This window comes from Xanthomonas sp. CFBP 8445, from assembly GCF_025666235.1.
Lineage (GTDB): Bacteria > Pseudomonadota > Gammaproteobacteria > Xanthomonadales > Xanthomonadaceae > Xanthomonas_A > Xanthomonas_A indica.
In genome coordinates this window covers 4806992-4863250 of record NZ_CP102594.1, presented here as the reverse complement: position 1 = coordinate 4863250, position 56259 = coordinate 4806992, and the positions used below count along the sequence as shown (strand labels likewise).

Genomic DNA, 56259 nt, shown 5'->3' with positions numbered 1-56259 from the left:
GCCGAGGAACTGCGCCTGGCGCATGCCGCGCTCGGCGAGATCGTCGGCACGCTCAGCGCCGACGACCTGCTTGGGCGGATCTTCTCCAGCTTCTGCATCGGCAAGTAGCGCGCACGCGCGCGCCACCGAGCCTGCTTACGGCTTCAACGCCGCCAGCTGCGCGCGCTGGTCCTGCAGCCACTGTTCGAACGGCAGCGGTGCCTGCCCGGTCAGCGCCTGGTAGTCGCCAGTGACCGTGGCGACGCGGCCGGCCGCGGTGTTGGTGTCGAACGAGGCATAGACGCGCGCGACCGGCTCGGGCAGGCCGGCACCGACCATGCCCTGCACCAGGCCCTCGACCGGCACCGGCACCACCTGGATCCGTACGTCCAGGACCTGGGCGACCAGTGCGGCGATCTCGGCGGTGGTGTAGGCGCGGGCGCCGCTGAGGGTGAGCGTGCGCTTGCCGTCGCCGCTGGCCAGGGCGACCGCGGCAGCGCGGGCCAGGTCGTCGCGGGCGATGTGGGCGATGCCGCCATCACCGGCCGCGCTGTACCACTGGCCCGAGGCCAGCACCGACGGCAGGCTCATGAACAGATTCTCGAAGTACCAGTGGTTGCGCAGCACGGTCCAGGCGGGCAGGACGCTGGCGGCAAGGGCGTCTTCGGTACCGGCATGGTCGGTGGCCAACAGCAGCGGCGAGCCGTGCGGTTCCGGGCAGGAGGTGTAGACCAGGTGGCCGACGCCGGCGCGCTCGGCCGCGGCGATCGCCGCCTGGTGCTGCTGCAGGCGGTGGCCGGGGCGGTCCAGTGCGTCGGTGCTGATCAGCAGCACGCGGCCGGCGCCGCGGAACGCTGCGTCGAGCGAGGGGGCGTCGTCGAAATCGCCGTGGCGCACGTCCACGCCGCGCGCCGCCCAGGCGGCCAGGCGTTCGGGCTGGCGGGTCATCGCCACCACGCGCGATGGCGCGATCTGCAGGGTGTCGAGCAGGTGCGCGAGCACGCGCTGGCCGAAGTGGCCGCCGGCGCCGGTGACGAGCAGGGAGTCGGAAGATGCGGACATGACAGGTCTCCTGAGGAAGGGGGCGTCGCTGGACGCCTTGGTCTGGAAAAGGAACCTGGTCTATCCTAGAGACCTCGGCCGACCTGTAAAGACGGCACTTTTTCCGCCCCTGCTTACCTCAAGGTAACCTCCATGGACATCGTCGTACCGCCGGCCGCCACCTGCGACGTGCTGATGAGCCAGCAATTGCAGGACTACCAGCGCGCCGGCATGGCCATCGACCAGTGCCCGGTGCGCGACGTGCTGGCGCAGATCGGCGACAAGTGGAGCACCCTGTTCGTGATGCTGCTGGCCGAACGCCCGCACCGCTTCGGCGAACTGCGCCGCGCGCTGCCGGACATCTCCCAGCGCATGCTGACCCAGACCCTGCGCGACCTGCAGCGCGAAGGGCTGGTCGCACGCGAGGTGCTGCCGACCGTGCCGCCTGGGGTGGAATACCGGCTCACTCCGCTGGGCCAATCGCTGAGCGTGGTGCTGGCGCCGCTGGTGCGCTGGGCTGCCGATCACCACGCGCAGATCCGCAGCGCGCGCGCCGCGTTCGAGAGCGATGCACCGACGCCGAGCGCGCGCGCTGCCGCTGGCTGAGCGCAGTGTGAGCACGAATGGCGGAGCTGCTGATCACCGAGGACGCCCCATACGTAGATACGTAGGAGCGGCTTCAGCCGCGACGGGCTTTACTGGAACGCCCGATCGCGGCTGAAGCCGCTCCTACGGACATTTCCGCATCACCCGCATCACCTGCGGCATCTCGCAACCCCGCAAACCCGACGGCCCCGAACGCCCGACCTCGGCAACCCCGGATCAGCGCTCCGCGATCACCCGCGCGCTGTAGCTGTCGCCGTCGCGCTGCACCCGCACCGGTCCGCCGAATACCGCCGACAACGGCGCATCGGCCAGCAGGTCCTCGCGCGTGCCATCGGCGTACACCTGGCCCTCGCGCAGCAGGATCACCCGCGCGATCTCCGGCACGATCTCTTCGATGTGGTGCGTGACCAACACCAGGGTGATGCCCTGGCGGGCGAGGTCGCGCATCGTCGCCAGCAGGTGCTCGCGTGCGACTAGGTCCAGCCCGGTGCTGGGTTCGTCCAGCAGCAACGCCTGCGGCCGGTTGACCAGGGCGCGCGCGATCAGCACGCGTCGGGTTTCGCCGGCCGACAATTCGGCGTAGGGGCGCCGCAGCAGCGGCAGCGCGTGCGCGGCCTGCAGCGCCTCGCGCGCCCGCGCCCGCATTGCCTCGGTCACCTCGCGGTGCGGCGGCACCACATAGCTGGCGAAGAATCCGGACAGCACCGCACTTTCCACATCCAGCCCGGGCATGTCGGCGAGATTGACGCTGAGATCGCCGGTGACGATGCCCAACTGGCTGCGCAGCCGATCCACCTGCCAGCGGCTCTGGCCGAGCACCCGCACCGCCGGTTCCTCGCCGGCGCGCGCCAGCGGATACAGCTCGCGGGTGATGAGCTTGATGAACGAGGATTTGCCGCAGCCGTTCGGGCCGAGGATGGCGGTGTGCTGGCCGAGTGCGATGCGCAGGCTCAGCGCGTGCAGCACGCGGACCTGGCCGCGCACGACGCTGGCGCGGTCCAGTTCGATCAGCGGCGCAGATGCTGGCACAGGGGTTGCGTGGGGAGAGGCGACTGACATGGAACCGACACCGTTCTGTGATCGGAAGCGCTTGGCGGCTGAATACCATACGCGAGCGCCGGGTGAAGTTTGCAGTCGCAACCCCCATCATGTCCTGACCCTACGCCGTCCTACGCTCTGGAGCTTCTGGCAATGTTCGACGCGATCCTCGACTTCCTCGGCAACGGCCTGCTCGGCGTCGGCTGGTGGGGCATGCTGGCCGTGCTGCTGCTGTTCACCCAGCTCACCATCTTCGCGGTGACCTTGTATCTGCACCGCAGCCAGGCGCACCGCGGCGTGGATTTCCATCCGCTGCTGTCGCACTTCTTCCGTTTCTGGACCTGGTTCACCACCTCGATGATCACCAAGGAGTGGGTGGCGATCCATCGCAAGCACCACGCCAAGGTGGAGACCGAGGAAGATCCGCACAGCCCGCAGACCAAGGGCATTGCCCGCGTGTTCTGGCGTGGCGTGGAGCTGTACCGCGAAGCGCGCACCCAGCGCGGCGACATCGAGCAGTACGGCAAGGGCGCGCCGGACGACTGGATCGAGCGGCACCTGTACACCCCGCACGCGAACCTGGGGCCGCTGGCGCTGTTCGTGGTCAATTTCGCGCTGTTCGGCCTGCCCGGCATCGCCCTGTGGGCGCTGCAGATGGCCTGGATCCCGTTCTGGGCCGCCGGCGTGATCAACGGCTTGGGCCACTGGTGGGGCTACCGCAACTTCGAGTCTGCCGACACCTCGACCAATCTGACGCCGTGGGCGCTGTGGATCGGCGGCGAAGAGCTGCACAACAACCACCATGCCTTCCCGAGCTCGGCGCGCTTCTCGATGCGCCGTTGGGAACTGGACATCGGCTGGATCGCGATCCGTGCGCTGGCCGCCCTGCGCCTGGCCAAGATCCTGCGCGTGGCGCCGACCCTGGACGTGCGCCCGAACATCGCCGTGCCCGACGCCGACACCCTGCGCGCGCTGCTGTCGCATCGCTTCCAGGCGATGACCGATTACCAGCGCAACGTGTTCAAGCCCGCGCTGAAGGAAGAAGCCGCGCAGGCCGGCGCCAAGCTGCGCAAGTTGCTGCCGCGGCGCCTACGCAAGGGCCTGGTCGACGACGGCCGCTGGCTCAAGCCCGATGCGCGCGAACAGTTGCAGCACTGGGTGGCACAGCGCCCGCGCATGCGCACGCTGGTCGAGCACCGCGCGCGCCTGGCGGCTCTGCTGGAAGCGCGCACCCATGACGCGAGCGAACGCCTCAAGCACCTGCAAGCCTGGTGCCACGACGCCGAAGCCAGCGGCATCGCCGCGCTGCAGGCGTACGCGGCGCGATTGAAGGGCTACGCCCTGGCATGAGCCGCGGCGCACCGCGCACCCGGTCGCACGAACGCCGCCTTGCGCGGCGTTCGTCGTTGATGGCCTTGTCGACGCTGAGCCTCGCCGGCGCCCTGTTCGCTGGTGGCATCGCCGACGCCCAGGCGCAGGCGATCGACAGCACCGCCAGCTACCTGCAGCGCATGGACCGCGACGGCGACGGCCGTGTCAGCCTGGACGAATACCTGGCCTGGATGAGCTACGCCTTCGATGCGCGCGACCGCGACCACGACGGCGTGCTCAGCCCTGCCGAACTGCCCGGTGGCCGCGGCCCGCCGATCACCCGCGCGCAACACCTCGCCACCCTGACCGCCCGCTTCCGCAAGCAGGACACCAACGGCGACGGCTACCTCAGCGCGCGGGAGTTGGCGGCGCCGCCGCAGTGAGCGCTGCCTGCGCCCGTCGCGCCCTGCGTGCGGTGTCCATCCGCCGACCCATGCTTCAGCGGAAGGGCACCTCGCGCCCGCTAAGCTTGTCCATCTACCTGCGACACTCAACGAACCCATGCCCGAACTCCCCGAAGTCGAAACCACCCGGCGCGGCCTGGAGCCGCATCTGTCGGGGCGGCGCATCCATGGGGTGATCCTGCGGCGGCCGGATCTGCGCTGGCCGATTCCGCCGGAGGTCGCGGAGCAGTTGCCCAGGCAGCGCATCGACGGGATTCGCCGGCGGGCCAAGTATCTGTTGCTGGACACCGCGGTCGGGAGCGCGCTGTTGCATCTGGGCATGTCCGGCAGTCTGCGCGTGCTGCCGGGCGACACGCCGCCGCGGGCGCACGACCACGTCGACATCAGCCTGGAAGACGGCCGGGTGCTCCGCTTCAATGATCCGCGGCGGTTCGGCTGCCTGCTGTGGCAGGCGCCGGGCGAGACCCATCCGTTGCTTGCCGAACTGGGGCCGGAGCCGCTGTCGGATGCGTTCGACGGCGATCATCTGTTCCGGCTCAGCCGCGGCCGCACCGCGCCGGTGAAGACGTTCCTGATGGATCAGCGCATCGTGGTCGGGGTGGGCAACATCTACGCTGCCGAGAGCCTGTTCCAGGCCGGTATCAGTCCGCTGCGCGAGGCCGGCGAGGTGTCGCGCGCCCGCTACGCGCGCCTGGCCGAGGCAGCCAAGGCGATCCTGGGTTATGCGATCCAGCGCGGCGGCACGACGCTGCGCGATTTCATCAGCCCGGACGGGGCGCCGGGCTACTTCGAGCAGGAACTGTCGGTGTACGGCCGCGAGGGCGAGGCCTGCAAGCGCTGCGGGCGCACCTTGCGCCACGCCAGCATCGGCCAGCGCGCCAGCGTCTGGTGCGGCCACTGCCAGCGCTGAGCGATGGCGGCGCTCGCCGTGGTGTGCAGATGACGCAGTCGGCTCGGCGCGGGTAGAGCTCTTGCCCGGTCCGCATTGCCAAATCCGGGAGGCAGGGGCGGGAAGACGCGTCCCACTCGCCAGGTCTCGGCCGTCCGGCGCGCCCGTGCCCGCGGATTCCACCGCACCGGCGCCATCACCGCCGCCTTCGGCACCGCTTGTCTATGATGAGCGTCCTTTTCCGTTTCGATCCCGGCCATGCAACGACGCGATTTCCTCAAGAACGCCGCCGCCGCCTTCGCCGCCATGGGCTTGCCGGCAATGCCGATGCTCGGCCAGGCCGCCCCCGCGGTGGGCCTGCGCCGCCTGGGCACGCCGCAGCCGTTCGACTACGCGTGGCTCAAGGGCCACGCGCGGGCCATGGCCCAGGCGCCGTACCAGAGCCACAAGCGGGTGCTGCCGGCGCCGGTGGAGGGATTGACCTGGGACCAGTACCAGTCGATCCGCTACCGCCAGGATCACGCGCTGTGGGCGGCCGAGCAGGGGCCGAAGTTCCAGGCCAAGTTCTTCCACCTGGGCCTGTATTTCAAGACGCCGGTGCACATGTTCGACCTGGTGGACGGGCAGGCGCAGGAACTGGCCTACGACAGCGCGGCGTTCGACTACGGCAGCAGCGGGTTGAAGGGCAAGCCGCTGCCGAAGGAGCTGGGCTTCGCCGGCTTCCGTCTCAACACCAAGCAGGACACCGACCGCGACTTCGCCGCCTTCCTCGGCGCCAGCTACTTCCGTGCGGTGGGCAAGGAAGGCCAGTACGGCCAGTCGGCGCGCGGGTTGGCGATCGATACCGGCACCGGCGGGCCGGAGGAATTCCCGGACTTCATCGCCTACTGGCTGGAACAGCCCAAGGCCGGCTCGGACACGGTGGTGGTGTACGCGTTGCTGGATTCGCCCAGCGTGGCCGGCGCCTACCGCTTCGCGATCACCAACGGCGACGTGCTGCTGATGGACATCGACAGCGCGCTGTATCCGCGCAAGACCATCGAGCGCCTGGGCCTGGGTCCGTGCACCAGCATGTACCAGGTCGGCGAGAACGATCGCCGCATGGATTGGGACTGGCGGCCGGAGATCCACGACACCGACGGCCTGGCGATGTGGACCGGCGGCGGCGAGTGGATCTGGCGGCCGCTGTGCAATCCGCCGCACCTGCGCTTCAACATGTTCGTCGACGAGAATCCGCGTGGCTTCGGTCTGCTGCAGCGCGACCGCAATTTCGATCATTACCAGGACGACGGCGTGTTCTACGAGAAGCGCCCGTGCCTGTGGGTGGAGCCGAAGCAGGGCTGGGGCAAGGGCTCGGTGCAACTGGTGGAAATCCCCACCGTCGACGAGACCTTCGACAACATCGTCGCGTTCTGGAATCCGCAGGACAAGCCGCAGCCGGGCCAGGAGCTGCTGTTCGGCTACCGCCTGTACTGGGGCGCGCAGCCGCCGGCGTCCTCGTCGCTGGCGCACTGCGTGGCCACCCGTACCGGCCTGGGCGGCGTGGTCGGGCAGAAGCGCCACTATTTCTCGTGGCGCTTCGCGGTGGATTTCGCCGGCGGCGAGCTGGCCAAGCTCGGCAAGGAGAAGGACGCCAAGGTCGAGGCGGTGCTGCAGCTCAACCGCGGCCGCACCGAAATCGTTTCGGCCCGGCCGCTGCACGAGATTTCCGGCTACCGCGCGATGTTCGACGTGGTGCCGCCGGACGACGGCAGCGAGCAGATCGACATCCGCCTGTACCTGCGCAGCGGCGAGCGCCCGCTGACCGAGACCTGGCTGTACCAGTGGACGCCACCGCCGGCGGCCGAGCGCAAGGTGTATTGAGCAGGCTGGGTATGCAAGACCGAAGTGTGTGCCCGTCGTATCTTCGAAGTGCAGGCGGCCACACCTTTGGCGGATGGGTGAGCGCGGGCCGGGATGCCCTGGATGCATTCTGATGCGTCAGCGCTGGGGTGACCCGTCAGCCGACGTATTGCTTCGTCGCGGCTGAAGCCGCTCCTACAACGTGTACAACGTTGCAGCTGCATTGACGCGCCCCCAACGAAGCACATATCTGTGGCGCCCGCAGGCCGACCGCCCAACCGTAGGAGCGGCTTCAGCCGCGACCGCTCCTAACCGATAAGGCGGGCCCCACCGCCGATCCAGCATACAGACAGGCGTTGCCGCCCTAGCAGTACGCGGTGATACCGGGGCCTTCTCCTGTGGGAGGGACTTCAGTCCCGGCCCTCTTCGCGCCGCGCCACAAGCGCGACGCAAGGGCGGACCCGCGCTCAGTGCTTGGCCGGCTCCTGCGGCGGCGGCGCGGCTTGCGTGCTGATGTCCTCGACATCGCCGATGTCGACCCGGCCCGGGGTGCGGCCGTCCCACACCTGGTCCTGCAGCTTCCAGTACGCGCTCGGTTCCCAGAACTGCTTGGCGTAGAACACTTCCGGATCGATGCTGCCGCCGCGCGGGCCGTTGATCGACAGCGGGCCGGCCGCACCGGAGTGGCCGAGCAGGCCGCCGGTGCTGCGCATCGCTTCGCGCCGCAATACCGCTTCCTGGCGCGGCTTGGCGACCTGGTCGCCGTACTCGGCGAGCATGGACTTGTCGAGCTCGACCGCGCGCTTGCGCTCGTCCGGGGTCAGCTGGTTCCAGTACTCCATCTTGCGCGCGCCGAACTGGTCGTAGCCGCGCTCGGCGGCCAGCGCCATCCACAGGAAGCCCATCGTATGGTCGGCGGCGCCGCCCTGGCCTTCCCAGTACATTTCGCCCAGCCGCGCCTGCGACGGCTTGTCGGCATAGCGGGCGGCCAACTGGTACTGCTTCCTGGCCTCGGCGTACTCGCCCTTCTTGTCGGCGCGGATGCCGGCGCGGCGATAGAACAGGTCCAGGTGCGCGTCGAGGAAGCCGTCGGTCAGGACCTGCGCCGGGATGTCCTGGAAGGTGTGGTCGCCCGGGGCCGCAGTGGCAGGGCCGGGGAGGGCAAGCAGCAGGGCACAGGCCAATGCGGTAGCGCTGCCGGCGAAAAATCCTTTCAACGAAAGCATGTTCCTCATCCCATGAGTGCGATCGGCGCGATTCTAGGCATGCCGCCCGGGGGCGCTCCATAGACTGATGGCATAGGCACCGCCGCGCGTGCGGCACGCGTCAGCCACGGTTCATCGCCTCCAGACCTGACGCACCAGCACGGTGCGTCGGCGGTTGCAGTCGCGTTACAGCGGCAGCGCGATTTGCAGCGGATCGATGCGGCCTTCGCCGCGCATGATCTTCTTGAACTCGGGGCGGCTGACCGACACGTAGCGCTCGTTGCCGCCGATCTCCACCTGCGGGCCGTCCTGCACCGCGTGGCCGTTCTCGTCCACGCGCACGGTCATCGTCGCCTTGCTGCCGGTGTGGCAGATGGTCTTGATCTCCTGCAGTTCGTCGGCCCAGGCCAGCAGGTACTGGCTGCCCTCGAACAGTTCGCCGCGAAAATCGGTGCGCAGGCCGTAACAGAGCACCGGGATGCGCAGCTGGTCGACCACTTCGCTGAGCTGCCAGACCTGCGCACGGCTGAGGAACTGGGCCTCGTCCACCAGCACACAATGCAGTGGCCCGTGGCTGGCGATATCGGCCTCGATGGTGGCCAGCAGATCGGTCTCGGCGACGAACGGCATGCCGTCGGCGCGCAGGCCGATGCGCGAGGCGATCACGCCGCTGCCGGCGCGGTGGTCCAGCCGCGGCGTCAGGATCGCCGTGCGCATGCCGCGCTCGCGGTAGTTGTGCGCCGACTGCAGCAGCGTGGTGGTCTTGCCGGCGTTCATCGCCGAATAGTAGAAATACAGTTTCGCCATGCCGCCGATTCTAGCGCGGCGGCCGCGCGCCCCGGCCTTCGTCGGCCGGATCGCGAACGGGTTCAGCGCCGGCGCGGAGGCGGGGCGTCGCCGCCGGCCGGCGCCCGGTACAATGCGCGGCCAAGGGAAGTCTTCATGCACGGTCTCAATCCTCCCCAACGCGCCGCGGTCCTGCATTGCGAGGGTCCGTTGCTGGTGCTGGCCGGCGCCGGCAGCGGCAAGACCCGCGTGATCGTGGAAAAGATCGCGCACCTGATCGCCAGTGGCCGCTACCCGGCCAAGCGCATCGCCGCGATCACCTTCACCAACAAGTCGGCCAAGGAAATGCGCGAGCGCGTGGCCAAGCGCATCCGCAGCGAGGCCGCCGACGGCCTGACCATCTGCACCTTCCACGCCCTGGGGCTGAAGTTCCTGCAGATCGAACATGCCGCGGTGGGACTGAAGCGCGGCTTCTCGATCTTCGACGCCGACGATGCCGCCGCGCAGATCAAGGACCTGATGCCCGGCGCCAAGCCCGATGCGATCGAGGACGCCAAGAACCTGATCTCGCGCGCCAAGAACGCCGGGCTGTCGCCGGAACAGGCGATGGCGGCGGCGCGCAGCAACCGCGAGCAGGAAGCGGCCAGCCTGTACGAGCGCTACCAGGCGCGGTTGAGCACCTTCAATGCGGTGGACTTCGACGACCTGATCCGCCTGCCGGTGCAGGTGCTGGAGGAGAACGAGGACATCGTGATGGCCTGGCGCGAACGCATCGGCTACCTGCTGGTGGACGAAAGCCAGGACACCAACGACGCGCAGTACCGCCTGCTGAAGATGCTGGCCGGCCCGCGCGGCAACTTCACCTGCGTGGGCGACGACGACCAGAGCATCTACGCCTGGCGCGGCGCCAATCCGGAAAACCTGATGCAGATGGGCCGCGACTACCCGGCCCTGCAGATCATCAAGCTGGAGCAGAACTACCGCTGCTCCAACCGCGTGCTGCGCGCGGCCAATGCCCTGATCGCGCATAACCCGCACGAGCACCTGAAGACGCTGTGGAGCGACCAGGCCGACGGCGAGCGCATCCGCGTGTGGGAGTGCCGCGACAGCGAGCACGAGGCGGAAAAGGTGGCAGCCGAGATCGCCTACCTGGGCACCGCCAAGCAGGTGCCGTGGAGCGACTTCTGCATCCTGTTCCGCGGCAACTTCCAGTCGCGGCCGCTGGAAAAGGCGCTGCAGATGGCCGGCGTGCCGTACCACATCACCGGTGGCACCGCGTTCCTGGAGCGGCAGGAGGTCAAGGACGTGCTGTCCTGGCTGCGCCTGCTGGTCAATCCCGACGACGACGCGGCGTTCCTGCGCGCGGTGCAGGCGCCCAAGCGCGAGGTCGGCGCGACCTCGCTGGCCAAGCTGGCCGAACTGGCCTCGGCCAAGCACCTGCCGATGTCGCGCGCGGCCGAGTCGGTGGGCGCGCTGCAGCAGTTGCCGCCGCGCGCGGCCAACGGCCTGAGCGACTTCGTCGACATCCTGCACGAACTGCGCGCGGCCTCGACCACGCTGTCCTCGGCCGACGTGGTGCGCCAACTGGCCGAGCAGTCGGGGCTGATCCGCGAACTGCGCAGCCAGTGCAAGGACGAAGCGAGTTTCCAGCGCCGCCGCGGCAACCTGGAAGAACTGGCCAAGTGGTTCGAAGGCGGCCCGCGCGGCGCCACCGTCGGCGACCTGGCCGCGCAGCTGGCGCTGCTGTCGCGCAACGACAAGGACGACGGCGGCAACCAGGTGCGGATGATGACCATGCACGCGTCCAAGGGCCTGGAGTTCCGCTACGTGTTCATCGTCGGCTGCGAGGACGGCGTGCTGCCGCACGAGGTCAGCCTGGAAGAGGGCAACCTGCAGGAAGAACGGCGCCTGCTGTACGTGGGCATCACCCGCGCCAAGGAGCAGCTGTGGATGAGCTACAGCAAGCTCACCCGCAAGTTCGGCGAGCACATCCGGCTCAAGCCCAGCCGCTTCTTCGACGAGATCCCGGCCGAGGAAATGCAGCGCGACGGCGCCGACCCGGTGGCCGACGCAGCGCGCAAGAAGGAGCGCGCCAACGCGGGGTTGGCGGCGATCCAGGCGTTGTTCGATTGAGAGCCGGGGTTGGGGAATTGGGATTGGGGATTCGTAACGGCGGGGTGCGTTGCGCTGCGGGTGGTGAGGCTTGGGTTTAGTGCGTGTAGTGCGTGGACTTGGCGCTGTTCCTTCTCCCTGTGGGAGAAGGTGCCCCGAAGGGCGGATGAGGGTACGGGCGAAGCCTCGTGCACCCACACACGGGTCGCTTCGCGCCGTACCCTCACCCCGACCCCTCTCCCGAGGGGAGAGGGGCTAGCCGGCTGTTCCGTCTCCCACCGGGAGAAGGTGCCCCGCAGGGGCGGACGAGGGTCGGGCGCAGCCTCGCGCGCTCACGCTCCGCGAGTCGCTTCGCGCCGTACCCTCACCCCGACCCCTCTCCCGAGGGGAGAGGGGCTAGCCGGCTGTTCCTTCTCTCTGCGGGAGAAGGTGCCCCGCAGGGTCGGATGAGGGTCGGGCGCAGCCTCGTGCACTCACACTGCGCGAGTCGCTTCGCGCCGTACCCTCACCCCAACCCCTCTCGGGGGAGAGGGGCTTGAGCAGGGGGCTGCACACCGTCGGCTGTATGCGCACCGCGGACAGGATCTAGTCGGGCGCTTCCTTGGTTTGCTGTGGAGCTTGCCGGCGTTCGCGCGTCGCGACTGAAGTCTGTGCTTGCGGAGAGCGGGCTGGAGACGGTGTGGGAGGGACTTCAGTCCCGACGCATTGGTGCCTGTCGAAGCCAGTGGCGCCGCGCATCGTGGCGGCAGCCATCGCGATGAAACGAAAACGGGCCGCGCTAGGCGGCCCGTTCCGGATGACGAAGTTGGCGCTTACGCCGACAAGTGCTCGATCGCCGCGACGCTGCCGAGGCGGTCGCCCAGGCGCTTGAGCAGGGCCAGGCGGTTGCGGCGCAGCGCCGGGTCGTCGGCGTTGACCATCACGCCGTCGAAGAACGCGTCCACCTGCGGACGCAGCCGCGCCAGGAAGTTCAACACGGTGACGTAGTCGTGCTGGCGCAGCGCGCCGTCGGTCTCGGCGATGGCCGCTTCCACCGCCTCGGCCAGCGCGCGTTCGGCCGGTTCACGCAGCAGGCCCGCGTCGACCTGCGCCGGAATCTCGCCCTCGGCCTTGCGCAAGATGTTGCGGATGCGCTTGTTGGCCGCCGCCAGTGCCTCGGCCTCCGGCAACGCGGCAAAGGTGCCGATCGCGTCGATGCGACGGTCGAAGTCGTAGAGCGAGCCGAGCGCTGCGGTTGCGGTTGAAACGGCTCCTACGGACGCCGCCGTGTCCTTTGTAGGAGCGGCTTCAGCCGCGACCGAGAACAGCGCGGCCACCGCGTTGAACTGCGTTGCCGGGACACCCTTATCGGTGTAGTAACCGCGCAGGCGGTCGACGATGAAGTCGAAGATCTCTTCGACCTGCTCCAGTGAAACCGCGCCCACTTGATGTTGGCCGGGCGCAGTCTCAGCGCCTTCGCGCTTCGCCTGTGCTGCGGCATCCAGCTTCTTCAGCAACGCAGAGCGTCGAATCGCCTCCATTGCCTGGGTCGCAGCAGTCGATAGGAGCGTCTTCAGTTCGAGATCAAACCCACTCTCAATCACCGTCCGCGCCAACCCCAGCGCATTGCGCCGCAGCGCGAACGGATCCTTGTTGCCGGTCGGCTTCAACCCGGCGGCGAAGCCACCGGCCAGCGTGTCCAGGCGTTCGGCGATCGCCAGTACCTTGCCAAGCGGCGACAGCGCGATGTCGTCGCCGGCGAAGCGCGGTTGGTAGGCCTCGTCGATCGCCAGGGCGATCTCGCTCGGTTCGCCGGCGGCGAGCGCGTAGTGGCGGCCGGCGATGCCCTGCAGTTCCGGGAACTCGTTGACCATGCGCGACTGCAGGTCGTTCTTGCTGAGCTCGGCGGCACGGCGCGCCTGCGCCGGGTCCACGCCGACCTGCGCGGCGATCGCCTCGGCCAGCGCAGCCACGCGCTGCACCTTGTCGGCGATGCTGCCGAGCTTGGCCTGATAGGTGACGCTGGCCAGGCCGGCGCCCATCGCCTCCAGGCCCTGCTTGAGGTCTTCGTCGAAGAAGAACTTGGCGTCGGCGAAGCGCGGGCGGATCACCCGCTCGTAGCCCTTGGCCACTTCGGCGACGTCGCGCGAGACGATGTTGGCGATGCCGATGAAGTGCTCGGTGAGCTTGCCGCCGGCATCCAGCACCGGGAAGAACTTCTGGTTGCTCTCCATGGTCTCGATCAGCGCTTCCTGCGGCACCGCCAGGAACGCCGGCTCGAACTTGCACAGCACCGCCGACGGCCATTCGACCAGGTTCACCACCTGCTCCAGGTTGTCCTCGGCGATGCGCGCGCTGCCACCTGCCTCACGCGCGGCCTGTTCGACCTCGGCGACGATGCGCGCGCGGCGCAGGTCCGGGTCCACCAGCACCTGCGCGGCCTGCAGCGCGGCCACATAGTCGCCGGGCTGCGCCAGCGGCACCGGCGCGTCGTGCAGGAAGCGATGGCCGCGGCTGTCGCGGCCGGCCTCCACGCCGAACAGCGGCATCGGCACCACCTCGCTGCCGAACAGCAGCACCAGCCACTGCACCGGCCGCGCGAAGCCGTAATCGTGATCGCCCCAGCGCATCGGCTTGGGGATCGGCATTGCCGCGATCGCCTCGCGCAGGATCTCCGGCAGCAGCGTGGCGGTGCGCGCGCCCGGGTTCACCGCGCGGTGCACGAAGCGCTCGCCCTTGGCGTCGCTGGTGCGCTCCAGCGCGGTCCAGTCGATCCCGGCCTTGGCGGCGAACCCCTGCAGCGCCTTGGTCGGCTGGCCGTCGGCGTCCAGCGCGATGTTGAGGTAGGGGCCGAGCACTTCCGCGCGCTGCTCCGGTTGCTCGACGGCCACGCCCGGCAGCAGCACCGCCAGCCGGCGCGGCGTGGACAGCGGCTTGGCGTCGCCGCGTTCGACCGCGATGCCGCGCTTCTCCAGCCCGGCGATCACGCCGTCGAACAGCGCCTGGGCCAGGCCCGGCAATGCCTTGACCGGCAGTTCCTCGGTGCCCAGTTCGATCAGCAGGGGGTGCATGCTCATATCACGTCCTTCCGGGTCGCCAGCAGGTCGCCGCGCCCAATCGATTTGTCTTTAGGCTCGCCGCGGCTATCGCGGTCGTCGCCGTTGATCGCCAACAGCCACAATCCGGCCACCGGCAGCAGGAAGAAGCCGAACAGGAACCAGCCGAAGGCGCTGCGCCCGCGCTGCTGCGCCCACCAGGCGCAGAAGTAGCCGAACGCCACCGGCGCCGACCACAGCAGGCCGAGCACCACGAACAGTTCCCGATCAGGCCGCATCGGCCGTGCCTCAGCGCTTCACGCCGGGGAAGCCCAGCTTCTCGCGCTGCGCGTAGTAGGCCTTGGCCACCGCCTGTGCCAGCGCGCGTACGCGCAGGATGTAGCGCTGGCGCTCGGTCACCGAGATCGCGCGGCGTGCGTCGAGCAGGTTGAAGGCGTGGCTGGCCTTGGTCACCTGCTCGTAGGCCGGCAGCGGCAGGCCGACTTCGACCAGCGCCTGCGCTTCCTGCTCGCAGGCGTCGAAGCGGTGGAACAGCTCGGCCACGTTGGCGTGTTCGAAGTTGTACGCGCTCTGCTCCACCTCGTTCTGGTGGTAGACGTCGCCGTAGGTGACCGGCGTGCCGTCGGGGCCGTAGGTCCACACCAGGTCGTAGACGTTGTCGCAGTTCTGCAGGTACATGCACAGGCGCTCGAGCCCGTAGGTGATCTCGCCCAGCACCGGCTTGCACTCCAGGCCGCCGGCCTGCTGGAAGTAGGTGAACTGGGTGACTTCCATGCCGTTGAGCCACACCTCCCAGCCCAGACCCCAGGCACCGAGTGTGGGCGATTCCCAGTTGTCCTCGACGAAGCGCAGGTCGTGGACCAGCGGATCGATGCCCAGCGCCTTGAGCGAATCCAGGTACAGCTGCTGGATGTTGTCCGGGTTCGGCTTCATCGCCACCTGGTACTGGTAGTAGCGCTGCAGGCGGTTCGGGTTCTCGCCGTAGCGGCCGTCGGTGGGGCGGCGGCTGGGCTGCACGTAGGCCGCGTTCCACGGCTCCGGCCCGAGCGCGCGCAGGAACGTGGCCGGATGGAAGGTGCCGGCGCCCACTTCCAGGTCCAGCGGTTGGATCAGCACGCAGCCGTGCTGCGCCCAGAACTGGTTGAGGGTCTGGATCAGACCCTGGAACGTGATCGGTACGGACCGGGTGACGGACATCTCGCAGGGGGCCGGTTGAGGGGTGCGCTAGTATAGCGACCGACTCGCGGGGACTTCCGCGCACCGGACCTGGACCATGGACTCGCGCCCTGCCGCGCCGCCCGCGTCGTTGCCCGCCGAACCCACCGTGGCGTTGCCGCCGGGCCGGCTGAGCTTCGAGCGCGTAGCCGCGGCGCTGCTCGCCGACGGCCTGGTCGCACCGGCCGAACGCGGCCGCGTGCAGTTCTCGGCGCAGACCGCGCGCACCGTCAGCGACGTGCATCCGCTGGTGCTGCTGTCCAACCTGAAACTGGCCGCGACCCGCCCGCCGGGCAGCGAGCTGAGCCTGGAGCGGCTGACCGAATGGCTGGCGCAGCGCTGCGGCCTGCGCTACCTGCGCATCGATCCGACCCGGGTCGACGTGGCCGCGGTCACCGGCGTGGTTTCGCACGCCTACGCGCGCCGCCACCGCATCCTGCCGCTCGCGCTGCAGCCCGAGCGCCTGCTGGTGGCGACCAGCGAACCGCTGGCGCTGGACTGGCTCGGCGACGTGCAGCACCTGGCGCGGCGCCGCATCGAAGTGGTGGTGGTCAACCCGCTGGACCTGCATCGCTACACGATGGAGTTCTTCGGCGTGACCCGCTCGGTGCGCGGCGCCAAGGACGGGCGCACCGAGCAGAGCAGCGGCCTGCCCAGCTTCGAGCAACTGGTGGAACTGGGCCGCGGCGGCGACGTCAACGCCGACGACCACCACATCGTGCACATCGTCGACTGGCTGCTGCAGTACGCCTACGAGCAGCGCGCCAGCGACATCCATCTGGAGCCGCGGCGCGAGGCCGGGCGCATGCGCTTCCGCATCGACGGCGTGCTGCACAAGGTGCTGGAAGTGCCGCCGGCGGTGATGACCGCCATCGTCAGCCGCATCAAGGTGCTCGGGCGCATGGACCTGGCCGAGCGGCGGCGCCCGCAGGACGGGCGCATCAAGACCCGCTCGCCGGGCGGGCGCGAGACCGAGATGCGCCTGTCGACCATGCCCACCGCGTTCGGCGAGAAGTGCGTGATGCGCATCTTCGACCCTGATGCGGCGTTCAAGAGCGTGGACCAGCTCGGCTTCAGCGCGCAGGAAGCGGCGGGCTGGAACGCGCTGGTGGAGCGCCCGCACGGCATCGTGCTGGTCACCGGCCCCACCGGCTCGGGCAAGACCACCACGCTGTATTCCACGCTCAAGCGCCTGGCCACGCCGGACGTGAACGTATGCAGCGTGGAGGATCCGATCGAGATGATCGCCACCGAATTCAACCAGATGCAAGTGCAGCCCAACATCGACCTGGACTTCGCCAGCGGCGTGCGCACCCTGCTGCGGCAGGACCCGGACATCATCATGATCGGCGAAATCCGCGACCTGGAAACCGCGCAGATGGCGGTGCAGGCCTCGCTGACCGGACACCTGGTGCTGTCGACCCTGCACACCAACGACGCGCCCTCGGCGATCACCCGCCTGCTCGACCTGGGCGTGCCGCACTACCTGGTCGCCTCCACCCTCAACGGCGTGCTGGCGCAGCGGCTGGTGCGCACCCTGTGCGGCCACTGCAAGCGGCCGCACACGCTGGAGCCGCACGAGTGGGACGCGTTGCGCGACCCGGGCGAGGCCTTGCCCGAGCCGCTGCAGCCCTACGCCCCGGTCGGCTGCCTGGAATGCCGCCGCACCGGTTACCTGGGCCGCGTGGGCCTGTACGAACTGCTGCCGGTGACTCCGCGCCTGCGCACCCTGATCCGCGCCGACATGGACCTGGCCGGTTTCAGCCGCGCCGCCCAGGACGAGGGCGTGCGCACGCTGCGCCGCGCCGGCCTGGAAAAGGTGGCCGCCGGACTGACCACCATCGAGGAAGTGCTGTCGGTGCTGCCGCCGCGGGAGTGAGTGGGCAGGAGGCGCGGTTGGCGTTGGTCTCTTCGTGCGGCAGCTGCGCGCCCGATGTCGCTTGCGGAGGCGTCTCACTGCGCGCCGGACGCGCTCCCCCATCCCGACGCTCCCACCCCAGTCCCATCATCGCGATGGCTGGCGCACCTGTAGGAGCGGCTTCAGCCGCGACCAAGCGTTCCCGGGAACGCCCGTCGCGGCTGAAGCCGCTCCTACGGGATCACGGTGTGTCGCGCCAAACCGCACAATGGGCAACGATGCGCGCCGCCCACGCGTCGGACGAGGATGCCGGACGCAGCGCCGCGATCCGTCCTGCGGCTATTTCTTCTTCCCGGCGAGCGGCGTCAGCCCGCTATCGGCAATCGCCTGGGCAGCCGCCGGGGACGCCAGGTACTCCAGCAGCGCCTGCGCCGCCTGCGGCTGCGTGCTGGCGGTGGCGACGGCGCCGGAATACAGCGTCATCTGCTGCGCCTGCTTGGGGATCAGGCCGACGATGGTGATGCCGGGGACCGGCTTGAGTTCGCTCAATTGCTGGAAGCCCAGTTGCGCCTCGCCACGCGCGACCACCGAGCCCACCGGCTCGGCGGGAATCATCCGTGCCTTGGCGGCGAAGCCGTCGCCGAGCCGCATCCGCGGGAACAGCGTGCGCGACAGGTAGACGCCGCTGGCGCTGTCGGAATAGGCCACCGAGCGGCTGTCCAGCAGGGTCTTGCGGAAGGCGTCCATGGTGGAGATGTCCGGCTCGGGCGCGCCCCGTTTGACCGCCATGGCGATGTAGGACTCGCCCAGGTCCACGCGGCTGGCGGGGCGAGCCTGGCCGCTGGCAACGAGCTTGTCGAGCGCCGCACCGACCATCAGCAGCACGTCCGCCGGCTCGTGGCGGGCGAGGCGGTTGGGAATCGCCTGTGGGGTGTCGCCCATCGACGGCGCCGCCTCGATCTGCAGCTTTACGCCCGTGGCCCGCTCGTACTCGGGCGCGACGGCGCGGATCGCGCCCATGATGCCGCCGGAACTGAGCACCGTCAGCGTCGTGGGCTGGGCGGGCCTGCCGGCTTCCGGCACCGCTGCCGCCGAGGCGGACGCCAGCAGCAGCGCGGCCAGGGTCAATGGAATCAGGGAACTGCGCATCGCGAACCTGCCAGGGGGAAAGAGCGACAGCCTGCGCGATCCGCGCTGAAGCGGATGGGAAGCCGCTGCTGGTGCATCGGAACCTGGCCGCGTGCCGTGCCAGATCGTCAGAGCGATCCACACACGGCAATGCGCGGCACCGCCTTGGTCGCGCCATTGCCGCCCGTCGTCGTCGGACCAGGAACAGGAACGCGCGCCGCCATTGCACGCAGTGCGGCGGTCGCGGTGTTCGCCGTCATCGGATTGTTCTAGAGTGCATTCGAACCCTCCGTCCTGTGTGCCGTGGCGTGTAGCGCCACGCATGGCGCACCCTGCCGATCGCCTGCATGTCCACCACCACCGCATCTGCCGCCGCCCGCGTCCGCGAGGCCGTCCGTTCCGCCACCGCCGGTCTGATCGAACGCGAGCAACTGGCCGAACTGATGGTGCTGGCGGCGATCGCCCAAGAGCACCTGTTGATCGTCGGCCCGCCCGGCACCGCCAAGAGCGCGGTGGTCCGGCGCGTCGCCACCGCGCTTGGCGGTCGCTACTTCGAGTACTTGCTGGGCCGGTTCACCGAGCCATCCGAACTGTTCGGTCCGGTCGATCTGCGCAAGTTGCGCGAGGGCGTGGTCGAAACCGATGTCGCCGGCATGCTGCCGGAGGCCGACGTCGCGTTTCTCGACGAGGTGTTCCTGGGTTCGACCGCCATCCTCAATACCTTGCTGGGCGTGTTGAACGAACGCCGCTTCCGCCGCGGCCACACCGATCTGGCCTGCCCGCTGCGGATCTGCGTGGGTGCGGCCAATGCACTGCCCGAGGACGAGGCGCTGGCGGCGTTCGCCGACCGCTTCCTGCTGCACGTGTTCGTCGATGCGGTACCCGATCATCAACTGGAGGCCCTGCTGGCCGGCGGCTGGCAGGCCGAGCGCAGCGCGGTGACGCCCGCCGCCGACCTGGCCGACCTGGACCGCCTGGCCGCGCAGGTGCGGCAGGTGCGGATGGACGATGCCCGCCAGCTGCTGGCGCAGGCGATCCGGACATTGCGCGCGGCCGGTCTGGCGCTGTCGGATCGGCGCATCGTCAAGACCCAGCGGCTGGTCGCGGCGGCCGCCGTGCTGGCAGGGCGCAACGTCGCGACCGAGGCCGATCTGTGGCCGCTGTTCTACGTCATGCCCACACGCGAGGCGCAGGCCGCCGCACAGGATGCGCTGCGCGACACCTTGGCGCTGGCCGCCAATCCGACGCTGCGCGCGGCGGCGGAACAGGCGGCACTGCAGCCGCTGTCGCGGGTGGCTCGACTGCTTGAGAGCGCCCAGCAGTGCCTGGCCGGTACCGACGCGGGCGCAGCGCCCAGCGCCGAGGCACTATTGCGCGAGATCGATGCCAATTTCACCCCGGCCTCTCTGCCGGAGACGCTCGCCCTCGTACGGGCGCGCCTGATCGAGCGGATCGGCGCCAGCGCATGACCTGGGCGTGGCAGGACGATCCGGCGCCGCCACCGGCGCAGGGCGTGGTCGGTGCGGGCCGCGAATGCGCACAGCGTCTGCTAGAGCGGATCGCGCGCAGCGCGCAGCCGGATGCGCTGATGGTCGCCGCCAGCAATGACCTGATAGTGCTGACCGGTCCCGAGGCGCGGCTGCCATGGGTGGACGGAGCGCTGTACATCGCGCCGCGCGCGGAGGCGCCGTCGCTCTGGCTGCCGACCAACCAGCGCCCACAGATCGCTCTGGATCTGCTGGCCAGGGCCGTGGCGCGCCCGCATCCCGACTCGCCCTGGCTGTTGTTGCCCACGCCGGCGGTGATGGTGCCGTTACAACGGTTGCTGCCGGCCAGTGCGACGGTGCTGGAGCAGATCCGTCGGCGCTGGGCGGCATGAGTGCGGTGCTGCCCCTGCCACCGGCGTTGCAGCCATGGCATGCATGGCTGGCATGGTTCGATGCGGAGATCGCGACCATGGTTGGCGCCTGGCTGCTGCGGCTGGATCCGCTGCTCGGTCGCGGCAGCGCGCGCCTGCAGCATGGCGCCGCCGTTGCGGACGGGATCGACGATCTGCGCCGCCGCGGTGCCTACGACCGTCTGCTCTTGAGCGAGTGGGCCTTTGCCGAGCTGCTGCCCGACGAATTCCTGCGCCGTGCCGCACACCACGAACACCTGTTCCTCGCGCCGAAGCTCACCCGGCCACGCAGCGACGCACTGGTCCTTGCGCTGTTCGATGCCGGCCCGGCACAGCGTGGCGCCATGCGCCTGCTGCACGTGGCGATGTGGATCCTGCTGGCGCGCCGTGCGCAGGCGGCAGGCGCACGCTTCGCCTGGGGCGTGCTGCAGCGGCCGGGCGAGATGCGCGCCGCGGACACACCGGACGCGTTGCGCGCGTTGTTGCAGGCCCGCACCCACGACCTGACCAGCGAGGCCGACCGCATGGCCTGGCGGGCGTATCTGGCCGGCGCTGGCCACGCCGGCAGCGAATGCTGGTGGATGAGCGCCGATGACGCCGTCGCCGGCCCAGGCGATCGCCAAGTCCAGACCCGTCAGCGCTTCGACGAGTGCTTGTCGGTGTCGATCAGGACGCCACAGGGGCGCCGCGCGCTGGTTCTGGCCCTGCCCAACGCGCGGACCGCGGCGCGGCTGTTGCGCGGCGAGTTCGTCGCCGCGCCGGCACCCATGGATGTGCCGGCCGCGCAGACCCTGAAAGGACGGCTGTCGCTGCGGCAACCGCCGCTGTTCAGCATAGACGGCAAGTATCTGGCGCTGCCGCTGGCCGGCACGCACGAGTCGGTGCTGCTGAAGATCGCCGACGAGGGCGGGCGCAAGACGCTGAAGCCGCGCTACAGCGCATGGCCCGCCGAGGGCGAGCTGCTGTGCGGGACGATCGCCAACAAGGAATTCGTCGGCGTGGTGGCCACCCAGGACGGGCTGTTGTCTTTCTGGAAGATGCCGGATTTCTGGCCGGTTGCGCGGCCGCCGGCCGAGGCATTCGCCGCAGCGCCCGGCACCGCGCGCTGGCTGCAGTGCGCCTGGCTCCGGGACGGCGCCCGCAGGCCACAGACGCAGCGGATGGTGATCCTGGACAGTGCCGGGCGCCTGCTGTCGTGGACCAACGCCAGCACCCGCCCGGGGCGCGACATGCCTGCGCACGTGAAGCTGGACGAGCATGTGCTGGCGATGCAGCCGCTCGACGCGAAGCGGCTGCTGTATGTGCGCCATGAAGCCGGCCAATTGCGCCTGAACTACCTATACCGCGAAGGCAAGATCGGGCTGCTGACCACACTGGCGGTGCCGGCCCGACCGGCCCAGCTGATGCTGCGTGGGCGACTGCACGATGGCGAATGGTGTGGCGGCATTTGCCTGGAATTGCGCGATCAGCGCAACGAGGGCGGGGTCTATCGGTTGTACCAGGGTGGACCCGAGAACGGGTTTGCCGAACTGGAATTGCGGCTTCCCGGCGGCGGCAAAGTGGTGGGATTGGTGGAGGACCCGCACCACCCGGAACGCAGCCTGCTGTTACTGCTGCGACCGAACCGGCGCACCTTGATCGCGCTCGGCGAACATGGTCAGGAGATCGTGCACCAGGCCATCGCCGACATCAGCGCCGTCTCGGTGGCGCCGGATGGCAGCAAGGTCGCCGTGCTCGATCTGACCGGGCAATTGCTGGTGCTGGGCGATGGCGGACGCCGCGTGATGCTGCGTGCGCAGGGACAGCGTGGGGACGACCGCGATGGCTGAACTGACGAGTGCCACGCCCAGCGCAGCTGCGGTACGCGATCCGGTCTGGCGCGGCTGGCAGCCGCTCGACGGCCTGTGGTGGCCGCACCGCCTGCTACCGGCGCCGGTGCGCTGCGCGCGCATGCTGGCCGCATGGCACCCGGGCTGCCGCGCCTATCGGTTCGCCGAAGGCGACGTCCTGTGCTTCGCCCACCCGCAGCCGTTTCAGTGCGATACGCTGGACGCGGTGCCGCTGCGGCGCCTGCTGGGGATCCTGTCCTCGGCGCCATTGACCGAAGCGGAGCGGGTGGCCTTGCCGATCATCGAGATCGGCCTGGTCGCAGGTGGCGCCATGCTGGGGCTGCGCTTCGATCAGGGCACGCTGCTCGATCTGTCCGAAGCGATCGTGCTGGATGCGTACCGGGTGCTGGAACCCTACGATTGCAGTGTGGCGCTGCCGCAGCTGGACGTGGCGCAATTGCAGGGCAAGGACGTGCGCGGCGTACTTGGCCAGGCCATCCAGCCGCGCAGCGCGGAGGGCGAGGCGTTCCTGCAGGCCATGACCCAGGCGCGGTCGGCAGCGGCGAAGCGCGACGGCATTGCAGCGGTGCGCGAACGCATGCTGGGTGGGCTGGCGGCCCTGCTAGCACGCCTGCTGCCGCGATCGGCGACGACGCAGGCCGCACCGTCGGACGCTGGCGGCATCCACGCGCGCGGCCGCGCACCCAGTCGCCCCAGCGCCTGGCGCGACCGCCTCGCGCGGCTGGCGGCGATCAGTCGGCTGGGCAAGCTGATCGGCTATCGGCATGGCGCCTATCTGCGGCGCATGATGGCGATGTTCGAACGCGGCGACCTGGATGAAGCCCTGCGCAACGCGCTGCCGCTGGATGCGGCCGGGCAGTCGCTCGGGCAGGCGTTCGGTACGCCGGGCCGGCGCGCGCACCTGCAGCTGTCCCAGCGCCCGGGGCAGGGCGCCGACCTGCAGTTGGGCGATGACCTGACCGCCTACCTGCGGCGCATGTACCGCCAGGCGTTCGCCGCACTCGACCGCAAGGGCCGCATCGACGAAGCCGTGTTCGTCCTGGCCGAACTGCTCAACGCGCGGCAGGAAGCCCTGGATTACCTCGTCGACCATGGGCGCCACGCACAGGCCGCCGAACTGGCCATGGGCTGGGACATGCCTCCGGGCCTGATCATCCGGCTGCTGATGCTGGCCGGCGACGTGCGCCGTGCGATCCAGGTGGCGCGGCGCGACCATGCCTTCGCCGAGGCGGTGGCGCAGCTGCAGGCCGCCCATCCAGCGTTGGCGGCGCAATTGCGCCTGGAATGGGGGCATGCCCTGGTCGAAGGTGGGCATTGGCTGGAAGCGGTCGACGTGGTTTGGTCGCTGCATGCATCGCGCGATCTCGCGCTGCAGTGGCTGCTTGCCGCCGAACGGGGCGGCGCTGGACTGTCGGCGCGCGCGCTGGTGCAGCGTGCCAACCTGTTGCCGGACACGTTGCAGCAGTACGCGGACCGGATCGCGGCATTGGCCGATCCGGCGGCCGACCCGTTTCCACGGGCGGTGCTGGCGAGCGCCTTGCTCGCCATTGGCGGCGACGGCGCCGCACTGCGGCGGCTGGCGGCCTGCGTGCTGCCCGCGCTTGCCGCCGACTGCAGCGCCGGCCGCAACGGCATGGGACGCAGCGATCTGGACCGGCTGCTGAAAGTGGCGGCCGATCCCTGCCTCAAGAGCGACATGCCGCCCTGGCGCGTCGCGCAGGCCATCCGTCCGACGCCGTTCTGGCGTCGGGACGCAGCCCTGGACCTGCCGTTGCCCGCTGCCGGCCTGCAGACGATCCACGATGCGGCGGTCCTGCCCGACCGGCACTACCTGGTCGCTTTCGGCGAAGCCGGCACAGCCGTGCTGGATGCGCGCGGGCGGGTGGTCCAGCGCAATGCGGTGCCGGCCTACCGCCTGGTGCTGGCGGCAAGCGGGCAGATGGCGCTGGCGGTGGCGCCGCGCGAGCGGGTCGCGCGGATCGCGCGCCTGGACCTGGCGACCCGCAGCAGCGTCGACCTCGGCGTCATGGCCTTGCAGTTCGCTGCTTCCACGCTCAACGGGACCGGTTGGACCGTGGTGGTGGACGATCGCATCCTGGTGCTCGATGTCGGCAAGGGTCTGGGCGAGGTGCTGTGGCATGTCGGCGACCTGCCGGGTCCGATCGTGTCTGCAGGCTTCTTTGCCGACTGCGAAATGTTCCTGGTGCGTACCGGCGCCACGGTGCAGGATTGGACCTATGCCTTGCCGCACCGGCGCCTGCGCGGGCGCGACGATAACGTCCTGCAGGACGGCGTGCCGGTCATGCCGCATCGCTGCGGAGCGATGCAGGTGCCGCAGTTGGAACCGCGTCCGAACGAGGAGGTCGCCCTGGTCTATCACGATGGCAGCGGCGAGCGCGCCTGCGTGCTGCCGCGGGTGCAGGCGCAGTCGATCCTGGGCGAACAGTTCGTCCCGCTCGAGCAGGGCATGCTGGTTGGCGTCCATCAGGCCGATTGCAGCCGCTACTTCGTCGTGCGCCTGGCCGATGCCGCGTGCATCGCCACGCTGGAAGCCCCCGCCGGTCTGACTCTGGGCGTGCGCGAGCAACCGGGGCACCTGCTGCTGCATGGGGCGGACGGCCGCCTGCTGGACGTCGACCTGGCGCTGTCGCTGGCGCATCCGCTGACGCTGCAGTGACAAACCCCGGCTCCCTCGCGAGGCGGCCCGCCAAGCCATGGCACTGCGAGACGACCGCCGCCGACGGCCGGTCGTACTCATGATCGCCAGTTATATGGCTATGCCGCCACCGCCGCTCGGGCTTGAACAATCCACGGGGACGCCGTCTAGAATCCCACCATGCCGTTGGCTTCTTCCGTCCGTCGCCGTGCTGCGCCCTTCCTGATCCTCGAGACCGGTGAACCGGTGGCGACGATGCGGCGCTACGGGCGCTTCCCGCACTGGATCCGGGTCGCCGCCGGCCTGGCCGAGGGCGACACGGTCGTGGCCAATGTCGCCGCCGGCGAGGCCTTGCCGGCGCGGGGCGACTTCGCCGGGGTGATCGTCACCGGCTCGGCGGCGTTCGTCACCGACCGGGCCGACTGGAGCGAGCGCTCGGCGGCCTGGCTGCGCGAGGCCGCCGAGGACGGCACGCCGCTGCTGGGCATCTGCTACGGCCACCAGCTGCTGGCGCACGCGCTGGGCGGGGAGGTGGCCTACAACCCGGCCGGGCGCGAATCGGGCACCGTGCACATCGAACTGCATCCGCCCGCGGCCGAGGATCCGCTGTTCGCCGGCCTGCCGGCGCGCTTCCCCGCGCATGCCACGCATCTGCAGACGGTGCTGCGCGCGCCGGCCGGCGCCACGGTGCTGGCGCGCTCGGCGCAGGACCAGTGCCATGCGTTCCGCTGGGGCGAGGCGACCTGGGGCCTGCAGTTCCATCCGGAGTTCGCCACCCACCACATGCGCGGCTACGTGCAGGCGCGTGCCGACTGTCTACGCAGCGCCGGACGCTGCGCCCGTACCATCGCCCGCGAGGTCAGCGCCGCGCCGCTGGCGCGCAAACTGTTGCGGCGCTTCGTTCAGCACGCACGCGGGCAGCACAGCAGCGGCCAGGCAAAACCGCGATAATCTGTGCAGTCGCCGCGCTGTACGGCGTCCCCCACTTCGGATTGGCAATGATCGAGATTCGCAAGCTGCCGGCCTCGGCCGGCGCGGAATGGCTGTTGGCCGGCATGTCCCTGCTGCGGCGGGCGCCATGGGCACTGGGCCGGCTCGGACTGATCTGGGGGCTGACGGCGCTGATCGCCCTGTTCCTGGGCGTGCTCAACCCGACCCTGGGCATGCTGGCGCAACTGCTGATGGGCCTGGCCGGGCCGCTGCTGTTCGGCGGGCTGGTGTGGGCCGTGCGCGAGGTCGACCAGGGCCGCAGTGCCGAGCCGGCGCACCTGCTGCAGGGCCTGCAGGGCGGCCGCACGCCGAACCTGCTGGTGGCGCTGTTGCCGCAGGTGGTGGTCGGACTGGCGCTGGCCCTGCTGGCGGTGGTGGTGATCGGCCCGGACGGGTGGATGCAGTTGACCACGGTGATGAACAAGCTCAACGAGCTGGGCCAGTCCGGCGCGCAGCCGGATCCGCTGCAGGTGGAGCAACTGGTCGCGACCCTGCCGGCGCTGCGCATCCTGCTGTGGCTGATGCTGGTGGCGGTGGGGTTCGTGGCGGTGGCGCTGACCCTGTTCCTGTTCGCGCCGCAGGTGATGTTCGACGGCCGCAACGGCATCGCCGCCATCGGTCACGGCCTGCGCGCCTGCCTGCACAACCTGCCGGCGATGCTGGTGTTCTTCGTCCTCGCCTTCCTGGCCATGTTCGCGTTCTATTTCGCGCTGACCGTGGTGATGCTGGTGCTGCAGTTCCTCGTCGGCACCGCGGTGGCGGCGCTGGTCGCGCAGTTGCTGCTGATGGCGCTGCTGATGCCGGTGCTGGCCGGGATCGTGTACGCGGCCTGGAAGCAGATGTTCGTGCACGCCGGCGATGCGGCGGCCGTGGCGCCGCCACCGAACGTCATCGAAGCCTGATCGCGGCAGGTTCAGCGACGGCCGCTGCGGTCGCCGGGAGCGCTCTGGGCCGCCCGTGGCATCGCCTCCAGTTCGTCGATCACCCGCCTGGGCGCGCGTAGGCGGATCCGCACCGGGAACGATTCGTACACCACGACGCCCTCCACCACGCCTCGCTCCTTCAGTTCCATGACCCGAGCCAGCACAGGGTCCGGGGATTGCGCGCTGCCGACAATCAGCGTGGACTCCAGCGGCTCGCGATTCGCGGCCGGCCCGCTGCCGAGGCTGCAGCCCGCCACCAGGATCAGCGTCGCGGCAAGCATTCGTCTCATCTGCAACTCCTCTCGCATCGTCGGTTCGGCGTAAGCCGTGGTGCGCAGTCCTCCGCAGCACCACGGCGATGGCACTCAGGATCGGGAGCGGGCGCTCGTCACGGGTTGTCGGCGATCCAGTTCTGCAGCGTGTTGAAGACGGTACTGGTCAGCCGCGTCCCGCAGTTTTGGCTCGACGAGCCGGTCGTGTGGACGCCGCGGACCACGTAGCCGCTGTCGTAGATGCCGCTTCCGCTGTTGCCGCCGCTGGTGTCGATGGTGTAGCAGAGCCTGTACGAGCCGCTGGTCGAGACACCGCCGGACGCACTCCACATCGTTCCGAACGGCTTGTCGCCCGGGTATCCGGTGATGGTATGGGTGCCTCCGGAGTAGGTGCCCCAGCCTGCATTCCCGCCATGGGGAGCAGTGCTCAGGACGATCAGCGCATAGTCGTAGTTGCTGTCGCCGTTGTTGAGCCACGCCGTCGTGGTGATGGCACGCGCCCACGTCGCCGTTCCCCACGGCTGGTAGCTGCCGTTCTGGGCCACGGTGAAGTCGAGGCTGGAATACCAATTGCCAGCGCCGTCGGACACGCAGTGGCCGGCGGTCAGGACGTGTTTGGGTCCGATCAGCGTTCCGGTGCAGCCGATGCCTATGCGCCCGATGTGCCAGTACGGGGCGTTGGTGGTGGTGGTCACCTGGACCCGTTCGTCGGTCCCGATCACCACGTTGGGGACGGCGCGGCCGGCACCATCGCCGGTGGGGCGCGTCGGCGGCGTGCCGGGCACGGAGTGCGGCAGGCGGCCGAGCAGTTCCATCGCCTTGATCGCCTCCTCGAAGAGCGCCACGTCCTCCGCGCTTGCCGACGAGACGTATTGGTCGCCATTGCGGGTGACCATCACCGCGCTCAGGCCGGCGGCCTTCTGTTGCGGGCTCTGCAAGCGCGTGTCCGCCGGGGTGGCCGTCTCCGCGTACACGCCGGTCACCAGATTGTCGCCGTTGATGAACTTCGCTTTCCCGCCCTGTTTCTGGAACGATGGCGTACCTGCGACCGCCGCGGTCGCCGCTGTCGATACCAGCAAGGTAAATCCCAGTGCAGCCAGACGTTTCATGACGTACTCCTTGGTCATTGGGATACTGCTTCATTGCGAGCGATGCCGGTCGTGAGCGACGTCCTGCGCTCTGCCGGCTTGCCTGTCCGTCAGGGACAGGGGGCGGCGGCGCGAGTGCCACCGCCATGAAGACGGTCTTCCATGGCCGTGTCGGCAGGGCCGGGTGCGGCCCGGTGCCGATGCTGCTGTGATCGGATGCGGCTCCGACGCCGTGTGCGCGGATCGCGCGATCCGGCGCCGGCCACGAGCCGACAACACATCTCTCTACTCAGGCGCGGCGTTGGCGAAATGGCGGGGAATGGCGCGCCGCAACGCGGCCCGCGCCGCGCTGTGGAAGCGCATCGCACCGCTGGATTCCTAGATCACGTCGTCGCGCAAGCGACAGCACCCGCGCACGGGCGATCAGCATGCGCTCAAGGGAATGGTCTTGGTCCTGTGCACCGGCAGTCATTCGCACGCGGCACCTTCCTTGGGTTTATTCGCGGCCCTCAGGGGGCATCCGTTGCTGTTTCGCAATGACGGCGCAGTTGCCCGTGGGGACTTTATACGTCACCCACTACGGGTCGTGCCGTAGTTTGCATCCCAGATCACCGCACCGGGTCGGGCGGTCGGACTGCAGCATGCGGTTACTGCGTGCGCGCTTGGCTCGACACCAGCCAGCTTGATGCCACGATGCCCAGTTCGTACAGCAGGCACATCGGGATCGCCAGCATCAGTTGCGAGACCACGTCCGGCGGGGTCAGCACGGCGGCCAGCACAAAAATACCGACCACCGCGTAGCCGCGGCCCTCACGCAGTTGCTGCGGGGTCACCCAGCCGAGCAGGGCGAGGATCACCAGTGCCACCGGCAGCTCGAAGCTGGCGCCGAAGGCGAAGAAGATCGCCAGGACGAAATCCAGGTAGGCACCGGCATCGGGGGTGAGCTGGATCACGTCCGGCTTGAACGTGGTCAGGAAGTGGAACACCGCCGGCAGCACCAGGAAATAGGCGAAGCCGCAGCCGAGGTAGAACAGCAGTACCGCCGAGGCCAGCAGCGGCAGCGCCAGGCGCTTCTCGCGCTGGTACAGGCCGGGGGCGACGAAGGCCCAGGCCTGGTACAGCAGCCACGGCGCGGACACGAACAGGGCCAGGAAGAACGCCAGCTTGAGCGGGGCGATGACCGCGCCGGCCGGGTGCGTGGCGATCACGCTCTGGCCCACCGGCAACTGCGCCAGCATCGGCTCGGCCAGCCAGGAGTACAGGCGCTTGGAGAAGGGCAGCAGCGCCACCACCACCACGCCCAGGCCGATCAGCGCGCGCATCAGCCGCGCGCGCAGTTCGATCAGGTGTTCGATCAGGCTGCTCTCGGCTTCGACGTTCATCGCGGCGCCTCCGGATCAAGGGAGGGCGGCTGGCCGGTGTGCGCGGTCGCGGCGCCGGGTGCCGGATGCGGCGCGGCTGCACCGCGCGCGGCGGCCGGCAGCACGGACGCTGCGGGCGTCGTCGAGGTCGTCGAGGTCGTCGGCGGGGGCGTGGCCGTGTCGGCGACGTACGCAGTAGAGGTGTCGGTCGTGGCTGTGGCCGCTGGCGGCGCGACGGTCGGCGCGTTGTCCGTAGGCGCTACCGGCGGGTTCGGATCGATCTCGCGGCGCAGTGCCTCGGTCTGCCGGTGCAGTTCCTCGCTGCCGTCGCGAAACTGGGTCTCGGCCTGGCGCAGCGAACTCTGCACGTCGTGCAGGCTGCGCTTGAGTTCCTCGGCTTCCAGTTCGCGTTCCAGTTCCTGCTTCACCGAGTCCCACTGCGCGCGGGCGCGACGCACCCACAACCCGGCAAAGCGCGCCGCCTTGGGCAGGCGCTCGGGGCCGAGCACCACCAGGGCCACCACCGCGATCACCAGCAGTTCGCTGAATCCGATATCGAACACGCCGGCGGGGTCCCGTCAGTGCGCGTCGCGGTCGCGCTCGGCCTGGGTCTGGCGGGACGGCTCGCTGCTGCTGCGCGTCTCGTCGCCGAGCTGGCCGGCCGGCTTGTCCTCGTCGCGCATGCCTTTCTTGAATTCCTTGACCGCGTTGCCCAGATCCTTGGCGCCGCTCGTCAGCCGCTTGGTGCCGAACACCAGCAGCACGATCACCAGCACCACCAGCCAGTGCCAGATGCTAAGACTGCCCATGATCCGCTCGCAGAAAAGTCGTAAGGAACCCGCAGGATAACGCACCGCGCCGCGCCGCGTTACCTCTCTCGGCCATGCAGGCGCGCCTGCAGGCCGGGACGGACAGGTGACGTTGGGAACAACGCTCAGCGATCGCCGTCGAGCTTCTCGGTGCGGATCTCGCCGTCGGACACCGGCTGGAAGCCCTGCTGCGCCGGTGGCGTCTGGCCCTGCAGTGGCACGGTGCTGGCGGCGGCGTCGGGCGCGGCGGTCGGTTCGGGCGTGGGCTGCGGCGCCGGCATGCCCGGTGCCGGGGCGGGGCCCGGGCTGCCGTTGCTGTCGGTGCCGCGGCTCTGCCGCGCGGCGTAGGTGGCTTCCTCGAGCTTGTCGCGGAAGGCGACGATGTCGTTGGACGGCCGGTTGGTAGTGCGGCCCTCGAAGATCATCCGCGGCGTGGTGTTGCTGCCGTAGGCATTGAGGTCGGCGGCATCGTCGATCTGCAGCGCCGCGCCGTCCAGGGCGACGCCGGCGAACAGACCGCGGGCGCGCGACCACGACCAGATCTCGGCCTTGAGCTGGCCGTCGGTGGCGGCGGCGGCGTTGCGCCCCACCGGGCCGGCGGCGACGCCGGCATCGGCGCCGAGGGTGAACTTGCCGTTGACGATGTTGTCCAGGCTGCGGTCGTTGCGGAACACCAGCACCACGTCGGAGGACTGCACGCCGACCTGGAAGCCGATGCTGCCGCCGGTGAGCTTGACGAACACCGGGTTGGACCAGGTGCCGTCGGGGCGCTTGACCGACATCAGGCCGTGGCCGCGGCGGCCGCCGATCACCAGGCCGGCCTTGAGCGTATCCGGGATCACCACGATGGCGCGGCCCTCGTCGAGCAGCTTGTCGGGAATGGCCTGCTCGGGAATCTTCTGGATGTCGGTCAGCACGCGCAGCGCGTTGCGGGCGCGCTCGTCCTCTTCCGGGCCGGCCACGGCGTGGCCGACGAACAACAGGGTGCTCAACAACAGGGCGAGGCGCGGCAGGAGGGGCATGGCGGGCTCCGAAGTAGGTCCGCAGCAAGATACTGCAAGCGCTTGAACTTAGTCACAGGGCAATGAATCGGCAATGAGTGGTGCCGGGAGTGGTGCCGGGCTGCGCGCAGGCGCCATCGATCGCCGCGATCGAGCGAATCGACACGCCGTGGCGTGCGCGCTCTGCCACAATGCGCGCATGTCCGACGCACCCGAGACCGCCATCCTGGTGGTGAATCTAGGCACGCCCGAGGCGCCGACCGCGCCTGCGGTCGCCCGTTATCTGGCCGAGTTCCTCGGCGACAAGCGCGTGGTCGCGATCCCGCGGCTGTTCTGGTGGCCGCTGCTGCACTGGGTCATCCTGCCGCGGCGCTCGCCGAAGTCGGCGGAGAAGTATGCGCAGGTGTGGCTGGCGGACGGTTCGCCGCTGGCGGTGTACACCCGGCGCCTGGCCGAGGGCATGCAGCGCGAACTGCCCGGGCACCGCGTGGCCTGGGCGATGCGCTACGGCGCGCCGGCGCTGGCGCCGGCCCTGGATGCGCTGCGCGAGGCGGGCGTGCGCCGGATCGTGGTGCTGCCGCTGTACCCGCAGTATTCGACCACCACCACCGCCTCGATCGAGGACGTGGTGGGCGCCTGGCAGGCGCGCCATCCGCAGCTGCCGGTGCGCCTGATCGAGGACTATCCGACCGATCCGGCCTGGGTCGAGGCGGTGGCGGACAGCGTGCGTGCGCACTGGGCACAGCACGGCCGTGGCGAGCGCCTGTTCTTCTCCTTCCACGGCCTGCCGCAGCGCGTGGCCAACAACGGCGATCCCTACCCGCAGCGCTGCGAAGCCAGCGCGCAGGCGATCGCCACCGCGCTGGGCCTGGAGGCAGGGCAATGGGAGCTCGGCTACCAGTCGCGCTTCGGCGCCGAGCGCTGGCTGCGTCCGTATGCCGAACCGCGGCTGTGGGAGCTGGCCGCGCAGGGGGTCAAGCAGGTGGACGTGATCTGTCCCGGCTTCGCCACCGATTGCCTGGAAACCCTGGAAGAAGTGGCGATGGGCTTCGTCGAGACCTGCGCCGAACGCGGCATGCAGGTGCGCTACATCCCCTGCCTCAACGACGCCCCGGCGCACGCGCGCGCACTGGCGCAACTGGCGGCCCGCGCCGCATGAGCGTGCGTCCCTTCGCCTGCCCCTCGCGGGTGGGCGCGCTGGCCGGGTTGCGCAGCGGAGACCCGGCGGGGCCGAAGGCGCTGGCCTTGCACGGCTGGCTCGACAACGCCGCCAGCTTCGTGCCGCTCAGCCGACACCTGCCGCAGCTGGACCTGGTGATGCTGGACCTGCCCGGCCATGGCCACAGCAGCGCCTTGTCCGATGGCGCCGAGTACCTGCTGGCCAGCGCCCTGCATCCGGTGCTGGATGCGGCCGACGCGCTGGGCTGGGAGCGCTTCGTGCTGATCGGCCATTCGATGGGCGCGGCCATCGCCAGCCTGCTGGCTGCCGCGGCGCCGGAGCGTGTCGAGAAGCTGGTGGCGATCGAAATGCTGGGCGGCCTGGCCGAGAGCGAGGCGGGGGCAGTGGCCCGGCTGCGCCATAGCGTGGCCAGCACCCGCCGCGCCACCGCCACGCCGTTGCGCGTGTTCCCCGACCTGGCCGCGCCGGTGCGGGCGCGGATGCTGGCCAACCAGCTCAGCGAACCGGCAGCGCGGCTGCTGGTGGAGCGCGGCGTGCGCGCGGTGGATGGGGGCTACGTGTGGCGCAGCGACCGCCGCCTGACCCTGCCGACGGCGATCCGCGCGACCGAGCCGCAGATGCAGGCGCTGCTGGCCGGCATCGAATGCCCGACCGCGGTGGTGTTCGCCGACCCGGCGCAGGACATGCTGCCCGAGCCGCTGCGCCTGCAGCGCGCCGCGTGCCTGCGCGACGGCCGCGTGCACACCTTGCCCGGCACCCACCACCTGCACATGGAACAACCGGCGGCGGTGGCCGCGGTGCTGCGCGAGTTCCTCTGAGGCGGCCGCGGCCGGCGCGGCGGTCGCCGCACTGCAGTGCGCTCCTGCGGCGCCATCGCTCCGTCGCACACTCCGCACGCGGACTGCGACGCACGCATCATCGGCGCTGTGCAGCCCGCCGCGGTCGTGCGCTTTCCGGCGTCACAGTTCGGCATGTTGTCGCCGAGCCGTCGCGTTTCGGAAAACTTCTGCGCACAGCGTACGCGCACCTTTCGCCCTGCGCCGCGCCTCCGATGATCCGCTTCCTTCGCCGCTACCGGGTCGGCCCACGCCTGACCTTCGCTTTCGCTGCCCTGCTGTTGATCTGCGGCGCCCTGATCGTGGCCAGCCTGGCGTCGATGGCGCTGGCGCGGCATCAGCTCGACGACATCGCCCTGGACAAGATGGAGAAGATCCGCCTGTCCAACGCCATGGTCGCCGCGCAGGCGCGGCTGGAGATCGGCCTGCTCAACGACGTCATCCTGACCAACCCGGACGAGAAGCAGGCGGTGGTGCGTGCCATCGGCGCAGCCCAGCGCGACTACGCGCAGGCACGGCGCACCCTGTTCGCGCTGCGCCTGGACCCGGCCGACCGCACCGGCGCACAGCTGCGCGCGGCGATCGACAAGGCCTACGCGCAGGTGCAGCCGTTCCAGTCGCAGGTGCTGGCCCTGGCTGCCGACAACCAGAACCTGGATGCGCAGACCCTGCACCTGTACACCCTGCAGCCGCTGCTGGCGCAGTGGCAGCAGGCGATCCAGCGCAACGCCGCGCACCTGCGCACGCTCAGCGACGGTTCGTACGCGCAGGCGGTGGCCACCATGACCCGCGCGCGCTGGATGCTGCTGCTCGGCGGCGGCCTGTTGCTGGCGGTCAGCGCCTGGCTGGGCTGGTGCATCACCCAGAGCCTGGTGCGGCCCTTGCGCGACGGCACCCGGGTGGCCGCGGCCATCGCCGCCGGCCAGCTCGATGCGGTGGTGCCGGCGCAGGGCCACGACGAAGCCGCCGATCTGCTGCGCAGCATGCAGACCATGCAGACGCAGCTGCGGGCGGTGCTGGCCGAGCAGCGGCGGATGGCGCAACAGCATGCGGACGGCGCCATCGCCTGGCGCGGCGAGGCAGCGGCGTTCCCCGGCGACTACGGACAATTGCTGCGCGACGCCAATGCGCTGGTCGACCTGCACGTCGGCACCGCGCAGTCGACGGTGGCGCTGATGCGGCGCTACGCCATCGGCGATCTCAGCGAGGACATGCCGCGCCTGCCCGGCGAGCAGGCCGCGATCTCCGAGGCGATGGATGCGATCAAGGCCAACCTGGGGACGCTCAGCCGCGACATCTGGCACCTGGCCGAGGCTGCCGCAGCCGGCGACTTCAGGGCACGCGCCGACCTGGGCGCGCACCAGCACGATTTCCGCATCATGCTCGAGAGCCTCAACCAGTTGATGGCGACGGTGGACGGCAACCTGGGCCAGTTGTCCGGGTTGCTGCGCGCCATCGCCAGCGGCGATCTCGGCGTGCGCATGCACGGCGACTTCCGCGGCGTGTTCGCCGACATGCGCGACGACGCCAATGCCAGCGCCGACCAACTGGCCGCGATCGTGGCCGGCATCCAGCACGCCGCCGCGGCGATCGACGCCGAGGCCGGCGCCATTGCCGGCGGTCACCAGGACCTGTCGCAGCGCAGCGCCGAACAGGCCGGCACGCTGGAGCGCACCGCCCGGGCGGCAGCGCGCCTGACCGCCACCGTCCGCCAGAACGCCACGCACGCGCACCACGCCAACGAACTGGCCGACGCGGCGACGACCGTGGCGGGCCAGGGAGGGGCTTCGATCGACGCGGCGGTCGGTGCGATGCAGGGCGTGGAAGCGGCCTCGCGCAAGATCGGCGAGATCATCGGGGTGATCGACGGCATCGCCTTCCAGACCAACATCCTGGCGCTCAATGCCGCGGTGGAGGCCGCACGCGCCGGCGAACAGGGCCGCGGCTTCGCCGTGGTCGCCAGCGAGGTGCGCGCGCTGGCGCAGCGCTCGGCCGATGCGGCCAAGGAGATCAAGCGCCTGATCGAGGCGTCGGTGGACCAGGTCGCGGTGGCCTCGGCACAGGTGCACGATGCCGGCCGCACCATGGGCCGCGTGCTGGCATCGGTGAGCGAGGTCAATGCGCTCATGACGGGGATCGCGGCCGCGTCGCAGGAGCAGGCCGCCGGCATCGACGAGGTCGGCCAGGCGATGGCGCAGATGGACCACAGCACCCAGCAGAACCTGGCGCTGGTGGAGCAGGCCACTGCGGCCTCGCGCGCATTGGAGCAGCAGGCCGGCAGCCTGAGCGAGGCAGTGGCGGTGTTCCGCCTGGCCGGTGCGGCACCGCCGGTCCTGCCTGCGGAGGACGAATTGCCGGTGCTGGCGATCCAGCCTGCGCCAGCCGGCTTCGACTACGCGCGCAGCGCCTGATGCGCAGGCCTTGGCGGCAGGATCGGGCATCGCGTGCGCAGCGCGCGCGGCGACCAGCGTGTCTTCCCTCGGCACGCCACATCCGCGGCGTCAGGGGCCTGCGGACAGCGTTGTAGGGGTGCGCCCTACACACTCAAAGTGAAGCTTGTGTGTAGAAAAATTTTCGCTTAAGTTGCGCCCACGCCTGCCGTCAACAGGCGTAGACGCGATACGTCCTGAGTTCGCGGCTCGATCCCGGCGTCCTGACATGCCGGCGTAGCGCCGCACGGACCGTACCGCCTCGCTGGCGCCGGAGGACGCGCCTGATTTGCGGTAGGCGGGAGGAGAGGGGGGCCTACCGGGCGCTGCATGGAGTTCTGCTTCCGCAGCGCTGGGCCAACACACCACGATGCGAGCGCATCGGCGCGGCCACCCACCGCCTTTATCCCCCTTGTTCGCACCCCCGCTCGCGCCATCTCGTGCCGCAGCGCAGCATGCTTGCCCGATGCGCTACTCAACCGCACCCTCGCCGCTGACGCCGCGCGCACCGCGATGTTCGGCGTTCAGCCGCGGTCCGGGTGCACCACCGCCGGGACGCTTCGAAGAACGTGCTCGGCCAAGCCTGTCGTGTGCAGCTTGTTTTGTAGGAGCGGCTTCAGCCGCGACAGGCTTCCCCGGTGACGCCCGTCGCGGCTGAAGCCGCTCCTACGGCGCGTTTCCCACCGTTCGCAGATGCGCGCTTCAGTCCCGATCCGGCCGCAGCAGCCAGCGCAGATGCGCCTTGAGCTGGCGGCCGTGCTGGTGGAACCAGGTGCGCTCGGCGCGCCAGTCCGGGAAGCGTGCTTCCACCTCGTGCCAGAACGCCGGCGAGTGATTGGCCTGGATCAGGTGGCAGAGCTCGTGCACCAGCACGTACTCGAACGCCGAGGGCCGCCCCAGTACCAGTGCCAGGTCCAGGGCCATGCTGCCGTCGGGCGCCAGCGAGCCCCACTGCGAGGACATGACCTTGTAGCGCACCGCGCGCGGGGCACGCGGCAGCGACGGCAGATACTGCGGCAGCCAGCGGCCGACGTCGGCGCGGGCCTGGGCCTCGTAGAAATCGCGCAGCGCGCGGCGCAGCGCCGCATCGCCGCCGCGCGGCGGCAGGTGCAGGTGGGCCACGCCGTCGGCGACCTCGATGCGCGCGTAGCGGGCGTCGTGCCAGGCCACCGGCAGCGACTGCCCGCGCAGCGGCAGTTCGCCGGCTTCGCCGGGCCGCAGTGGCGTCAGCGTTTCGGCGGCGACATAGCGCGAGAGCTGCTGCGCCAGCCACTGTCGGTTCTCCAGCAGGAAGCGCTCGCCGGCGATCAGGCTGGCGCGCAGCGGCAGGGTCAGCCGCGCGCCGCGTTCGTCCACGCTGAGCTTGATGCGCCGCGCGCGCGGGTCGCGCACGCGCAGCACCTCGACTTCGCGCTCGTCCAACCGGAAGCGGACGAGGTCGCGTTCGACGGCCGCCGGGGGCGGCGCGATCAGGCGACGGAGCAGATCGGGCATGGGCACAGCATACCGCCGGCGCGGGCGCGCACGGTGACAGCCGCGTGCGGCCGCCTCCGCCGCGGCATCAGTCGGCCTTGCTCAGCTTCAGCGCGTCTTCCAGCAGCAGGAACAGGCGCCGCACCTCGGCGCTCATCAGCGCGAAGCGCGCGTCCAGTTCCGCGCGCACGCCGTCCTGGTCGGCATGCTCGAGCTGGTCCAGCGCGCCGTCGAGGAACTTCAGCTTGCGGATCACCAGGTCGTCGCCGAGCACGAAGGACACGTGGTCGTCGAGCACCAGCGCCAGCTTGGTCACCTGCTTGCCGGCTTCCAGGTGCTTGTCGATCTCGTCGCAGCGCAGTTCCTGGTGCTGGCACTTGACCACCGCGCCGCCTTCGATCGGATCCTTCATCTCGCACTCTTCGCCCAGGCTCAGGCCTTCGGGCAGCGGCTCGCCGGCGATCCAGCCGGTGAGGATCGAGCGCGGCGCCACCTCGGCGTTCAGCGGCAGCGCCGGGAAGCTGCCGAGCAGGCCGCGGATCTCCGACATCACGTTCTCGCCGGTCTTGCGGCTGGAGGTGTCCACGGCGACGTAACCGTGCTGCAGGTCGAGCATGGCATCGGTGCGCGAGGACTTGACGAAGGCGCGCGGCAACAATTCATGGATCAGGTCGTCCTTGAGCCGCTTGCGTGCGCGGCCGCCGGGGCGCCGGCCTTCCTTCTCCTCGATCTCGGCGACCTTGCGCGCGAGCAGGTCGTTGACCACCGAGCCGGGCAGGATCTTGTCCTCGCCGCCGACGGTCAGCCACAGGAAGTCGGCGATGCGGTGCGACAGCGCCTCCTGCTCGTCGCGGCCGAACGGGGAGATGAAGCCGCGCGAGCTCATTTCCAGCGGGCCGACCGACTTGAGCAGGACCTCCGGCAGGAGCTTTTCGACCTCGGAAAAATCGAGCGTGGTGGGGAAGCGGAACAGGGTCAGATTGCGAAAGAACATCGAGCATCCAGCGGAAGGAAACGGAACGGTCCGGCGGCGTGCGCCGGGGAGCGGCGGCCATTGTCGCATCGTGTCCGCCCGGGTACCGCATCGGGCGGTTCAGCGAGCAGGCTCAGCCCGGCGCGTCGTCCGCCCAGGCGCCAGCCGGGGCGATCGCCGCGCCGCCGATCGCGGCGAAGTCGAACAGTGCGCGGTCGGCCAGTTGCGCCGGATGCACGTTGCCCAGCGCGCGGGCGATCTGCTCCACCCGCCCCGGATGCTCGCGGTCCCACTGCTGCAGCAGCTGCCCGACCTGGCGGCGCTGCAGCGTCTCCTGGCTGCCGCACAGCGTGCAGGGGATCAGCGGGAAGGCCTGCGCCTGCGCGTAGGCGGCGATGTCGTCCTCGCGCACATAGGCCAGTGGCCGGATCACCACGTGGCGGCCATCGTCGCTGCGCAGCACCGGCGCCATCGCCGCCAGCTTGGCGTGGAAGAACAGGTTCATGAAGAACGTGGCGACGATGTCGTCGCGGTGGTGGCCCAGCGCGATCTTGGTGAAGCCGTGCTCGGCGGCGTAGCGGTACAGCGCGCCACGGCGCAGCCGCGAGCACAGCGAACACAGGGTCTTGCCCTCGGGCACCACCCGGGTGACCACCGAATAGGTGTCCTGCTCGATCACATGCCAGGGCACGCCGCGCTGGCGCAGGTAGGTCGGCAGCACGTCGGCGGGAAACCCCGGCTGCTTCTGGTCCAGGTTCACCGCCACCAGCTCGAACGGCACCGGCGCCTTGCGCTGCAGCTGCAGCAGGATGTCCAGCAGGGTGTAGCTGTCCTTGCCGCCGGACAGGCACACCATCACCTTGTCGCCGGCGCCGATCATGCCGAAATCGGCGATGGCCTGGCCGACCTGCCGGCACAGGCGCTTGCCCAGCGCCGCGGCGTCGCGGGCGGCAGGCGGTGCGGGATCGGCGAGCGGGTGCAGCGGCGGCAGGGGCAGGGGCGAGGTCATCGGCGGTAGTGTAGTCGGCGCGGCTGGCACGGCGCTGCGCGGGCGACGTTGCGGGTCACTCCAATTCCGCCACCTCGATCGTGCCGAACATGCTGGTCAGGCGGGCGATGACGGTGCCGAGGCAGCGCAGTCCCGCGCTGGTGTGCGCGCAGAAGGACAGGCCGTCTTCCGCGCTCATGCCGCGTCTCGGGCGGGCCAGTACACTCGCCCCAGCCACGCACGCAGGGTCGCCCCATGTTCAAGAACCTCATCCCCAAGATCTTCTACGCGCGCATGCAGGACGGGCTGGCCTTCTTCGTCGATGGCCTGGGCTTCCAGGTGCTGTACCAGGACGCGACGATGGCGGTGATCGCGCGCGACGGCGCCAAGGCCTATCTGGTGGAGAACGCCGAATGGGCGGCCAAGGACCGGCCGGAACTGGGCATCGAAACCGACAGCATCGACACGATCCATGCCGAGCTGTCCGCACGCGCGCCGCAATGGCTGCATCCCAATGCCCGCACCGTCGCGCTCAAGCCGTGGGGTGCGCGCGAGTTCGCGATGCTGGATCCGACCACGGTCTGCGTGGTGTTCCGCGAGTGGCCGGCGCAGCCGTAAGCGGCGGCGCACCTGGCGAGCCGCGGATGCGCATGCGCAAGAAACAGGATCTGCCGGAAAAGCCCTGTCTGCACTGCGGCCGGCCGTTCCGCTGGCGCAAGAAGTGGGAGAAGGTGTGGGACGAGGTGAAGTACTGCTCCGACCGTTGCCGTGGCGAGCGCAAGCGCGTGCGCGTGCCGGAGGCGCCATGAGCCGGGCCGTGCGCTGGCGCACCGCATGCGCGCAGGCGTGCCGCCCTGCATGAGCCCGGTGCCGCCCACTGCCCACACCTTGCGCCTTGTGCTGGGCGACCAGCTCGATCCCGAGCACGCCTGGTTCGACGTGTGCGATCCCGGCGTGGTGTATGTGCTCATGGAAGTGCGGCAGGAGACCGACTACGTCCTGCACCATGCGCAGAAGATCCTGGCTGTGTTCGCCGCGATGCGCGACTTTGCCCGGCATCTGCGCAGCACCGGCCATCGCGTGCGCTACGTGGCGATCGACGACGCGAGCAACCGCCAGTCCATCCCCGCCAATCTCGCTGCGCTGATGGCGCACTACGGTGCGCAGTGCCTGCAGTACCAGGATCCGGACGAATGGCGCCTGGACCAGCAACTGCGGCAGTGGGGCGCGGCGCAGGCGATCGCGATCGAAGCGGTGGACAGCACGCATTTCTATACCCGCCGCGGTGAACTGGCGGACTTCTTCCGCGGACGCCCTCAGTGGTTGATGGAGCACTTCTACCGGCACATGCGCAAGCGCCACCGGATCCTGCTTGCGGCGGACGGCACGCCCGAGGGCGGGCAGTGGAACTACGACCACGACAATCGCCAGCCCTGGCATGGCGATCCACCGCCGCCGGCGGATACGCGCCCGACCCACGATCACCGCGCGCTGTGGGCCAGCATCCAGGCCGCTGGCGTGGACAGTTTCGGCCAGCCGCAGGCAGACGCGCTGCGCTGGCCGTTGAACCGCGCCGAGGCGCTGGCGTGCCTCGACCGGTTCATCGCCGACGGCCTGCCACATTTCGGCCGTTACGAAGATGCGATGAGCACGCGCAGTCCTCGCCTGTTCCATTCGCAGCTCTCCTTCGCCCTGAACACCAAGATGCTGCGGCCGCAGGAACTGGTGCAGCGCGCGCTGGCCGCCTATGCCGCCGGGGCGGCGCCGCTGGCGGCGGCGGAGGGCTTCGTGCGGCAGATCCTGGGCTGGCGCGAGTACGTGCGCGGCATCTACTGGGCGCACATGCCCGGCTATGAAGCGCGCAATGCGCTCGGCCACGCCACGCCGCTGCCGGCCTGGTTCTGGACCGGCGACACGCACATGCGCTGCCTGCACCACGCCATCGGCAAGTCCCTGCAGGATGCGTACGCCCACCACATCCAGCGGCTGATGGTCATCGGCAACTTCGCCCTGCTGGCCGGCCTGGATCCGGCGGAGGTACATCGCTGGTACCTGGGCGTCTACATCGACGCCTTCGAATGGGTCGAACTGCCCAATACCGTGGGCATGAGCCAGTTCGCCGATGGCGGCCTGCTCGCGACCAAGCCTTACGTCAGCAGCGCCGCCTACATCGACCGCATGAGCGACTACTGCCAGGGCTGCCGCTACGACCGCAAGCAGAAGACCGGTTCGCGGGCGTGTCCGTACAACGCGCTGTACTGGGACTTCTTCGCACGGCACCAGGACACCTTGGGCCGCAATCGCCGCCTGGACATGGTCTACCGCCAGCTGGGCAAGTTGCCGGCCACACAACTGCAGGCCTTGCGCGCGCACGCGCAGCATCTGCGCGAACGCCTGGACACGCTGTAGCGCGGGCCACGCGCATCGAACGCGAGCGCTGCACATGCCCGCATTGCCGGAACGTGTCCTGCGCCCCAACCGAATCGTGCAGCGCGCCGCGCATTCGCGCGCTGTCGCATGCGATGCGTCTGCCATCGCGCAATCTGTTACCTGCGTTCCGGTCGATCGCCATGCGCTCAAGCACTCTATGCCGCCGGTCGGCGCAGGCCCGCCGGTTGCACTCGAAGTGTCAGTGACGCGGTGACAGCCGGATGACTGTCGTGCGTCGTGTTGTTTCCCCCGCAACCCTATCGAGCATGATCATGACCACGACGCTTTCCCTCACCACCAGCGCCCGCGCGCTGGGTGTGCTCGCCCTCATGACCACCGCCACGGCGATCGCCGCGGTCCCCGCGGCGCCGCAATGCAGCGTGCCGCAGGCCTGGGCGCTGCCGACCGCGGCCACGGTGGTCGGCAACGGCACGCAGGCCAGTTGCACCGCCAGTGCGCTGGCCGCCGCCGCTGCGCAAGGCGGCTACATCACCTTCAACTGTGGCGCCCAGCCGACCAGCATCGCGGTCGACCGTTCGATCGTCATCGCGGCGACGACGCCCACTGTGATCGATGGCCAGGGCAGGATCACCCTGGATGGTCGCCAGTCCGTCAGAATCCTGCTGGTCAACGCCGGCAGCGCGCTGTCGGTGCGCAACCTGAAACTGCAGAACGGCAGTTCGGTGCAGCCGGCGTCCAACCAGGCCTACGACCCGGGCACCTGGGGCGGCGGCGCGATCAAGGTCGGCTACCGCGGCAAACTGGAAGTCCTCAACAGCCAGTTCCTGGCCAACCGCAGCAGCATCGGCGGCGGCGCCATCTTCGCCGGCAGCGACGCCGAGGTGACCATCGTCCGCAGCGGCTTCTACAAGAACAGCTCCTGGCTCGGCGGCGCGCTGTACACCCAGCTCAGCGGGCTGACCATCGTCGGCTCGGAGTTCGCCAACAACCAGGCGATCAATGCGCCGCAAGGATTCCCCGATGCCGGCAATTTCGGTGGCGGCGGCGCGATCGACACCGACGGCGCGTCGCTGGCCGGCTATCTCAAGGGCGGCGTCGGCAGCGGCGGCACGCTGGCGGTGTGCGGTACCGTGGTCCGCAACAATGTCGCCGCCAACGGTTCCGGCGGCGCCACGCTGTGGGCGTACGCGCCGGACACCATCGACGTGAAGTATTCGACCTTCGCCAACAACGTCGCCACCGGTGGCCCGGGCGGCGGCGCCCGCATCAGCATGGGCTTCACCGACACCTCGCATGCCGGCACCGCCATCACCACGCCGGGCACCATCCGCGTCGCCGAGACCAGCTTCCTGTCCAACAAGGCCGAACAGGGCAACGCCGGCGCGCTGTACCTGGATTGCTACGGCGCCTGCGACGTCAGCAACAGCACCTTCTACGGCAACTCCGCCAAGGGCGTGGGCGCGGCCATCCAGCATGTCGGCTGGCAGCCGGCCAATGGCGACCAGGGCAGCCCCAGCGTCCGCTTCAACAACGTCACCTTCGCCGAGAACACGCCGTGGGTGACGCTGTTCGGCGACAGGTTCGACCTGCGCAACAGCATCCTGTATTCCAAGACCGAGCGGGTGTTCTGCAACAACCAGAGCAACACCGGCAACAACCTCATCGAATACTCGGCCAAGGGTGCGGTGTGGCCGAACGCCTGCCTGGCCGCGGGCAATGTGAAAGCGGCCGATCCGCTGCTGTCGGCCCCTGCCAACAACGGTGGACCGACCCTCACCCAGCTGCCCGCGGCCAACAGTCCCGCGCTGAACGCCGGCAGCGGTTGCGCCGCCATCGACCAGCGCGGCAATCCCCGCGATACCGCCGTGTGCGATCTCGGCGCGGTGGAGATCAAGTAGGCCGATTCACGGTCATGACGTGCATGGCACCGCGCGGTCGCGCCGGCTTGGCCGGTGCGGCTGCGCGTCTGTCGCCGGGATGAGGAGAGCCGCGCGGACCTCGCCATTGCAGGCATGACGCGCGTTGCGGTGCATGCCAACAACGCCGTTCGAGCCTGCGCACGCGCTGCGGACGATACGGTGGCGTATCTGCTTTCCTGGGCATCGGCGGTGTTGCGCGACGGCGCGGCGCCGCCGACGTCTGCGCCTGCGAATGTCCGGATTTGCGACCTGGGTCGTGCGCTGGGGGTCAAGTTCGCGATGCAGATACCGATAGAGGTACCCCCCCTCGCGAGTCCCCCCGGATGCATTTCTTTCACTCCTTCAAGGTGAGTCAGCGCCTTGCGCTGTCGTTCGGCCTGCTGATCGTGCTGCTTGGCGCTTCCTCTACCTTGGCGCTCTACCAGTTCCACAACGTGCGCCAGGCGGTCGACAAGATCGTCCACGAGAACAATCTGAAGACCGAACTGCTGTACACCATGCTGCGCAACAATATGAGCGCGGAGCGTTACCTGCGCGACATGATGCTGTCGCCGGCCGACAAGCGCCCGGCGCTCGCCGCCAAGATCCAGGAGATCCGCGTCGACAACGATCGCCGTCGCAAGGCGCTGGACGCCCTGCCCGGCACGCCGGCAGGGTTGGCCATGCGCAAGGAGATCCATGACGCGCAGGCGGCCGCACGGTCGGTCAACAGCCGGGTGCTGGCGCTGGCCAGTTCCGGCGAGATCGAGGCGGCCAGGCAACTGCTGTACGGCGATGCCGCGCCGCTGCTGGCGCGGCGCGTGCAGGTGATCCAGAACGCGGTCGATCTGCAGATCCGGCAGAACGCGCTCAGTTCCGACGAGATCCAGGCGGCCCTGCTGTTCAGCAATCGTGCCTTGATCGGGTTCGGCCTGCTGGCGGCGGTGCTCGGCGCGATCTTGAGCGTGCTGATCACCCGCAGCCTGGCCGGGCCGCTCGGGCGCGCGACCGAAATCGCCGAATCCATCGCCCAGGGCCGGCTGGACCATCGGATCCCGCCGCAGCCCAAGGACGAGACGGGCCGCCTGCTGACCAGCATGGACCGCATGCAGGCGCAGCTGCAGGCGGTGATGGCGGCGCAGTCGCAGGTGGCCAGGCACCACGAGCACGGCGACGTCAGCCGGCGCATGGACGAGCACGCGTTTCCCGGCGAGTACGGGCGCATGGTGCGCGAGAGCAATGCGTTGCTCGACATGCACGTGAGCCTCCAGCAGCGCCTGCTCGAGATCATGGGACGCTACGCGATCGGCGACCTGTCGCAGGACATGGATCGCCTGCCCGGCGAGCAGGCCGCGCTCACCGAGACCATGGACCAGGTCAAGCGCAATCTGTCGGCGATGAACGCCGAGATCGGGCGGCTGGTCGACGCCGCGGCCGCCGGCGACTTCGCCGTGCGCGGCGACACGGCGCGCTTCCAGTACGACTTCCGCGAGATGGTCGAGGGGTTGAACCAGTTGATGGCGACCACCGACGACAATCTGCAGGCGCTGTCCAAACTGCTGCAGGACATCGCCAGCGGCGACCTGACCACGCGCATGGAGGGGCAGTTCCAGGGCGTGTTCGCGCAGATGCGCGAGGATGCCGATGCCACCGTGGCCCAGCTGACCGGGATCGTTGGCCGCATCCAGCATGCGGCCGGGCAGATCACCGGCGCCGCCGGCGAGATCGCCGCCGGCAACGCCGATCTGTCGCGTCGTACCGAGCAGCAGGCCGCCAGCCTGGAGGAAACCGCCGCCTCGATGGAGGAGCTGACCTCCACCGTGCGCCAGAATGCCGAACGCGCCAGCCAGGCCAATCAGTTGGCCATCGGCGCGACCGCGGTGGCGTCGCAAGGCGGCGCGGTGGTGGCCGAGGTCATCGAGACGATGAACGGCATCCAGACCTCATCCAGGCGGATCGCCGACATCATCGGCGTGATCGACGGCATCGCCTTCCAGACCAACATCCTGGCGCTCAACGCCGCGGTGGAAGCCGCGCGCGCCGGCGAGCAGGGCCGCGGGTTTGCCGTGGTCGCCAGCGAAGTGCGGGTGCTGGCGCAGCGCTCGGCCGAAGCCGCCAAGGAGATCAAGCAGCTGATCGACGACTCGGTGAGCAAGGTGGACGCAGGCTCGCTGCTGGTCAACAGCGCCGGCAGCACCATGCACGAGATCGTCGCCAGCGTGCAGCGCGTGACCGACTTCATGACCGAGATCTCGGCCGCTTCGCAGGAGCAGTCGAACGGCATCGAACAGGTCACCCAGACCATCACCCACATGGACCAGGCCACCCAGCAGAATGCCGCCCTGGTGGAAGAAGCCGCGGCGGCGGCCCAGGCGATGGAAGAGCAGGCCATCCAGCTCGGCGAGGCGGTGACGCTGTTCCGCGTGGCGGGCAGCACCGGCGACATGCCGGCGCGGAGCCAGGCCAAGTCCTTGGGCACGGCCGGTCCCTCGAGCGCCAGGCGTGGTCTGCCGCGGGTGGCGGCGCCGTTGCTGGTCGAATACGCCGGCTAGGGATGCCGAGACGGCGCGCTGCGGACCGCAGCGCGCACGCCACGCCTCCTCCCTGGTAAGGCGTGGCGTGCGTTCGCGCAGCGCGGCCGACAGTCGCGGATGGTGTTCCATGGCAATCGCCGGTGTCCGTCGGGTCGTGGCCACCTGCAGCGACGGGTGACGTGTGGAATCATGGCCGATCCGAACGCTCGCAGGATCTGCCATGAACGAATCCGACGCCTACGTGTCCGACGCGATCCGCAAATGGGTCTGGTCCGGGTTCTACTCCCAGGACGAGATCCAGGAGATGATCGAGGACATCCTCGAAGACGACTGCGACGAGGCGATGCTGCGCGCCTCGGTCGCCAGCCAGTGGCAGGCCAAGCAGCAGGCGGAGCAGGCCTGGCCGGCGCAGACCGATTGCGACCGGCTCGAGGCGCTGTTCGAGCGGCTGCACCAGGACGGCATCTGTGCGCTGGCCAATGCCGGCTACACCATGTCCGAGGGCCACGCCGACGTGAGCCAGGCGGTGGCCGACGCGCCGGACAGGCGCTATCACGGCTACTGCTTCTACCATGGCCAGGACATGGAGCGCGCCATCGATGGCGCCGGGCTGATGCTGGCGTTCGGCGATCTGGACGGGCGCGAGGACACAGATCTGGCGGTCGGCCAACAGGTCGCCGCAGCGTTGCGTGCGGCGGGCTTCACCGTGGACTGGGATGGCACGCCGCGCAAGCGCATCGATCTGCCCGGCTTCGTCTGGCAGCGACGCGCCGATTGGGATTGATGCGGGGGTGCGGCCGCGGGCTGCGTGGTGGTAGCACCCTGGCTACAATTGCCCGTTCATGCCTGAGCGCGTCCCGATGCGCGGAAGGCGTTTGACGGAGAAGCGTTTCATGGAGCGGATGTTTCATCGCAATGGCCGCCGGTCGCGGCGCGCAGCCGGCACGCGCCCGGCGCTGCACACGGCCCTGGTGCTGGCCACCGCGCTGCTGGCCGCCTGCGCCGGCGCACAGTCTTCTTCCCCCTCGATCACCCCTGCACACACGGAGCGGACCATGTCGGAGATGACGCCAGAACACCTGGCACAAGGCGTAGTACGGTTGATCCTGGCGGTCGGCGGCAGGCAGGATCTGGTCGCCACCCAGGTCGCGGCGCAGACCGGTCTGCAGGTCGAGGACGAGGGCGGGCATGCGTTCAGCGCGTCCGGCACGCTCGCCGGCGGTGGCGGCTACACGCTGGAATCGGTCGCCGATGCCGACGCTGCGCCGCCGTCGCGGCTGGACCTGCGCTTCACGCCCGCGCCGGGCGCGGCGCCGGCGCAGTGCACGCAATCGTTGGCCGGCTATCGCCAGGCGCTGGTCGCGGCCGGCTTCGTGCCGCGCTGGATCGCGCCGCCGCGTCCGGGCAGCGCCGGCCGCTGGCATTTCGAACGCGGCGCGGTGGCGGTGTACGCCTTCGTCGGCAAGGACGCCGGCGAGCACGATGCGCAGGCGTGCGTGGAGATGCTGCAGATCCTGGTCGACGCATAAGGAGCGCGGAGATGGCACACGACGACGAACGCCTGAAGGGCATGGTCGACACCTTCGCACAGGCGCATCCGAAGGAAGGCCAGGCGCTGCGGCAGATGCTGGACAACACCCCGGAGCTGCGCTCGCGCGTGCAACAGGCGATCGGGCAACAGCAGCTGTCCGGCTTCGCGCCCAGCCCCGAGGCGGGCACCGGGTCGTACAGCCCGCGCACGGGGCAGATCGAGCTGCCCATGGATGTATTGGCAACGGCGAAGATGAATTCCCCGCGCGACGATTCGGCCAACACCGCCCGCATCGTGCTGGGCCACGAGATCGGCCATGCCATCAACAAGACGGCCATCGACCGCAGCAATGCGGCGTTCGCCGCCAAGATCGACGGCATCGCCGCCTCGCCCTCGCCGCACGACTACACCGCCGCGCTCAAGGCCTACGGGCAGGAACAGCGCACGCGCGAGGCCAAGGACGAGATCGCCGGGGTCAATACGCTGGCCGACTACGTCACCCGCAACAATCCCAAGGCCACGCTCAAGGACCTGTACAACGCCAGCACCGAGATGGCGAGCTACATCGACAAGCAGGGCGTGGGCAGCAAGGCCACCTACACCGCCAAGGACGGGCTGAGCTTCGGCAAGGATCTGAAGATCGACGCCGACAATCCGCGCAACGTGGAGGCGATGGGCAAGCTGTTCTACGACGCGCGCGGCTACCCGCAGCACTATGGCGAGCGCGCGCTGGCGCAGATCGCCAATGCCGAGGACCGGGCGCAGGCGCAGCACCCCGAGCGCACGCCGCCGGCGGTGCATGCCGACCTCAAGGCGGTCGGCATCGATGCCGCGCAGGTGCCGCGCGATCTGCTGCCGACAGGATTCCGCGACGGTCCCGCGCCGACACCGAAGCCCGAGCCGCAGGCGCAGCCGCCCGCGCCGCGCGCCGGCGAGCCCGCCGCCGCGCCGGGTGGCGCCGACCGCGCCCTGCACGACCGGGTGCGCACCGGCGTGGCCCAGGCCGAACAGGCGATCGGCAAGGGTTGGGACGACAACAGCGAGCGCATGACCGCCAGCCTGACCCTGTTGGCCAGGCAGAACGGCTTCAGCGAGCGCGACCAGCTGTCGGTCGGCTTCAACCGGCCCACTGCTTCCCATCAGGGCGGCGAACTGGCGTTCGTGTACCGCAGCGGGGGCGACGTCTCCCCCGATCCCTACGCCAATCGCGCGCACATGCCGACCAGCGAGGCGATCGCGCGGCCGGCGCAGGAGACCTACCAGCAGCTGCAGCAACTGGGGGCGCAGCAGGGGCAGGCGCAGCGCCAGGCGCAGGCGCAGGAACAGGCGCTGCAGGCGTCGCAACAGGGCCCGACGCGGAACGATCCGCCGCAGGTGCTGAGTCGTTGAGCGCAGCGGGGGCGCCGGCCCCCGCATCGGTGCGCAATGGTCGCCTGACGCTGCGGCCATGCACGCGGTGCGCACCGCCTCCTGTCTGGTCCGGAGTGCGGCGCCAGGGCGCGCGGCTGCGCGCCAGGATTACGGCTGCCAGACCAGGTTCTGGGTCTTCGGATCGGCGGTGAGCTTGTCGACCTTGCCGCTGCCGTCGAAGGACACCTGGAACTCGTTGAAGCTGTCGAGCCAGTAGCGCCACAGCGGCGCGTCCAGGCTCGGGTTCTCGCTGCTGATCGGATAGCCCATCGCCATCAGCACCTGCTCGCGGGTCATGCCCTGGGTCACGCGGTTGGCGGCGATCGCCTCGCGGATCTTCGGCGGGTAGGCCGCCAGCTTCGGTGTGGGATCCTGCGCGACCACGTAGCGCTGGGCGAAAGCGGCGTTGCCGAGGTCGCGGCTGTAGTCGTTGCCGATCGACTGCTTCTTGCCGTCGATCAGCACATTGACCCGGTAGCGGCCGTAGCCGGTCACCTGCACCGGCGTGCCGGCCGGGATCACCCGCTTGCCGTCTTCGGCGTAGTTGCTGTCGCTGATCCAGCTGCCGTCGCTGCGCATGTTGCAGCACAGGAAGCCGGCGAACGTGGGATCGGCCGCCGCGGCCAATTGCGGCAGGGCCGCCGCCAGGGCGAGGGCGAGAACGAACGGGGAACGGAACGAACGCATGCTGACTCCTTTCGACGCGGCGATCCTGCCGCGGGTGGCACGAGGGTGGGAGGGTGCCGCCTCCGCCGCGGCTCCCGCGCGCATTGTGCCGGCTGGCCTGCGCCCGGCATAGCGGCGCGCTGCACGGTGACGGCGGACCAGTGCCCTGTGTATGCTCGAACCTCGTGGACACCCTGACGCCCGCCGAGATCTCCCTGCGCATCGACGCCCTGCGTCGCGAGCACCGTGCGCTCGACGAGCAGCTGCAGCGCATCCCGGCCAACCTGGACGACGAGCTGGAAGCCAAGCGGCTGAAGAAGCGCAAGCTGCAATTGAAGGACTGCATCATGCGCCTGGAACACCTGCTGATCCCCGACGAACCGGCGTGAGCGCGGCGACCTTCTTCAGCGTCGGCCATTCCACGCGCAGCCTGGAGACCTTCCTGCAGATCCTGCAGGGCGCGGGCGTCACCCGCCTGGCGGACGTACGCGCGTTTCCGTATTCGCGGCGATTCCCGCAGTTCGACGGCAGCGCACTGGCGCCGGCGCTGGCCGCGGCAGGCATCGGCTACCGGCATTTCCGCGCCCTGGGCGGGCGCCGCGGCAAGCAGCCGGGCGTCGATCCGCAGCGCAACGGCCACTGGCGCAGCGTCAGTTTCCACAACTACGCCGACTATGCGCTGGGCAGCGAATTCGCCGAGGCGCTGACCGAGTTGCAGGCCTTCGGCGACGACGGCGCATGCGCGGTGATGTGCGCCGAGGCCTACTGGCGCCAGTGCCACCGCCAGATCATCTGCGACCATCTGCTGCACCAGGGCCACCCGGTGGTGCACCTGATCGATGTCGGCCGCCAGGAACCGGCCACGCTGAACCCGGCCGCGCGCAGCGACGCGCATGGGCAACTGGTCTATCCGCCGGATACGGCGGATGCCGGACCGCGCACCGGGGACCTGTTCGACGCCTGAGCGGTGCTGACAGCGCGGTTGGTACGTCGCCACGCGCCAGCTGCGGCGTCAGGCTCAATGCGTTGGGACCGACGGCACCGTGACCGCATTGCTCCGCGGCGTATCGTCGGTGCCGACGAGGGCGGCGGTGCTTTGTCCAGTCGCACCGTCCTCGGAGGCGGCGAGCAGGCGCAGGGGCTGGCCGCGGTAGCGGTACTCCAGCGCCTGTTGCAGCTGATCCAGCCGCACCACCCGCGCGCACAGCGCCTGCGCTTTGGTTTCGATCCCCTTGCTGCGCGCATCCAGCCGGGCCTCGAGGGCCGCATCCATGCGCTCGGCGCGGTCGCCGATGGCGTCCCCACGGCCCGTCATGACCTGCCAGAGCACGTGACGGGTGATGCTGCCCACGAAGCGCTCCGCCTGCGTCTCCACATAGTCTTCGAACCGGTCGTCGAACGCGTCCTGGTCCCAGCGCCCCTTGCCGAGCGTGCCGTCGACGTAGGCGTTGGCGTGCGTGCGCAGGCGTTCGATCTTGCGCGCGTTGCCGGCGCTGCCGGTCAGCATCTCCACGACCGAGCCGAGCACGTCGTAGCTGAGATCGACCACCTCGTGCGAGAGGTCGGCCACCTGCGGCATCAGCGCGCGGGTTTCGCGTTCCATCTCCAGCAGCCGTTGCGCATCGGCGTCCCCGACCTGCTGCACCCGGTGATCCACGCTCAATTCGCCGGCATGGAAGAAGATCTCGCGCGGCCCATCGCCGTCGCTGCGGGTCAGCCAGATGCCACCAGTGTCGGCGAGCACGTTGAACGGCGTGCTCAGGCCGCACTGGCGCGAGGACACCTGCGGCCGATGGTCGTGCTTGCCGCCGTCGTCGTCCTGGTCGGCCCACGCGAGGCCGCTGGAGGCGGCAAGCAGCAACAGAGCGAAGAGAGGAGCTGTGCGCATCGCCGGAACCCGCAGCAGGGAGTCTGGAGCATGCTCGGGCCGCACAGGGCCACGGTCGCGTGTCGGAAGTCACTGTGCCGCGGCGTCACCCGCCGCGCCGCAGTGATACCAGGGCGCCCTTGTGTTTGGCGCGTCGCCACGCGCCAGGATCTCACCGCATTACCACTGCAGGTGCAACTGCCGCCTCAATCCTGCGGAGCCGGCGGCTCCTCCACCTTCGCCGCCTCCGGGCTGACCCGCTCGATGGTGTGGCGCAACTCGCGGCCAAGAATGAACTTGGCATCCTTCGCCCACGCATCCAGCCGTTCGTCGAACACCAGCTTGCTGTTCTCGTCCGGCCACACCAGCTTCAGCTCGCGCAGCTTCTGGATGAAGCCGCGGAACAGGGTCTTGTCGAAGAACTCCGGCGCGGCCGGGGCGTACAGCAGGCTCAGGCGTTGCGCGGCCTGCTGGCACAGGCTCTCCAGTTCGCCGGCGCCGAGCTTGCCCGGGCCGTTCTTCACCAGCACCGAGATGGCGATGTAATAGCGCTCGAACGCCTGCTGCAGCGAGTGGCCGATGGCGCGCAGGCGGAACACCTCGTCGGTCTGGCCGGTGTTGCGCGCCAGCACGCTGCCGTCGTCCTCGTTGAGCTGCAGCAGCAGGCCTTCGCGCACGAACACCTCGATGGTGCGTTCGATGCGCTCGGCGAACTGGTCCTCGCTCCACGGCAGGAACAGTTCCGCCTGCAGGAACGGGTACACGGTGCGGCCCAGCCGCAGCAGGCCGGCGCGGCTCATGCGACGGTTGTTCTGGAAGCAGCACGCCACCCACGAGGAGGCGGTGAACAGGTGCAGCACGTTGTTGCGGAAGTAGCTCAGCAACACCGCGTTGTCGCCATTGACGCTGAGCACGTCGCCGAGCGGATGCGGCGTGCGGGTGAGCACGTTGATCTCTTCGGCGTGGGCGATGATGCGCTCGGGCGAGTGCGGGGTCACCGTGACCCGGTCCGAGTACGGCAGTTCCGCCAGCAGCTTCTTGCACAGTTCGATCTGCGCGATCAGGTCGGCCTCGCCCATGGCGTGCTTGGGCGTGGACAGCAGCGCCAGCGCCAGCAGGTTGACCGGATTGACGTCGGCCGCGGCGTTGATGTGGACCTGGATCTGCTGCGCCAGCGCATCGACGGTGCCGCTCAGCCAGGCCGGCTTCTCGTCCTCGCCCAGCGGGCGGCCGTCCCACTCCGGCGCGCGCTGCGCCAGCATCTGGCTCAGCGCGATCGGCTCGCCGAAGTTCACCACCACCTGGCCGTAGTTCTGCTTGAGCACCTTGGGGATGCCCCACAGCAGCGCCCAGATCGATTCCTTTTCCTTGGGCCGGCCGCTGAGTTCGTCGAGGTAGCTGTTGCCTTCCATCAGCTTCTCGTAGCCGACGTAGATCGGCTGGAACAGCACCGGCTTGCGCGGCTGGCGCAGGAACGCGCGCAGGGTCATCGCGATCATGCCGCCCTTGGGCTGCAGTAGCCGGCCGGTGCGCGAGCGTCCGCCTTCGACGAAGTACTCGATCGAGTAGCCGCCGGCCACCAGTTGCGCCACGTATTCGCTGAGCACCGCCGAGTACAGCGCGTTGCCCTTGATCGAGCGGCGGATGAAGAACGCGCCGCCCTTGCGCAGCAGGGTGCCGACCACCGGCAGGTTGAGGTTGATGCCGGCCACGATGTGCGGCGGCACGATGCCGCGTTCGTACAGCAGGTAGGACAGCAGCAGGTAGTCCATGTGGCTGCGGTGGCTGGGCACGTAGATCACTTCGTGCCCGGGCGCGGCGTCCTTGAGCTTGTCCAGGTGGTGGACCAGCACACCGGCGTAGATGCGGTTCCAGACGTGGGTGAGCAGGAAGCTGGCCGAGCGCACCACCGGGCTGGAATAGTCGGCGGCGATCTCCCAGGCGTAGGCATGCGCCTTGCGCCAGGCGTCCACCGGCTTGCTGTTGTCGCGCTTGGCCTGCGCGGCGATCGCCTCGCGCACCGGCTCGGCGGCCAGCACCTGGTCCACCAGCAGGCGCCGGGTCGACAGGTCGGGGCCGATCACCGCCTCGCGGATGCGCCGGAAGTGGGTGCGCAGCACGCGCTGCAGCTTGCGCACGGTGCGCTCGGGCGGCAGCCCTTCCTCCACCGTCTGCCGCATCGACACCGGCGGGGCAAAGCGCACGATGGTGCTGCGGCCGTTGAGCAGCACGCCGAGCAGGCGCCGGAAGCTGCCCACCAGCGCCCAGTTTTCCGAGAACAGCACGGCGAACCAGCCGCTCTGCTTGTCCGGGGCGCGGCCGACGAAGATGGATACCGGCACCAGGTGGATGTCCAGGTCCGGGCGCAGGCGGTGCGCCTGCAGCAGCTTGGCCAGCGAGTCGGAGTGGGTCTTGGCGCCGCGCTGCTCCGGCAGCAGGGCATGGTTGCTGCTGCGCCGGGACAGCGCCAGGTAGGCGCGCTTGCGGCCCAGCGGGTCGCCGGGCAGCGGCACCAGCGGCGAGGGCAGGCCGGACTCGCGGCAGGCCTTGTCCAGGATCAGCGCGTTGGACAGGCCATAGTCCTCCAGCACGTACACCACCGGGCGGCCGTCGTTGTACTGGCCGGGTTCGGCCGGTTCGATCTTCAGGCCCAGCCAGGGATCGGCCAGGCGGCCGAGCAGGCGCGCCCACAGCGGCCCCTTGGCCTGGCGCGCGGTGGTCGCCGCCACCGGCAGGGCGGAGGCGGCGGTCGAGGAAGAGGAAGCGCCGGGGTCGGCCGGGGAGGCGTCGGCGGGCGCAGGGGCCGCGTCGGCCGCGCGTGCAGCCGCGGCGTCGTCGGGGAACGGGAGGGGATTCTGTTCTGGCATCGGGGCCATTATCGCTTAGCCGGCGGGGTGGGGTCGGCGGCGGGCGCCGCGGCCGGGGCGGGGGGGCTGGCGCTGGCCACCAGCAGCGCATCCACCTCGCGGAGGGTGTCGCGCAGGTACCAGTGCCCATCGCGGCGCACCAGCACCGCGGTGGTGTCGATCTGTTCACCGTCCAGCGGGTACTGGATGCGCACCACGGCCTGGTCGCCCTGCTGGTTCACCAGACCGGTGCGCAGCGCGCCGGCGCTGGCGTCCAGGTCCAGGCCGTAGTCGGCGAGTACCGCCTTGAGGTCGGCCAGGAACGGGCCCAGCCGGCGCAGGCTCTCGTCCATGCCCAGTTTGCGCAGGTCCGCATCGCTGCGCACGCCGGTCCGGCGCGCGCCCGCGCACAGCCGCGCGATCGCCGCCTGGGCGCGCTTGCGCTCGGACAACGGCGCGCGCGCGGCCCAGGCGCTCAGCGCCTGCACCAGTTGCACGTAGTGGCCGCGCTGCTCGGGCGTGTAGTGGCCCTGGTTGCGCAGGAACTGCACGCCGAACAGGCCCAGCGAGTGCGCCGCCTGCTTCAGGCTCGCCGCCTGGCCGCCGAACTGCGCGTCGAAGGCGCGTTGCAGCTGGCGCTCGGCGTCCGGCGCGGCGAGGGTGTCGAGCACCTCGGGCAGGCGTTCGGCCAGCGGCAGTTCGGTCAGCGGCCAGCGGCTGCGGTCCTCGTTCCAGGCCTGCTGCAGGCGCTGGTACTGGGCCGGCGGCACCGCGGCCTGGGCGTAACCGAGCAGGTCGTTGCGCTGCAGCGCGTGCGCCAGCGTGCGCACCGCCGCGGCCGGCTCGGCGCTGGCGCCGGGCAGTTCGGCGGGCGTGCGCTTGCATCCGCCCATGGCCAGGGCGAGCATCGCCAACAGCAGGACGCACAGCGCGCGTGAGGAGATGACCCGGGTCGGGCAGGACGACATACGGTACGGGCTCGTTCCCCAAAACGTTCCGCATCTTGCTGGGCGCGGGCGATTCCGGCAAGCCGGGCGGGGTAGCGGTGCGCGGCGACCCGCAGGCGTCTGGGGGCGGCGGCTGTCGCGGCGGGACATTTCATGACCCGGCCCGGGCACCCCGGGACAGGCATGTCGGCGTATCGCCAGACGTGCCAGGGGATTGCACATGTTGCAACGCATCATGTAACCGCTTGCAGTTGCTGCTAACGTCCGCCCACCTCGATTGAGGCGGTGCTGGCCGGGGGACCCAGTGCGATATTCGTCAGAGATCATCCGAGTGCTCGGTCACGGTGGCGCGCGCCGCTGCGCCTGGGTGTTGTCTGCAGTCCTGTGCGGACGTGCGATGACGGGCCCGGTGCAGGCGCAGGACGGCCGCCTGCCGCCGCGTGCGCAATGGCACGCAGCGTGTTCGTCCCATGCGTCGCTCGGCCCCGCCACCACGCGCTTCGCGCCGCGCCAGCGCGGCGCCACGCGTAGGTCCGACCGGTACCGCGCCGGCCGGCTGACCCTGTCCACCCCGTTCCGGACCCTGGAGGCACGCTGATGAGCCCGCCGCCTGTCCCGGCGCCGGATCCGCGCGCCAACATCACCATCAAGGACGTGGCGCGGCTGGCCAACGTCTCGGTGGCCACCGTCTCGCGCACCATGAACGGCCACCAGCACGTGGCCGAAACGGTGCGCGCGCGGGTGCTGGAAGCCGCGCGCACCCTGCACTACGTGCCGCACCACGCCGCGCGCAGCCTGAGCAGCCGCCGCACCCACACCATCGGCGTGGTGCTGCCGGACCTGCACGGCGAGTTCTTCTCCGAACTGATCCGCGGCATCGACACGGTGGCGCGCGAGCGCGGCCTGCACCTGCTGGTGTCCAGCTACCACGGCG

50 protein-coding genes (2 of these 50 only partly in view) are annotated in these 56259 nt (G+C 69.9%); 28 read left to right on the top strand and 22 right to left on the bottom strand.

Annotation, left to right across the window (positions count from 1 at the left end):
* Nucleotides 1-108, top strand: partial view of a tRNA uridine-5-carboxymethylaminomethyl(34) synthesis GTPase MnmE gene (gene mnmE, locus NUG21_RS20940; RefSeq protein WP_263391931.1) — the final stretch only. Its footprint begins 1236 nt before the window's first position; only the last 108 of its 1344 coding nucleotides appear in the window; its start codon lies beyond the left edge, outside the window; it ends in the stop codon at nucleotides 106-108.
* Nucleotides 109-135: 27 nt separating this feature from the next.
* Here the strand turns inward: mnmE and NUG21_RS20935 are convergent, their stop codons facing one another.
* Nucleotides 136-1041 (bottom strand): NmrA family NAD(P)-binding protein, encoded by a 906-nt coding sequence (locus NUG21_RS20935; RefSeq protein ID WP_263391930.1) that lies wholly within the window; start codon nucleotides 1039-1041, stop codon nucleotides 136-138.
* 132 nt (nucleotides 1042-1173) lie between these two features.
* Between NUG21_RS20935 and NUG21_RS20930 the strand changes: the two genes are divergently transcribed.
* Entirely contained in the window at nucleotides 1174-1626 is a 453-nt protein-coding gene (locus NUG21_RS20930; protein ID WP_263391929.1) for a winged helix-turn-helix transcriptional regulator, read from the top strand.
* A 216-nt stretch (nucleotides 1627-1842) separates the two neighbouring features.
* Here the strand turns inward: NUG21_RS20930 and NUG21_RS20925 are convergent, their stop codons facing one another.
* Nucleotides 1843-2685, bottom strand: a complete 843-nt coding sequence (locus NUG21_RS20925; protein ID WP_263391928.1) for an ABC transporter ATP-binding protein — start codon at nucleotides 2683-2685, stop codon at nucleotides 1843-1845.
* Between the two features lie 132 nt (nucleotides 2686-2817).
* On the opposite strand from NUG21_RS20925, the gene NUG21_RS20920 reads away from it, so the two are divergent.
* From NUG21_RS20920 to NUG21_RS20905, 4 genes are all read left to right on the top strand, one after another.
* Nucleotides 2818-4014: a DesA family fatty acid desaturase gene (locus tag NUG21_RS20920; protein WP_263391927.1), complete on the top strand. Its 1197-nt coding sequence runs from the start codon at nucleotides 2818-2820 to the stop codon at nucleotides 4012-4014.
* Nucleotides 4015-4073: 59 nt separating this feature from the next.
* Nucleotides 4074-4418 carry an EF-hand domain-containing protein gene (locus NUG21_RS20915; RefSeq protein ID WP_242082653.1) on the top strand — a complete coding sequence of 115 codons (345 nt, stop codon included), beginning with the start codon at nucleotides 4074-4076 and terminating at the stop codon, nucleotides 4416-4418.
* 118 nt (nucleotides 4419-4536) lie between these two features.
* Nucleotides 4537-5349, top strand: coding sequence for a bifunctional DNA-formamidopyrimidine glycosylase/DNA-(apurinic or apyrimidinic site) lyase (gene mutM / locus NUG21_RS20910; protein ID WP_263391926.1), 813 nt, complete (start codon nucleotides 4537-4539; stop codon nucleotides 5347-5349).
* A gap of 237 nt (nucleotides 5350-5586) precedes the next feature.
* Entirely contained in the window at nucleotides 5587-7191 is a 1605-nt protein-coding gene (locus NUG21_RS20905; RefSeq protein WP_160947480.1) for an OpgD/OpgG family glucan biosynthesis protein, read from the top strand.
* A gap of 446 nt (nucleotides 7192-7637) precedes the next feature.
* Here NUG21_RS20905 and NUG21_RS20900 read toward each other — a convergent pair whose 3' ends face one another.
* A complete protein-coding gene (locus NUG21_RS20900; protein ID WP_242082657.1) occupies nucleotides 7638-8396 on the bottom strand; it encodes an SEL1-like repeat protein in 759 nt (252 codons plus the stop codon).
* Nucleotides 8397-8561: 165 nt separating this feature from the next.
* Nucleotides 8562-9182, bottom strand: coding sequence for a thymidine kinase (locus NUG21_RS20895; RefSeq protein WP_263391925.1), 621 nt, complete (start codon nucleotides 9180-9182; stop codon nucleotides 8562-8564).
* 135 nt (nucleotides 9183-9317) lie between these two features.
* Between NUG21_RS20895 and rep the strand changes: the two genes are divergently transcribed.
* A complete protein-coding gene (rep, locus tag NUG21_RS20890) occupies nucleotides 9318-11294 on the top strand; it encodes a DNA helicase Rep (RefSeq protein ID WP_160947478.1) in 1977 nt (658 codons plus the stop codon).
* A 791-nt stretch (nucleotides 11295-12085) separates the two neighbouring features.
* Here the strand turns inward: rep and glyS are convergent.
* The 3 genes from glyS to glyQ are packed head-to-tail and all read right to left on the bottom strand — an operon-like array spanning nucleotide 12086 to nucleotide 15505.
* On the bottom strand, nucleotides 12086-14329 hold the full coding sequence (gene glyS / locus NUG21_RS20885; protein WP_263391924.1) for a glycine--tRNA ligase subunit beta: 2244 nt from the start codon (nucleotides 14327-14329) through the stop codon (nucleotides 12086-12088).
* Entirely contained in the window at nucleotides 14326-14586 is a 261-nt protein-coding gene (locus NUG21_RS20880; protein ID WP_019797795.1) for a hypothetical protein, read from the bottom strand. Before NUG21_RS20880 ends, glyS begins: the two co-directional genes overlap by 4 nt.
* A 10-nt stretch (nucleotides 14587-14596) precedes the next feature.
* On the bottom strand, nucleotides 14597-15505 hold the full coding sequence (glyQ, locus tag NUG21_RS20875; protein WP_263391923.1) for a glycine--tRNA ligase subunit alpha: 909 nt from the start codon (nucleotides 15503-15505) through the stop codon (nucleotides 14597-14599).
* Nucleotides 15506-15581: 76 nt separating this feature from the next.
* Between glyQ and NUG21_RS20870 the strand changes: the two genes are divergently transcribed.
* On the top strand, nucleotides 15582-17402 hold the full coding sequence (locus tag NUG21_RS20870; protein WP_263391922.1) for a GspE/PulE family protein: 1821 nt from the start codon (nucleotides 15582-15584) through the stop codon (nucleotides 17400-17402).
* A gap of 318 nt (nucleotides 17403-17720) precedes the next feature.
* Here the strand turns inward: NUG21_RS20870 and NUG21_RS20865 are convergent, their stop codons facing one another.
* The gene (locus NUG21_RS20865; RefSeq protein ID WP_263391921.1) at nucleotides 17721-18530 is read right to left on the bottom strand and encodes a substrate-binding domain-containing protein; all 810 of its coding nucleotides are present in this window, start codon (nucleotides 18528-18530) and stop codon (nucleotides 17721-17723) included.
* 326 nt (nucleotides 18531-18856) lie between these two features.
* Between NUG21_RS20865 and NUG21_RS20860 the strand changes: the two genes are divergently transcribed.
* From NUG21_RS20860 to NUG21_RS20840, 5 genes are all read left to right on the top strand, one after another.
* On the top strand, nucleotides 18857-19978 hold the full coding sequence (locus NUG21_RS20860) for an AAA family ATPase (protein ID WP_263391920.1): 1122 nt from the start codon (nucleotides 18857-18859) through the stop codon (nucleotides 19976-19978).
* Nucleotides 19979-20153: 175 nt separating this feature from the next.
* Complete coding sequence (locus NUG21_RS20855; protein ID WP_263391919.1) at nucleotides 20154-22235, top strand: hypothetical protein; 2082 nt, start codon at nucleotides 20154-20156, stop codon at nucleotides 22233-22235.
* A complete protein-coding gene (locus NUG21_RS20850) occupies nucleotides 22228-24933 on the top strand; it encodes a bpX6 domain-containing protein (RefSeq protein ID WP_263391918.1) in 2706 nt (901 codons plus the stop codon). The genes NUG21_RS20855 and NUG21_RS20850 overlap by 8 nt, the downstream gene beginning before the upstream one ends.
* Before the next feature lie 159 nt (nucleotides 24934-25092).
* The gene (locus NUG21_RS20845) at nucleotides 25093-25863 is read left to right on the top strand and encodes a glutamine amidotransferase (protein WP_160947473.1); all 771 of its coding nucleotides are present in this window, start codon (nucleotides 25093-25095) and stop codon (nucleotides 25861-25863) included.
* 47 nt (nucleotides 25864-25910) lie between these two features.
* The gene (locus NUG21_RS20840; protein ID WP_160947472.1) at nucleotides 25911-26804 is read left to right on the top strand and encodes a BPSS1780 family membrane protein; all 894 of its coding nucleotides are present in this window, start codon (nucleotides 25911-25913) and stop codon (nucleotides 26802-26804) included.
* A gap of 11 nt (nucleotides 26805-26815) precedes the next feature.
* On the opposite strand, the gene NUG21_RS20835 is transcribed toward NUG21_RS20840, so the two are convergent.
* The 6 genes from NUG21_RS20835 to NUG21_RS20810 all read right to left on the bottom strand — a co-directional run bounded on the left by NUG21_RS20835 (nucleotide 26816) and on the right by NUG21_RS20810 (nucleotide 31377).
* A complete protein-coding gene (locus tag NUG21_RS20835) occupies nucleotides 26816-27106 on the bottom strand; it encodes a hypothetical protein (RefSeq protein ID WP_263391917.1) in 291 nt (96 codons plus the stop codon).
* A gap of 107 nt (nucleotides 27107-27213) precedes the next feature.
* Complete coding sequence (locus tag NUG21_RS20830; RefSeq protein ID WP_019795930.1) at nucleotides 27214-28224, bottom strand: trypsin-like peptidase domain-containing protein; 1011 nt, start codon at nucleotides 28222-28224, stop codon at nucleotides 27214-27216.
* 608 nt (nucleotides 28225-28832) lie between these two features.
* Nucleotides 28833-29567: a twin-arginine translocase subunit TatC gene (tatC, locus tag NUG21_RS20825; RefSeq protein WP_160947470.1), complete on the bottom strand. Its 735-nt coding sequence runs from the start codon at nucleotides 29565-29567 to the stop codon at nucleotides 28833-28835.
* Nucleotides 29564-30109, bottom strand: coding sequence for a Sec-independent protein translocase protein TatB (gene tatB / locus NUG21_RS20820; RefSeq protein WP_263391916.1), 546 nt, complete (start codon nucleotides 30107-30109; stop codon nucleotides 29564-29566). Before tatB ends, tatC begins: the two co-directional genes overlap by 4 nt.
* A 15-nt stretch (nucleotides 30110-30124) precedes the next feature.
* Nucleotides 30125-30355, bottom strand: a complete 231-nt coding sequence (gene tatA, locus NUG21_RS20815; RefSeq protein ID WP_019798768.1) for a Sec-independent protein translocase subunit TatA — start codon at nucleotides 30353-30355, stop codon at nucleotides 30125-30127.
* Nucleotides 30356-30480: 125 nt separating this feature from the next.
* Nucleotides 30481-31377 (bottom strand): lipid-binding SYLF domain-containing protein, encoded by an 897-nt coding sequence (locus NUG21_RS20810; protein WP_263391915.1) that lies wholly within the window; start codon nucleotides 31375-31377, stop codon nucleotides 30481-30483.
* 178 nt (nucleotides 31378-31555) lie between these two features.
* Between NUG21_RS20810 and hemH the strand changes: the two genes are divergently transcribed.
* From hemH to NUG21_RS20795, 3 genes are all read left to right on the top strand, one after another.
* Complete coding sequence (gene hemH / locus NUG21_RS20805) at nucleotides 31556-32515, top strand: ferrochelatase (RefSeq protein WP_263391914.1); 960 nt, start codon at nucleotides 31556-31558, stop codon at nucleotides 32513-32515.
* The gene (locus tag NUG21_RS20800) at nucleotides 32512-33354 is read left to right on the top strand and encodes an alpha/beta fold hydrolase (RefSeq protein ID WP_263391913.1); all 843 of its coding nucleotides are present in this window, start codon (nucleotides 32512-32514) and stop codon (nucleotides 33352-33354) included. Before hemH ends, NUG21_RS20800 begins: the two co-directional genes overlap by 4 nt.
* 233 nt (nucleotides 33355-33587) lie before the next feature.
* On the top strand, nucleotides 33588-35783 hold the full coding sequence (locus tag NUG21_RS20795) for a methyl-accepting chemotaxis protein (RefSeq protein ID WP_263391912.1): 2196 nt from the start codon (nucleotides 33588-33590) through the stop codon (nucleotides 35781-35783).
* Nucleotides 35784-36503: 720 nt separating this feature from the next.
* Here the strand turns inward: NUG21_RS20795 and NUG21_RS20790 are convergent.
* The 4 genes from NUG21_RS20790 to NUG21_RS20775 all read right to left on the bottom strand — a co-directional run bounded on the left by NUG21_RS20790 (nucleotide 36504) and on the right by NUG21_RS20775 (nucleotide 39434).
* Nucleotides 36504-37295, bottom strand: coding sequence for a M48 family metallopeptidase (locus tag NUG21_RS20790; RefSeq protein ID WP_148828610.1), 792 nt, complete (start codon nucleotides 37293-37295; stop codon nucleotides 36504-36506).
* 67 nt (nucleotides 37296-37362) lie between these two features.
* Nucleotides 37363-38268 carry a recombination-associated protein RdgC gene (locus NUG21_RS20785; RefSeq protein ID WP_242082704.1) on the bottom strand — a complete coding sequence of 302 codons (906 nt, stop codon included), beginning with the start codon at nucleotides 38266-38268 and terminating at the stop codon, nucleotides 37363-37365.
* A 112-nt stretch (nucleotides 38269-38380) separates the two neighbouring features.
* Nucleotides 38381-39256 carry a tRNA 2-thiocytidine(32) synthetase TtcA gene (ttcA, locus tag NUG21_RS20780; protein WP_263391911.1) on the bottom strand — a complete coding sequence of 292 codons (876 nt, stop codon included), beginning with the start codon at nucleotides 39254-39256 and terminating at the stop codon, nucleotides 38381-38383.
* Nucleotides 39257-39311: 55 nt separating this feature from the next.
* A complete protein-coding gene (locus tag NUG21_RS20775) occupies nucleotides 39312-39434 on the bottom strand; it encodes a hypothetical protein (RefSeq protein ID WP_255421445.1) in 123 nt (40 codons plus the stop codon).
* 56 nt (nucleotides 39435-39490) lie between these two features.
* On the opposite strand from NUG21_RS20775, the gene NUG21_RS20770 reads away from it, so the two are divergent.
* The 8 genes from NUG21_RS20770 to NUG21_RS20730 all read left to right on the top strand — a co-directional run bounded on the left by NUG21_RS20770 (nucleotide 39491) and on the right by NUG21_RS20730 (nucleotide 48978).
* Nucleotides 39491-39853, top strand: a complete 363-nt coding sequence (locus tag NUG21_RS20770) for a VOC family protein (protein ID WP_019796037.1) — start codon at nucleotides 39491-39493, stop codon at nucleotides 39851-39853.
* A gap of 26 nt (nucleotides 39854-39879) precedes the next feature.
* Nucleotides 39880-40044 carry a DUF2256 domain-containing protein gene (locus tag NUG21_RS20765; protein ID WP_019796038.1) on the top strand — a complete coding sequence of 55 codons (165 nt, stop codon included), beginning with the start codon at nucleotides 39880-39882 and terminating at the stop codon, nucleotides 40042-40044.
* Between the two features lie 49 nt (nucleotides 40045-40093).
* Complete coding sequence (locus NUG21_RS20760; RefSeq protein WP_263391910.1) at nucleotides 40094-41644, top strand: cryptochrome/photolyase family protein; 1551 nt, start codon at nucleotides 40094-40096, stop codon at nucleotides 41642-41644.
* 287 nt (nucleotides 41645-41931) lie between these two features.
* Entirely contained in the window at nucleotides 41932-43524 is a 1593-nt protein-coding gene (locus tag NUG21_RS20755; protein ID WP_263391909.1) for a choice-of-anchor Q domain-containing protein, read from the top strand.
* Between the two features lie 344 nt (nucleotides 43525-43868).
* Nucleotides 43869-46076, top strand: coding sequence for a methyl-accepting chemotaxis protein (locus NUG21_RS20995; RefSeq protein WP_317852473.1), 2208 nt, complete (start codon nucleotides 43869-43871; stop codon nucleotides 46074-46076).
* A gap of 202 nt (nucleotides 46077-46278) precedes the next feature.
* Nucleotides 46279-46842: a DUF6891 domain-containing protein gene (locus tag NUG21_RS20740; protein WP_263391908.1), complete on the top strand. Its 564-nt coding sequence runs from the start codon at nucleotides 46279-46281 to the stop codon at nucleotides 46840-46842.
* A gap of 109 nt (nucleotides 46843-46951) precedes the next feature.
* The gene (locus NUG21_RS20735; protein WP_263391907.1) at nucleotides 46952-47587 is read left to right on the top strand and encodes a hypothetical protein; all 636 of its coding nucleotides are present in this window, start codon (nucleotides 46952-46954) and stop codon (nucleotides 47585-47587) included.
* 11 nt (nucleotides 47588-47598) lie between these two features.
* On the top strand, nucleotides 47599-48978 hold the full coding sequence (locus tag NUG21_RS20730) for an XVIPCD domain-containing protein (RefSeq protein WP_263391906.1): 1380 nt from the start codon (nucleotides 47599-47601) through the stop codon (nucleotides 48976-48978).
* Nucleotides 48979-49107: 129 nt separating this feature from the next.
* On the opposite strand, the gene bamE is transcribed toward NUG21_RS20730, so the two are convergent.
* Nucleotides 49108-49686 carry an outer membrane protein assembly factor BamE domain-containing protein gene (gene bamE / locus NUG21_RS20725; RefSeq protein WP_263391905.1) on the bottom strand — a complete coding sequence of 193 codons (579 nt, stop codon included), beginning with the start codon at nucleotides 49684-49686 and terminating at the stop codon, nucleotides 49108-49110.
* A 164-nt stretch (nucleotides 49687-49850) separates the two neighbouring features.
* Here bamE and NUG21_RS20720 point away from each other — a divergent pair, with 164 nt between their 5' ends.
* Both NUG21_RS20720 and NUG21_RS20715 read left to right on the top strand, forming a co-directional pair.
* Nucleotides 49851-50054: a YdcH family protein gene (locus NUG21_RS20720; RefSeq protein WP_010342388.1), complete on the top strand. Its 204-nt coding sequence runs from the start codon at nucleotides 49851-49853 to the stop codon at nucleotides 50052-50054.
* Nucleotides 50051-50629, top strand: coding sequence for a DUF488 domain-containing protein (locus NUG21_RS20715; protein WP_242082726.1), 579 nt, complete (start codon nucleotides 50051-50053; stop codon nucleotides 50627-50629). The genes NUG21_RS20720 and NUG21_RS20715 overlap by 4 nt, the downstream gene beginning before the upstream one ends.
* Before the next feature lie 54 nt (nucleotides 50630-50683).
* On the opposite strand, the gene NUG21_RS20710 is transcribed toward NUG21_RS20715, so the two are convergent.
* From NUG21_RS20710 to NUG21_RS20700, 3 genes are all read right to left on the bottom strand, one after another.
* Nucleotides 50684-51526, bottom strand: coding sequence for a DUF2884 family protein (locus NUG21_RS20710; protein ID WP_263393136.1), 843 nt, complete (start codon nucleotides 51524-51526; stop codon nucleotides 50684-50686).
* Between the two features lie 212 nt (nucleotides 51527-51738).
* Nucleotides 51739-54408 (bottom strand): glycerol-3-phosphate 1-O-acyltransferase PlsB, encoded by a 2670-nt coding sequence (gene plsB, locus NUG21_RS20705; protein ID WP_263391904.1) that lies wholly within the window; start codon nucleotides 54406-54408, stop codon nucleotides 51739-51741.
* Nucleotides 54408-55346, bottom strand: coding sequence for a hypothetical protein (locus NUG21_RS20700; protein WP_263391903.1), 939 nt, complete (start codon nucleotides 55344-55346; stop codon nucleotides 54408-54410). The genes plsB and NUG21_RS20700 overlap by 1 nt, the downstream gene beginning before the upstream one ends.
* A 376-nt stretch (nucleotides 55347-55722) precedes the next feature.
* Between NUG21_RS20700 and NUG21_RS20695 the strand changes: the two genes are divergently transcribed.
* Nucleotides 55723-55923: a hypothetical protein gene (locus NUG21_RS20695; RefSeq protein WP_263391902.1), complete on the top strand. Its 201-nt coding sequence runs from the start codon at nucleotides 55723-55725 to the stop codon at nucleotides 55921-55923.
* On the top strand, nucleotides 55923-56259 hold the 5' end (the start) of the coding sequence (locus NUG21_RS20690) for a LacI family DNA-binding transcriptional regulator (protein WP_263391901.1). The gene runs 725 nt beyond the window's last position; 337 of the gene's 1062 nt are visible here — the first part of the coding sequence; it begins with the start codon at nucleotides 55923-55925; its stop codon lies beyond the right edge, outside the window. Before NUG21_RS20695 ends, NUG21_RS20690 begins: the two co-directional genes overlap by 1 nt.

Excerpts from the sequence above, each read along its gene's own strand:
- NUG21_RS20935 (WP_263391930.1), bottom strand. The coding sequence starts at position 1,041 with ATGTCCGCATCTTCCGACTCCCTGCTCGTCACCGGCGCCGGCGGCCAC.
- NUG21_RS20930 (WP_263391929.1), top strand. The coding sequence starts at position 1,174 with ATGGACATCGTCGTACCGCCGGCCGCCACCTGCGACGTGCTGATGAGC.
- NUG21_RS20925 (WP_263391928.1), bottom strand. The coding sequence starts at position 2,685 with ATGTCAGTCGCCTCTCCCCACGCAACCCCTGTGCCAGCATCTGCGCCG.
- NUG21_RS20920 (WP_263391927.1), top strand. The coding sequence starts at position 2,818 with ATGTTCGACGCGATCCTCGACTTCCTCGGCAACGGCCTGCTCGGCGTC.
- NUG21_RS20915 (WP_242082653.1), top strand. The coding sequence starts at position 4,074 with ATGGCCTTGTCGACGCTGAGCCTCGCCGGCGCCCTGTTCGCTGGTGGC.
- mutM (WP_263391926.1), top strand. The coding sequence starts at position 4,537 with ATGCCCGAACTCCCCGAAGTCGAAACCACCCGGCGCGGCCTGGAGCCG.
- NUG21_RS20905 (WP_160947480.1), top strand. The coding sequence starts at position 5,587 with ATGCAACGACGCGATTTCCTCAAGAACGCCGCCGCCGCCTTCGCCGCC.
- NUG21_RS20900 (WP_242082657.1), bottom strand. The coding sequence starts at position 8,396 with ATGCTTTCGTTGAAAGGATTTTTCGCCGGCAGCGCTACCGCATTGGCC.
- NUG21_RS20895 (WP_263391925.1), bottom strand. The coding sequence starts at position 9,182 with ATGGCGAAACTGTATTTCTACTATTCGGCGATGAACGCCGGCAAGACC.
- rep (WP_160947478.1), top strand. The coding sequence starts at position 9,318 with ATGCACGGTCTCAATCCTCCCCAACGCGCCGCGGTCCTGCATTGCGAG.
- glyS (WP_263391924.1), bottom strand. The coding sequence starts at position 14,329 with ATGAGCATGCACCCCCTGCTGATCGAACTGGGCACCGAGGAACTGCCG.
- NUG21_RS20880 (WP_019797795.1), bottom strand. The coding sequence starts at position 14,586 with ATGCGGCCTGATCGGGAACTGTTCGTGGTGCTCGGCCTGCTGTGGTCG.
- glyQ (WP_263391923.1), bottom strand. The coding sequence starts at position 15,505 with ATGTCCGTCACCCGGTCCGTACCGATCACGTTCCAGGGTCTGATCCAG.
- NUG21_RS20870 (WP_263391922.1), top strand. The coding sequence starts at position 15,582 with ATGGACTCGCGCCCTGCCGCGCCGCCCGCGTCGTTGCCCGCCGAACCC.
- NUG21_RS20865 (WP_263391921.1), bottom strand. The coding sequence starts at position 18,530 with ATGCGCAGTTCCCTGATTCCATTGACCCTGGCCGCGCTGCTGCTGGCG.
- NUG21_RS20860 (WP_263391920.1), top strand. The coding sequence starts at position 18,857 with ATGTCCACCACCACCGCATCTGCCGCCGCCCGCGTCCGCGAGGCCGTC.
- NUG21_RS20855 (WP_263391919.1), top strand. The coding sequence starts at position 20,154 with ATGGGTGGACGGAGCGCTGTACATCGCGCCGCGCGCGGAGGCGCCGTC.
- NUG21_RS20850 (WP_263391918.1), top strand. The coding sequence starts at position 22,228 with ATGGCTGAACTGACGAGTGCCACGCCCAGCGCAGCTGCGGTACGCGAT.
- NUG21_RS20845 (WP_160947473.1), top strand. The coding sequence starts at position 25,093 with ATGCCGTTGGCTTCTTCCGTCCGTCGCCGTGCTGCGCCCTTCCTGATC.
- NUG21_RS20840 (WP_160947472.1), top strand. The coding sequence starts at position 25,911 with ATGATCGAGATTCGCAAGCTGCCGGCCTCGGCCGGCGCGGAATGGCTG.
- NUG21_RS20835 (WP_263391917.1), bottom strand. The coding sequence starts at position 27,106 with ATGCTTGCCGCGACGCTGATCCTGGTGGCGGGCTGCAGCCTCGGCAGC.
- NUG21_RS20830 (WP_019795930.1), bottom strand. The coding sequence starts at position 28,224 with ATGACCAAGGAGTACGTCATGAAACGTCTGGCTGCACTGGGATTTACC.
- tatC (WP_160947470.1), bottom strand. The coding sequence starts at position 29,567 with ATGAACGTCGAAGCCGAGAGCAGCCTGATCGAACACCTGATCGAACTG.
- tatA (WP_019798768.1), bottom strand. The coding sequence starts at position 30,355 with ATGGGCAGTCTTAGCATCTGGCACTGGCTGGTGGTGCTGGTGATCGTG.
- NUG21_RS20810 (WP_263391915.1), bottom strand. The coding sequence starts at position 31,377 with ATGCCCCTCCTGCCGCGCCTCGCCCTGTTGTTGAGCACCCTGTTGTTC.
- hemH (WP_263391914.1), top strand. The coding sequence starts at position 31,556 with ATGTCCGACGCACCCGAGACCGCCATCCTGGTGGTGAATCTAGGCACG.
- NUG21_RS20800 (WP_263391913.1), top strand. The coding sequence starts at position 32,512 with ATGAGCGTGCGTCCCTTCGCCTGCCCCTCGCGGGTGGGCGCGCTGGCC.
- NUG21_RS20795 (WP_263391912.1), top strand. The coding sequence starts at position 33,588 with ATGATCCGCTTCCTTCGCCGCTACCGGGTCGGCCCACGCCTGACCTTC.
- NUG21_RS20790 (WP_148828610.1), bottom strand. The coding sequence starts at position 37,295 with ATGCCCGATCTGCTCCGTCGCCTGATCGCGCCGCCCCCGGCGGCCGTC.
- NUG21_RS20785 (WP_242082704.1), bottom strand. The coding sequence starts at position 38,268 with ATGTTCTTTCGCAATCTGACCCTGTTCCGCTTCCCCACCACGCTCGAT.
- ttcA (WP_263391911.1), bottom strand. The coding sequence starts at position 39,256 with ATGACCTCGCCCCTGCCCCTGCCGCCGCTGCACCCGCTCGCCGATCCC.
- NUG21_RS20775 (WP_255421445.1), bottom strand. The coding sequence starts at position 39,434 with ATGAGCGCGGAAGACGGCCTGTCCTTCTGCGCGCACACCAGCGCGGGA.
- NUG21_RS20770 (WP_019796037.1), top strand. The coding sequence starts at position 39,491 with ATGTTCAAGAACCTCATCCCCAAGATCTTCTACGCGCGCATGCAGGAC.
- NUG21_RS20765 (WP_019796038.1), top strand. The coding sequence starts at position 39,880 with ATGCGCATGCGCAAGAAACAGGATCTGCCGGAAAAGCCCTGTCTGCAC.
- NUG21_RS20760 (WP_263391910.1), top strand. The coding sequence starts at position 40,094 with ATGAGCCCGGTGCCGCCCACTGCCCACACCTTGCGCCTTGTGCTGGGC.
- NUG21_RS20755 (WP_263391909.1), top strand. The coding sequence starts at position 41,932 with ATGATCATGACCACGACGCTTTCCCTCACCACCAGCGCCCGCGCGCTG.
- NUG21_RS20995 (WP_317852473.1), top strand. The coding sequence starts at position 43,869 with ATGCATTTCTTTCACTCCTTCAAGGTGAGTCAGCGCCTTGCGCTGTCG.
- NUG21_RS20740 (WP_263391908.1), top strand. The coding sequence starts at position 46,279 with ATGAACGAATCCGACGCCTACGTGTCCGACGCGATCCGCAAATGGGTC.
- NUG21_RS20735 (WP_263391907.1), top strand. The coding sequence starts at position 46,952 with ATGGAGCGGATGTTTCATCGCAATGGCCGCCGGTCGCGGCGCGCAGCC.
- NUG21_RS20730 (WP_263391906.1), top strand. The coding sequence starts at position 47,599 with ATGGCACACGACGACGAACGCCTGAAGGGCATGGTCGACACCTTCGCA.
- bamE (WP_263391905.1), bottom strand. The coding sequence starts at position 49,686 with ATGCGTTCGTTCCGTTCCCCGTTCGTTCTCGCCCTCGCCCTGGCGGCG.
- plsB (WP_263391904.1), bottom strand. The coding sequence starts at position 54,408 with ATGGCCCCGATGCCAGAACAGAATCCCCTCCCGTTCCCCGACGACGCC.
- NUG21_RS20700 (WP_263391903.1), bottom strand. The coding sequence starts at position 55,346 with ATGTCGTCCTGCCCGACCCGGGTCATCTCCTCACGCGCGCTGTGCGTC.
- NUG21_RS20695 (WP_263391902.1), top strand. The coding sequence starts at position 55,723 with ATGACGGGCCCGGTGCAGGCGCAGGACGGCCGCCTGCCGCCGCGTGCG.